Genomic DNA, 56,566 nt, shown 5'->3' with positions numbered 1-56,566 from the left:
CCGGCGGCGCCGGTGTGGCTGCCGCCGACGCCGGGGCCAACGGCGTCGCCGCCCACTCCCCCGGCGTCCTTTCGGGCAACGCCGTCCAGGTCCCCGTGCACGTCCCGGTCAACGTCTGCGGCAACACCGTGAACGTCATCGCGCTGCTGAACCCGACCTTCGGCAACACCTGCGTGAACGCCTCCGGCGGCCACGAGGAGGGCCCGGGCGACTACGGCTACGGCCAGGGCCCGGCCGACCACGGCAACGGTGACTACGGCCACGGCCGCTGATCCCAGCACCGCGAGAAGCGGCTGGGCCTCCTCCTGCTCCGGAGGGGAGGCCCAGCCGCTTTTCCGTGCGCCGGGCGGGCGCCGGCCGGCTCAGACGTAGCGGTACATGCGGGAGTGGTCGAGGAGCTTCGAGGGCGCAACGTCCCAGGGCGGCATGGGCTCGTCGAGGCCGAAGACCCGGGAGCGGTCGCGGCCGGACTCACCGCTCTTCCTGCCCGGCCGGTACCCGGACCGGGGGTGGGCCTTCTGCCAGCGCGTCCAGAGCAGGTCCATGAAGGCGTGGTGCAGCCAGAAGACGGGGTCGTTGGGCGAGGCGGCGCCCGCCATGAGACCGCCGACCCAGCGGTGCACCTGGTTGTGGTTGCTCACTGCGCGCGAACCCCGGATGCCCCAGCCCTCGATCCTGTTGCGGAAGCCGGTGGTGCTGACGCTGTTCCACGGTTCGGCGTCGTACACCGGGTCCTTCAGCGCCCTCGCCACGTCCTCCTTGCGCGGCAGCTTGACGGGAGCCGATGGACGGCCGAAGTTCCGTGTGAGGAAGGGACTTTCGGTGACACCGTCGTCGATGGTCCAGTTCCCTCCCTCGTAGGCGAAGGGCCCCGTCATGACCTGACGGTCACCGGCCCTGCCGTTGCCGCCGAGCAGGTCCTCGGCCCAGAGCGAGGAACTCGGTGTGCTGTCCGCCGTCCAGTCCCAGTACGGGACGGACACTCCGGGATCGACCTCCTGCAGAGCCGCCTCGAACTCCAGGAGGTACTTGCGGTGCCACGGGAAGAAGGACGGCGTCATATGGGCCGGACGCGGCCGGTCCTCGCCGTCGGTGACGTAGAACTCCCGGTGCAGGACGACGAATTCGTCGTACCGCCCCGATCGCTTGAGTTCCAGGATCGCTCCGACAAGACGCCGCTTCTCGGTGCGCGTGAGATTCCGCTGGTTCTTACGGTTGTACACCCGTGCTGGTCCTCCCGTTTCAGGCGCTGTGCCGCGGCCGGACCGCGGACAGCCGTGCGGCTCCGAGCTCGTCGACCGCGGCGCGAGCCGTGGCCAGCAGCGTCGGGAACGACTCGTAGTGGTTGGCATCGCTCACGTAACTGCCGTCGGCGCGCCTCATGATGTGCAACGGCCGCCCGTCCACGTGCACTTCGAGGTGCGGTTCGGCTCCGGCGCCCCCGGCCCGTACCGCACCGCCGGGGCCGCCCGCCGGCACCATGACCGTCGCCGTGCCCCGGATGTCCCGGCCGCGGTACATCTCGGCGAAGCGCTCCGGTTCCGTGCCGCCCGCCTTCGCCGACGGGGGTACGGGTTCGGGGCCTCCGGTGAGGACGGGGGCGAGCGCCGCGGCCGTGCCCGCGGTCACCGCGGCGGTGAAGGCGGTACGCAGCACGATCCGGCGGGTCGTCCTGCGCGGCCTCGACCTCGCGCCTCTCGCGTCCGTGGTCTGGCCCATGGTCTGCACACCTGCCTTTCGTCCACTCTTCCGAGGTGTTGACATATCCGATGTTGACAACGAGACAGCGGCGGAACAGTTCTCGTACGAGCGGCGCGCCGATCACACCCTTTGCCCTGGATCGCGCCAGCATGGCCGTCCTGGAATGTGGAGGTTGTGCAATGAGTGTTCCGAGGCAGGGAAACAGGGACCGCGGGCTGCGGCCGGAGGATGTGGATCTCGCCGATCCCTCGTTCTGGACGTTGCCGCGCCCCACTCGGCTGCAGGCGTTCGCCCTGCTGCGGGAGCTGGACGCACCGGTCCGGTTCACCGCGCGTACGGGCTCGCGCGCGCGGTCGGGCGAGGCGTTCTACGCGCTGGTGAAGCACGCCGACGTGAAGGCGGCCAGCAGGCAGCCGCAGCACTTCGCGAGCGCCCCGGGCGTCACGACACCGGAGCCCGCGGCCTGGGCGAAGGCGGTCTTCGGTAACTCCATGGTCAACATGGACGGCGAGGAGCACGCGGCCCTGCGGCGGATCGTCTCGCGCGCCTTCACTCCGCGCGTGCTGGCGGCTGCCGAGGAGAACATCCGTGATCTCGCGCGCCGTCTGGTGGACGAGGTGATCGCGGAGCGTCCGGCCGACTTCATGCCGTCGGCGCCCTCCCGTCTGCCGCTCGAAGTCATCTGCGACCTCATGGGTATCCCTGAGCACCACCGGCCCGCGATCTCCCAACAGATCGATCACGCCTCGGAGTACGTCGGGGTGCGGCGGCAGGGGCTGGCCCGGCTGCGGGTGCCCGGACGCGGCCTGCGGTCCCTCGCCCGTATGCAGCTGGTGATGGCGGGGCTGGCCCGCGAGCGGCGGCGAAATCCTACGGACGACCTCATCTCGGCGCTGGTCCGCGCGGATGTGAACGGAGAGGCGCTGACCTCGCGCCAGCTCGGCTCCTTCTTCTCGCTGCTGCTGGTGGCCGGTGTGGAGACCACGCGCAACGCGATCGCCCACGGCATGTACCTGCTGGCCCACCACCCGGAGCAGCGGGCGCTGCTCCAGTCGGACTTCGACCGGTACATCGACGGCGCGGTCGACGAGATCGTCCGGCACTCGACGCCGATCATCCAGTTCCGCAGGACGGTCACGGCCGAGTGCTCCCTGGGCGGACGGACGTACCTCCCCGGCGAAAAGGTGGTGCTGTTCTACGCCTCGGCCAACCGGGACGAGGCGGTATTCACCGACCCCGATGTCTTCGACATCACCCGCAGCCCCAATCCGCATCTCGGATACGGCGGGGGCGGCCCCCATCACTGCATCGGGGCGCATCTGGCGCGGCTGGAGATGAAGGCGCTGTTCGGGGAATTGCTGACCCGAATGGATGTTCTGGGGACGGTCGGGGATCCGCAGTTGGTCGACTCGAATTTCGACAACCGGGTGCGCTCGCTGCCCTTCTCCTTCGACCGCCCCTGACAGGACCCGACGGGCCCTCATATTTCACCCGAACGGCCTGGATTGCATCGCGATACCTCGCGAATGGCCCACTTCCTGGTGCCTGAACCACCCAATGCGGAACATGTCTCCTTATTGTCGAACTGGTCGGATGAAAGACCAGGAAGAAGGAGGAGCCGTGTCCGCACAGCGCCGTCTCATCAACATCTGCGTCGGGACGGCTGCGCTCAGTCTCCTCGTCGCAGGTGGAATCGTCGGACAGTTCCCGTCCGGCACGGACACCACCGACGGTGTGCCGCCCGCACGACCGGGCCCGGGCGGCACCACCGCCCACGGCGCCTATGTGGGGTACGGCCCCGAGGGCACACGGAGAATGGGGGAGCTGTCCCGCTGGCTCGGCGGCACGGAGCTGCGGGCCGGGCACAGCTACCTGCCGGGCGATCTCTGGTCGAACATCGAGGGCAGGCCCGATTTCCTGCGGTCCTGGGCGGACTGGCGCAACGCGGACAAGGACCGCATGTTCGTCCTCAACGTGCCGATGCTGGAGCGCAACGAGGAGCGGGTCCGCGACGCCGAGGTCCGGACCCTGCTGAAGGCCGGCGCCGCCGGTGACTACGACCACCATTTCCGCAGCCTGGCGGAGCGGCTGGTGCGGCTGGGAATTCCGGACACGGTGATCGTGCTCGGCTGGGAGATGAACGGCGTCACGTATACGCATCGCTGCGGCCCGGACCCCGAGTCGTGGAAGGCGTACTGGAAACGCATCGTCACCGAGATGCGTGCCGTCCCCGGCCAGAAGTTCCGTTTCGATTTCGCCCCCAGCAGAGGGACGGACGCGATTCCGTGGACCCAGTGCTATCCCGGTGACGACGTGGTCGACATCATCGGAATGGACTCCTACGACCAGCCGCCGGGGCAGACCTTCGACGAGCAGGTGAGCGGCCCGTACGGTCTTCAGAAGCACGTCGACTTCGCGGCCGAGCACAACAAGCCCATCTCCTATCCGGAGTGGGGGCTGTTCCGCAACGGCGACAATCCCGAGTACATGCGCCGCATGCTCGAATGGATCGACGAGCACGACCCGGTGTACCAGACGATCACGGACTACTGTCCGCACGGCGTGTGGCAGTGCGCGGACAACCCCGAGTCCTCCAGGACGTACCGGTCGATGCTGAGCGAGAACGCGACCGCGACGCCGACGCCCACACCTAGCCCCACGGCGCCGGCCTGGCCCACCCCGAAGCCGGACAAGCCCACTCCGACCGCACCCGCCCCGGATCCGAACTCCCGGAAGTGGTGCATCACCGTTCCGCTGGGCGACTGGCTCGGGCGCTGGCTGCCGGAACGCAAGTTCTGTGTGCGGTACTAGACCCATCCGCCGCCCTGCTCACGTTCGATCAAAATCGCACGTACGTAGGGCGGTTACGCCCGGTTCGTCCGGCCGACAAGCGCTTGCCGAACCACTGGAAAGCCGAACAGGCGTGCACAGAAGCTGAGTTCCCGCCCGGAACCGGTTGAGATGGGAACCATCCGACCTGTCTGAACTTCACTGGAACTCCAGCGAAATGGCACGTGTGTGGATATCGTGCAGCGAGCGAGGGCGCATCCGTCAGTCCATGGGATCGACGGATGCGCCCCGTTTGTGGGGATGCGACTTGGGCTGGGGGGTTCATGGGGCATGTCGAAATACCTGAAACAGAGATATCCGGACACGTGGGACTGGCGGGTGCGCCACGACCACGCACCGCGGCGTCCCGGAACCGGAACGCCGCCCTGGAGCAGTTGTGGAGGGCTCCGACCGCGGAGCCGGCGCACACCGAGCGGCCCCGGTCCAGGAAGCGGACCGGGCGGCACCTGCCGCTCGTCGTCCTGGCCGATGTGCTCGGCCTGGGGGGACCGGCCTGGCTCGTCCAGCACGCGGGTGACCAGACCGCGCCGCTGATCACCGCGGTTCTCTCGGCACTCACGTGGGTCACCGTGCGCTCCGCGCGCGGGCGGTACACGGCGCGGCTTCCCGGAGCCGCCGGGGGTGCCCTCGGCACCACAGGTGACTGGCTGCTGCTCGTGGGGGTCCTCGCCGTGCTGCTCACCGTCTCCGGTGAGTCCGTCGACCCGGCGATCGCGGTGGTGGCCCTGGTACCCGGCCTGACCGTGGCGCTCCTCGTGTCGTGGGTGCGGCAGTGGCTCCACTCCGCACGACGGCGGCTCGCGGTGCGCCGCGTGCTCGTGGTCGGCCAGGCGGCCGGTGTGGACCGGGCGGTGAATCTGCTCAACTCCCGCAAGGACCACACCTATACGGTGGCCGCAGCCATACCGGTGGGGACCACACCGCTGAGCTGCGAGGCGCCGGTTCCCGGCCGGCTCGCCGCCACTCCGGCCGAGGACGACCTCTCGACCGTCCTGGGCGGGGCCTTCGCCCACGACGCGGATCTCGTGCTGGTGGCTCCCGGTCCCGAACTCGCGGACGAGCGGCTCCGCCGGCTGTCGTGGGGGCTGCACGACAGCGGACTGCCGCTGTGCGTGCTCTCGGAGGTGTCGGAGACCGCGGCCAACCGGGTGCGGTTGGCGTCCGTGGCCGGACTGACCCTGCTGCACATCGCACCGCCGTTGCGCAGCGGGCCGCAGCCGGTGCTCAAGACCGTGGTGGACCGGGCGGGTGCCGCTTTCGGGCTGCTGTCCCTGGCTCCCGTGCTGCTGGTGATCGCGATGGCGGTACGGCTCACCTCGCCGGGCCCCGTGTTCCACCGTCAGATCCGGCACGGCCAGCACAGCCGGCCGTTCACCATGTGGAAGTTCCGGACGATGGTGGCGGACGCCGAGGTGCGCAAGGCGCAGCTCAGCACGGCGAACGAGGCCGAAGGTCCGATGTTCAAGATGCGCAGCGACCCGCGGGTGACACGGGTCGGCCGGGCGCTGCGGCGCGCTTCGCTCGACGAACTGCCGCAGCTCGTCAACGTACTGCGAGGTGACATGTCACTGGTGGGCCCACGCCCGCCGCTGCCGGAAGAGGTGTCACGTTACGACGAGCGCGAGCACCGGCGGCTCGCGGTCAAGCCGGGGCTCACCGGCCTGTGGCAGGTCAGCGGGCGCTCGGACCTGTCCTGGCAGGAGACCGTCTCGCTCGACCTCTGGTACGTCGACAACTGGTCGGTGGCCACGGACATGGGGCTCCTCGCCCGTACCGTGCGTGCCGTCACCGACGGCCGCGGGGCCTACTGAGATGGCCGCGGAACACATGCGAGGAGCCCGGGAGCGCGGTGGCGTCCCGACCGGAGGCTCAGTCCTGCGGGGACCGCTGTCCGAGCCACCACGCATAGGTGCGCGCGATGCCCTCGCGCAGCGGGATCTGCGGCTTGAAGCCGAGGGAGGAGAGACGGGAGACGTCCAGGAGCTTGCGCGGGGTGCCGTCGGGCTTGGACGTGTCCCAGGCGATCCGGCCCTGATACTCCGTCACATCACTCACGGTTTCGGCCAGTTCTCTGATCGTCAGGTCGTCTCCGCAGCCGATGTTCACGGGGTCGTCCCCGTCGTACGACTCCAGCAGCCGGACACAGGCGGTGGCGAGGTCGTCGACGTGCAGGAACTCCCGGCGCGGGCTGCCCGAGCCCCAGAGGGTCACCTCGGGGGCGGCGTCCCGCTTGGCCTCGTGGAAGCGGCGGATCAGCGCGGGCAGGACGTGCGAGGTCTCCAGGTCGAAGTTGTCGCCGGGGCCGTAGAGATTGGTGGGCATGGCGCTGATGAAGGAGGCGCCGTACTGCCTGCGGTAGGAGCGGATCTGCGTGATTCCGGCGATCTTCGCCAGCGCGTACGCCTCGTTCGTCGGCTCCAGCGGGCCGGTGAGCAGGGAGTCCTCGCGGATGGGCTGCGGGGCGTGCTTGGGATAGATGCAGGACGAGCCGAGGAAGAGCAGCCGCTCGGTGCCCGCCGCGTGCGCCCCGGCGATCACGCTGAGCTGGATGCGCAGATTGTCCTCCAGGAACTGCACCGGAAAGGTGCTGTTGGCCATGATCCCGCCCACCTTGGCGGCGGCCAGTACGACGACGTCCGGGCGGACGTCACGCAAGTACGCCTCGGTCGACGCGCTCTCGCGCAGATCGAGGAGGTCTCGGCCGCGGGTGAGCACCTCGTGGCCGTCGGCGGCGAGGCGACGCACCAGCGCCGAGCCGACCAGACCACGGTGCCCCGCGACGAATATGCGGGAGCCGGGTCGTAGCCGGGGGCGGACGGATTCCTGGGGAGGGCCGGGGAGATCAGTCGTCATGGCTCGGATTCTGCCAGGAGCCATGCACGTCAGTGAGCTTTTGTCGCAGAACACTCAAACTCTGAAATTTCGGAACGACCGCCTCTCAGGCGACCAGAAGGGGGGAACCAATGGCGAAGACCGCGCTGATCACCGGCGTTACCGGCCAGGACGGTTCGTATCTGTCGGAGCTGCTGCTCGAGAAGGGGTACACGGTCCATGGACTGATACGCCGCTCGTCGAGCTTCAACACCGAGCGGATCGACCACATCTACCAGGGCCCGGAGGAGGCCGGCCGCTCCTTCGTGCTCCATCACGCCGATCTGTCCGACGGCGTCGCGCTGGTGAACCTGCTGCGCGACATACAGCCCGACGAGGTCTACAACCTCGGGGCGCAGTCGCACGTCAGAGTCTCCTTCGACGCACCTCTGTACACCGGTGACGTCACGGGGCTCGGCGCCATCCGGCTCCTGGAGGCCGTGCGTGCCAGCGGCATCGACGCCCGGGTCTACCAGGCGTCCTCGTCGGAGATGTTCGGCGCCAACCCGCCGCCGCAGAACGAGCGGACGCCGTTCCACCCGCGCAGCCCGTACAGCGTCGCCAAGGTGTACGCGTACTGGGCGACGGTCAACTACCGCGAGGCGTACGGGATGTTCGCGGTCAACGGCATCCTGTTCAACCACGAGTCCCCGCGACGCGGCGAGACGTTCGTGACCCGGAAGATCACCCGGGGGGTGGCCCGGATCAAGGCCGGGCTCCAGGACCGCCTGCACCTCGGCAATCTCGACGCCGTACGGGACTGGGGGTACGCCCCCGAGTACGTGGACGCGATGTGGCGGATGCTCCAGTGCGACAGCCCGGACGACTACGTGGTCGCCACCGGTGAGGGTGTCAGCGTCCGGGAGTTCCTGGAGTGCGCCTTCGAGCACGCCGGGCTCGACTGGCGTGAGCATGTGCGCTACGACCCGAAGTACGAGCGTCCCAGCGAGGTCGACGCGCTGATCGGGGACGCGTCCAAGGCCGAGGAACTGCTCGGCTGGAAGCCCGCCGTGAAGTCGCACGAGCTGGCCAGGATCATGGTCGACGCGGACATCCGCCGGCTGGACGACCAGCTCAGCGGAGCCGTCGCCCGGGTGCACCGATGAGAGGGCCCGGGCGCCTCGGGCGCAACCGCTGCGGTGCTCTCGCCGCGGTGCTCGCTCTCGCCGCCGGTGCGCTGTCCGCGGCCGGGGCCGTCGCGCCCCCGGCCGCGGCGCTGACACCACCGGTCGGCTTCACCGCCGACCACCTGTCCACCTACCAGACCAACGGCATCGTCTGGGCGCTGGCCGAGGCGAACGGGGTCGTCTACGCGGGCGGCACCTTCTCCAACGTCCGCCCGGCCGGTGCCCCCGCCGGGAGCAGCACGACGCCCGCCGTGAACTTCGCGGCGTTCAACGCGGCCACCGGTGCGCCGACCGGCTGTTCGCTCTCGTTCACCCGCAGCAGCGGTACGGCGACCGTGCGCGCGCTCGCGGTGTCGCCCGACAAGTCCACGCTGTACGCGGGCGGTTACTTCAGCGCGGTCAACGGTGCGAGCGCCAACGGCCTGGTCGCCATCGACACGGCGACCTGCCGGACCCGTCCGGGGTTCTCGGCCGACTTCAGCGCGACCGTGCGGGCGCTCGACGTCGCCCCGAACGGCACCGTCTACGCGGGCGGCGACTTCCAGTCCGTCAACGGCCAGACCCGGCGCTTCTTCGGCGCGGTCACGGCCGCCGGGGCCCTCACCGGGTGGAACCCCGACGCGGACGCCCCGGGCCGGGCGCTGAAAGCGACCCCTGACGGGCAGAGCGCGCTGATCGGCGGGGACTTCTTCACCGTCGGCGGCGCCGACTCGCACGCCCTCGCGGTGACGAGCGCCTCCACCGGCGCACTGACCCGCGCCTACTCCGGCGGCTTCATCCCGTCGACCGCCGTCATCAAGGACATCGTCACCGACTCGGCATCCGAGGGCTGGTACGCGGCGGGCGAGGGCCGGGGCGGCGCGTCCTTCGACGGACGGCTGGCCATGGAGCTCGACTCCTTCGGCCAGCGCTGGCGTGACACCTGCCAGGGTGCGACCCAGGCGCTGCGGGTCTACAAGGGTGTCCTGTACGCGGCCAGTCACGTCCATGACTGCTCGACCATGGGCGGCTTCCCCAACCAGACCCGCAAACACCTCACCGCGCAGTCCGTCGACGACCCGGCGCTGCTCGGCTGGCTCCCGGACACCAACGACGGCATCGGCGAGCCCGTCGGCCCCAGGGCCCTGACCGTCGCAACCCGCGACGGCCGCGACTTCCTCTGGGTGGGCGGCGAGTTCACCACGGTCAACGGGGTGGCCCAGCAGGCCCTGACCCGGTTCGCCAACAGCCCCGACACGGGGGCGCCCGCCGCACCCGCGGTCAGTGTGTCCGCGCCCCGGGCAGGTCAGGTCAAGGTCAGCTGGCGTTCCAGCCACGATCTGGACGACAGCCTGCTGACCTACCGGGTCTACCGCAACGGCTCCACCACGCCTGTGCACACCACGACCGGCTCCTCGCTCTTCTACAGCCGGCCGCAGCTGACGTTCACCGATACGAATGTGGTGGCCGGACAGACGTACAGCTACCGGATCACGGCGAGCGACGGCACCAACACCAGCGGGCTGTCCGCCGCCGCGTCCGTGACGGCCGCCTCCTCCGCCTCCCCGTACCAGGAACGGGTGCTCGCGGACGGCGCCGGGCTGTACTGGCGCTATGACGAGGCGGGCGGGGCGTTCGCCGCCGATGCCTCGGCCGCCGACAACGGAGGGGTGTACGGGAACACACCCACGTACCGCTCCACCCCATCAGCCGTAGCGGGCTCCACAGCACTCTCGCTCAACGGGAGCGACGAGTACGTGTACAGCGACCGGATGCACCGCTACACCTCACCCACGCCCTACTCGATCGAGACGTGGTTCCGCACCAGCTCGACGAGCGGCGGTCTGCTCGTCGGGTACGGCAACCGCGTGGGAACCCTCCCGGGCCACGCCAGCAGCATCGCCGACAAGCTCGTCTATCTGACGAGCAACGGACGCCTCGCCTTCGGCGTCCAGACCGGGAGCAGCGCCACCCGGCCCACCATCACCACGGGGGCCGCGTACAACGACGGCGACTGGCACCACGTCGTCGCCACCCAGGGCCCCGCCGGCATGGTGCTGTACGTGGACGGGGTGGCCGTCGGCACCAACCCGGCGACCGGGAACCGCTCGTACAACGGCTACTGGCGGGTCGGCGGCGACACCATGAACAGCGCCTGGCCGAACCGGCCCGCGAGCACCTATCTCGCCGGTCAGGTCGACGAGACCGCCATCTACCCGACGGCACTGACCGCCGCCCAGGTGGCCGCCCACCACGATCTGGCGGACAGCACTCCCCCGCCCACCGGCTCCACGGTCACCCTCACGCCGAACGAGGACGCGTACGTCAACGGCGTGGCGGCGAACACCACGTACAACGACGCCCAGCTCGCCTCACGCGGCAGTACGCCGTATCTGGGCTATCTGCGCTACACCCTGCCCGCGGCACCGCCCGGGCAGGTGCTCAGGAGCGCCCGCCTCGACTTCCGTACCTCCTCGGACGCGACGGCGGGCTCCACCGACAGCCACACCCTGGGACCGGTCACCGGTGCCTGGACCGAGTCGGCGGTCACCTACAACACCCGGCCGGCGCTCTCCGCGTCCGTGCTGGGGACCATCACGGACGCGGCCTCGGCCTCCACCGACTACTCGGTGGACCTGAACGCGTCCGCACTGGGCGGAGCGCTGGGCTCCGCCTACTCACTCGCCCTGACCAGCAGCGGGACGGACAGTCTGCGCATCTGGTCGAGCGAGGCATCATCCGCGGCCTACCGGCCGCAGCTCGTTCTCACCTTCGGAGCTGAATGATGAACGGAAGTACGGGGCAGAGATCCGGGGGGCCTCGCGGCCGGGTGCGAGCCGCATCCGCCGCGCTCTGCCTGCTCACCGGAGCCCTGACCGCCACCGCGGCAGGAGCCTCACCGGCAGCCGCGCTGACCCCGCCGGTGTCGATCACCGCGGACGATCTCACCACCTGGCAGACCAACGGAATCGTCTGGTCGATGGCCGCGACCGACGGGGTCGTGTACGCGGGAGGCACCTTCTCCACCGTCCGGCCGCCGGACGCCGCACCCGGCACGGGCGAGCAGCCCGCGGTGAACTTCGCCGCGTTCGACGCGGGCACGGGAGCACCGACGGGGTGCGACCTGTCGTTCACGCTGTCCTCGGGGACGGCCACCGTGCGGGCGCTGACGCTGTCCCCCGACGGCAACACCCTGTACGCGGGCGGTCAGTTCGGGGCGGTGAACGGCGTCGGGGTGAGCAACATCGCGGCGATCGACACAGCGACCTGCACCCCGCGCGAGGACTTCAAGATCGGCGTCTCGGCGACCGTACGGGCCCTGGCCGTCACCACCGACACCGTCTATCTGGGCGGTGACTTCAACAGCGTGGACGGGCAGACCCGGAACAAGTTCGCGGCGGTCACCACCGCGGGCGCCGACCTGCTGCCGTGGACGGCCAACGCGGACGAGGTGGCGCGGGCCGTCGACGTGACACCGGACGGGCAGCACGTCCTGCTCGGCGGTGACTTCTTCACCGTAAACGGCACCACATCGCACGCACTGGCGGTCGTCGACGCCACCACGGGGGCGCTCACCAAGAGCTACCCCGGCTTCATTCCGAACACCTCCACCGTGCAGGACCTGACCACCGACGCCACCGGCTTCTACACCGCCAACGAGGGCACCGGAGGCGGTGTCTTCGACGGTCGCATCGCCGTCGACCTGGACGACTTCCAGCAGCGCTGGCGTGACACCTGCCTGGGTGCCACCCAGTCCGTACTGGTCCACTCCGGTGTGCTCTACAGCGGCAGCCACGCCCATGACTGCTCCAGCATGGGCGCGTTCCCCGACCAGCCGCGCAAGCATCTGCTGGCCCAGTCCGTCGACGATCCGAAGCTGCTGCCCTGGTTCCCGGACACCAACGACGGCATAGGTGAGCCGGTCGGCCCCCGCGTGATGTCCCAGACGGACAGCGGTGGCCGCCACTACCTCTGGGTCGGCGGTGAGTTCACCACGGTCAACGGCGTTGCCCAGCAGGGCCTGACCCGCTTCGCCGACGGTCCGGACACCGGCGCGCCCTGGGTGCCCAACGTCAGTCTCTCCACCGTCAAGGCGGGGCAGATCGACGTCAACTGGCAGACCAGCTTCGACACCGACGACGGTGAACTGACCTACCGGATCTACAAGGACGGGGCGACCACTCCCGTACACACCACGACGGGTTACTCCGTCTTCTGGGACCGGCCGCAGCTGCGGTGGACGGACACCGACGTGGCCCCGGGCGAGACCCACTCGTACCGGATCACCGCGAGCGACGGCATCAACACGAGTGCCAAGTCCCCCGCCCAGTCCGCGACCGTGGCGGCGACGGACGAGGCGTATCCGGCGCGGGTCCTCAGCGACGGGGCCTCGCTGTACTGGCGTTACGACGAGGGTGCGTCGACCCTCGCCGCGGACACCGGCGCCGGTCTGGACAACGGCTTCCTGCGCAACGGGCCCGCCTACCGGCAGACCCCGGCCGCCGTCGCGGGCGATTCGACCGCGATCGGTTTCGACGGGACCGCCGACTACGCGTACAGCAACAAGGCGCGCCCGGCGCCCGCCCGGTTCTCGGTGGAGACCTGGATCAAGACCACCACCACCCGGGGCGGGAAGATCATCGGCTTCGGCAACCGGGTCATGCAGAACAGTTCCTCGTACGACAAGCACGTGTACATGCGCAACGACGGGCGGCTGGTGTTCGGCGTCTACAGCGGCGGAACCAGGACGGTCACCTCGCTCGGGTCCTACAACGACGGCAACTGGCACCATGTCGTCGCCACCCAGGGCACGGGCGGCATGGCGCTGTACGTGGACGGCCAGCTGCGTGCGTCGAACTGGCTGTTCACCGGCAACGAGAACTACCCGGGTTACTGGCGGGTGGGCGGGGACAACCTGGCCAGCTGGCCCAACCGCCCGACCAGCCAGTTCTTCGCCGGGCAGCTCGACGAGACCGCCGTCTACCCGACCGCGCTGAGCGCTTCGCAGGTCAGCGCGCACTACGCCCTGAGGACGGGCTGATGAAGCATCCGTTCCTGGCCGGCGCCGCCGTCGTCGTACTGACGGCGGCGCTGGCCGCCTGCGGCTCGTCCGCCGAAGGGAACGGTCCGAAGGCCGCGGGTGCCACTGGCCCCGCGGCCTCCGGGCCCGCCGTCGCCGGACCCTCGGCCGGCCCCTCTGCGGGTGCCGATACCAACGCCACCGACAACGAAGGAACCGGTCCGGACGCCCCCGCGACCAGCGAACCGCCCAAGGTGCCCGCCGACCGGATCACCCCGGCCACCGGTTCCTTCACGAAGAAGCAGAAGGAGTTCCTGGTCGACCGGGTGCCCGAGGGCATGGACCCGGCCGCGGTGCTCCAGACCGGGCAGGAGACCTGCGACAAGCTCCGCTACCTGGTCAAGGTCGACCGCGACACGGCCGTCGGGGCGATCGTGACCGGCGAGATCCCGGACGCGCCGGACGCCGTGGCCCATCTGTGCACGCAGTACCAGGAGTTGGTGGACGAGGCCACGCTCGGTTACGCCGACGGCACCCACACGGGCAAGAAGCTCCGGGCGGGCAGTTACCGCTCGGCCGCCCCCACCAAGGACTGCACCTGGCAGATCGAGGACGGGTCGGGCAAGGCGCTGGACTCGGGCTCGTCCGACACCGGGAAGTCGACGCGGATCACCATCCCCCGCACGGCGCGCACCTTCACCTCCACAGGCTGCTACGCCTGGCTGCCCGAAGGAGACAACAGTTGAGCAAGCTGCCGATCGCGGTCGCGATCCCCACGAAGAACGAGGGCCTCAACATCGCCGAGGCGGTGAAATCGGTACTCGGCCACTTCGAGGCGGTCGTCGTGGTGGACTCCCACAGCACGGACGACACGGCGAAGATCGCCGAGGAGTGCGGGGCCGAGGTGGTCCACTACACCTGGGACGGCGGCCATCCCCGTAAGAAGCAGTGGTGCCTGGACCATGTCCGCACCGACCTGGACTGGATCCTGGTGCTCGACGGCGACGAGCGGCTCAGCCCCGGGCTGCTCGCGGAGCTGCGGGAGATCTTCGCCGATCCGGCCGCCGAGAAGCCGGCGGCGTACGACATACCGCTGGGCTACTGGTTCTCGGGGAAGCGGCTGCGGCACGGGTACACCATCCGCAAGCGGTCCCTGACGGACCGGACCCGCTGCCACTATCCGGAGGTCGGTGACCTCGACGCCCCCGGGATCGGCGAGGTGGAGGGGCACTATCAGCCCGTCGCCCCGACGAGCGCCGCGCTGGTCAACCCGATCGAACACCAGGATCTCGATCCCGTCACCGCCTGGTTCGAGCGGCACAACCGCTACTCGGACTGGGAGGCCTGGCTGGAGCACCACCCGGACGTCAAGGAGCAGGTGCGGAAGGTGAAGTCCCGCCAGGGACAGCTCTTCCACAAGGCACCCTTCAAACCCCTGGTGTCGTTCGCGTACATGTACGTCTACCGGCGGGGCTTCCTCGACGGCCGGGCAGGGCTCGACTTCGCGCTGGCGATGAGCTTCTACCGGTGGCAGATCGCGCTGAAGTCCCGTGAGGATAAGACGGGTTGAGTCACCGACGGCTCCGGCGGACCACGTCCTCGTAGGTCCGCCGGAGGGTGGCGGTGACGGCCTCGATGGTGAACTGGTCGTTGACCAGCTGCCAGGCGGCCTTGCCCGCCTGCTCGGCGGCCTCCGGCTCCAGCAGCTCCAGGATCGCGTCGGCGACCTTACGGGCGTTGGCCGCGTCCTCTCCGACCCGGCTGTCGATGACCCGGCCCGCACCGGCCCCCGACACATCGGGGGCCTGCCCGCAGGTGCGGGTGATGACGACCGGGGTGCCGACCGACATCGCCTCCAGGACCGAGACCGGGAACGGCTCCTCGATCGCCGGCAACACATACACATCGGCCTCGCGCCCTGCGGCGAGGACCGCGTCGTGCTCCAGCGGGCCCACGTGGTCGAGGGAGTCCGTGACGCCCAGCTTCCGGGCGAGGGCGAGGGTGCCGGCCAGCGCGCCGGTGTCCGGGCCGGCCAGCACGAAGCGGGCGTCCGGGTGGTGGGCGAGGACGTGCGGCATCGCGGCGATGAAGTCCTCGGGCCGCTTGCGCTCCTGGATGCGAGCGAGGTACAGCACGGTCGGCGGGCGGCTGGGGCCGCGGGCGGGCTTGCGCTCCTGCGGGCGGACACCGTTGACCAGCCGTACGGTACGGGTGAGCGGTACGGGCGCTGCGACGGCGTTCACGTCGACCCGCTCCATCTCGGTGAGGTGCAGGACGGCGTCGGCCTCGCGCAGCACCTTGCGGACCCCTAGGACATCGGTGAGCTGGGCGACCTTCTTCTCGGTGGGGTCGATCATGCCGTGGGTCTGGACGACCAGGGGTGTACGGGTCGCGAGCGCGAGGAGCGCGGCCGGCAGGGTCACCAGGTCCCGCATCAGATGGACGTGTACGAGGTCGGCGCCGCGCATCATGCGGCGTGCGGTGCGAAGCAGCGCGGCGGAGGTGATGCCACTGACCTCGAACATCGGGAGCAGGTGGCGTGCCTGGAAGAGGTGGACGGGAACGCCTTCCACGTGGCTGGGCAGGTCACCGTCGGGGAAGCCGTCACCGAGGGCCATGACGCGTGCGTCGTCACCGTTCGCCCGCTGGACCTTGGAGAGGTTGAACGCCACCCGGGTCGGCCCGCCGAAGGCATGGTCCGGAGTATGGAGCGTGACAACGTGCAGGATTTTCACCAGAGTTCCCCTCAACTGCGGCCAATACTTCACAGAGTAGTCATCGCACCTCCTCAAGTGGGCTGATTCGTTAGAGTGTTCAGCAGTTCACTGATCCCGGGGGGGCGCATGACGTCGGTGCACACATCGGCGCAGGAGCAGGCCGCCCGCTCGGTCGCGTCTGCGGAGTGGGCACGGCGGGGCGGCGCCCCGAAGCCGCCCGAGCAGCCGATGGCCTGGTCGATGCTGTCGCGGGCCCTGTCCGTGCCGCTCATCCTCGGCCTGGTGTGCTTCCTGCCCGCGGTGATCGCCGCCCAGCCCGGCAGCGAGGTCCGGGACACCGCGTACTGGCTCCAGTTGGTGCTGACCTGCTATGCGGGGGCCCGGCTGGCGACGATGATCCTCTCCACCCGGCGGCGGCTGCTTCAGGGCGTCTTCTGGATGTTCGTGTACATCGCGATGGGCGTGGCGCCGTTCGCCCAGGTGGTGATCGGGCAGACGCCGACGCCGATGGTGGGGCCGCGCCAGGACCTGGTCACGGCCATCGCGATGGTCTTGGTGGGGTGTGCCGCCTTCGACCTGGGGGCGCTGCTGGCCTCGCGGCGCCCGCTGCGGCGCCGTACGAGCCCCCCCACGCGGAGCCCGGGCGGAGGACCGGCCGTGGCGCATCCGCTGCGGCTGCGACTGCTGGTGCTGCTGGCGTTCGCGGCGAGCGCGTTCTACGTGCTGAAGCTGGGCGGGCCCTCGGTCTTCTTCTCCAGCCGGCAGGAGATCAACGAGACCGTCGCGGCGAGCGGGGTGGTCTCGGAAGGCTCCAATGTCGGCTCGGCGTTCGTCAAGGGCTTCGGCCAGGTCCCGGCGCTGCTGGCGCTGCTCTTCTACACCCGCCGTCTGGCAACCTCCTACCGGGCCCGGCGCGCCCCGTCGACGGTGCTGGTGTGGGTGGCGCTGGTGGCGCTGAACCTTGTGGTGAACAACCCGATCTCCAACGCCCGTTACTGGTTCCTGACGGTGCTGTTGGCCTTCGTGTTCACCGCCTTCCCGAGCAGTGCGGCGGTCTACCGCATCGTTCTGGCGACGGGGGTGGTGGGGGCACTCGTGGTGTTCCCGTACGCCGACAAGTTCCGGTACGACGACGAAGGGCAGCGGCCCGCGCAGTCGGCCTCGGTCTTCGAGCCGCTGGTGACCAAGGACTACGACCAGATGGTGATGTTCGCCAACAGCATCTCGTGGGTCGACACCCGAGGACACGCCTACGGCCGCCAACTGACTGGCTCCGCCCTGTTCTTCGTGCCGCGCGCGGTGTGGAGCGGGAAGCCGGAGGACACCGGGGTCCGGGTCGGTCAGTGGATGGGCCTGCGGATGACCAACCTCTCGGCCCCGCTGTGGACCGAGTTCTGGGTCGACTTCGGCGTGTCCGGGGTGATCGGCGGACTCGCACTGATCGGCTACGCGGTGGCGCGCACCGACCGCCGGTACGCGCTGGCCGTCACCCGGGCGGGACCGGGCCCCGGGAGTGTGCTGGCCATCGCCGCGCCGCTGATCGCCGGATACACCTTCATCCTGCTGCGCGGCCCGCTCCTGCAGGCGGCGGGGAAGCTGGCCATCGCCGCGCTGTGTCTGCTGCTGATCAGCACGTTCAAGGAGCAGAGGGCAGGGCGCCGGCGGTGACGGCCTCGTCGGGCGCCGGCTTCCTGCGCCGGATCCGGGCCACCCGGATCCAGGTGGCGGCGGCCTTGCAGAGCGACCCGAGGCACAGCCCCCAGGCGGCTCCCGGGACGCCTCCGAGGGCGTAGCCCCCCGCCATGGACGCCACGGCCGCAAGTGAAAAGACCACCTGGATACTCAGGGTCGTACGCGGGTCGAGCATGCGCAGGGCGAGCAGGCCGCAAGTGCCCACGGCCATCGCCGCGTACTGGCTGCCGGTCGCCGGGAGGAGGGCGGCGGCCGTCGGCCAGGTGTCGCCGAGCAGCTCACGCCCAGCCTCGTCGGGGAGCAGGGCCAGGGCGGTGGCCCAGAGGGCGGCGGTGGCGGCGAGGACGGCCGCGAGTCCCGCGGTGGCCCGCACCCGGCGTCTCTCGTCGCCGACGCGGCCGAGCAGCGGGGGGCCGAAGGAGGTGGCGGAGGTGAACAGCACGTTGAGCGGCCCGAACAGGGTCGTCGCCCCGCGCAGCGCGCCGACGACCAGGGGGTTGCCGACAGCGCCGAGACCCAGTACCGAGAGCTGGCTCGTCGCGTTGCCGACGCCGAACTCGACGGCGAACCGCTGCCCGAGGTGCCCCCGCCGGAACAGGGGACGCAGACGCAGGGGCGCCCCCGCGGTCCGCCGGTGCAGCAGCACGGCGGAGAGCAGCAGCGCCGGGAGCGCGGAGAGCCCCCAGACGGTGACGAGGCGCGCCGCCCCGGCCCCGTACGGTTGCACCGCGAGCGCCCCCAGCACACAGGCCAGTCGCAGTACGTCGCAGAGGAGCGCGAGGTGGGGCAGGCGCAGGGTGGAGAAGGCGTACCGCATGGCGTCCTGGCCGAGGACGCCCGGCAGGACGAGCCCGAGCATCATGAGGGCGCGTGCCGTCTCCCCCGGGACGAACAGACAGATGGCGGCGAGCAGCGCCCCGAGCGCGGTGGAGGCGAGCAGGGTGAAGGCGACGGCCGACCGGCAGGCACCCCGGGTCTCGTCGCTCTCGCCGCGCCGCAGCACCAGCGGCTGCCCGGTATACGCGCCGGACGCGCCCAGCAGGACGGTGAAGACGAGGTAGACGGCGGAGAAGCGCGCGAAGTCGGCGACGGTGGAGAGCCGGGCCGCCGCCACCAGCACCAGGATGTTGGTGAGGGCCGTGACCCCCTGGTCCGCGACCGAGGAGACGATCGCGGTACGAGCCTTCACCGGCGCCCCGCGGAGGCGTTGAAGGCACGCAGGCCGAGTGTCTCGGTGGGGTCGCCCGTGGTCTCCGGGTCGTCCGGGCCGTCCGTCCGGGCGGGCGGGCCACTGCGTCGCCTCGGGGACTTCTTGCGCTCCTGGGAGCCGAGGCGTCCGCGGCCCGGGTGGAGGAGGACGCCGAGCACCGAGCCGCCGGAAGCGCTGATGACCTCGCGGATCCGCTCCACGTCGCTGCGGTGCACCTCGCGCGGGTCGCAGACGATCATGACGCCCGCCACCCGGTCGACGAGGGCGACCGCGTCGGCGTAGGCCAGGACGGGCGGGGCCAGCACGATGACGACCGTGCCGGGGCGATCGGCCTCGGCGACGATGCGGCCGACGGGGGCGGAGGTCAGCGCGCGGGGCACGTTGTCGACGCGCCGGCCCGCGACGAGGGTGAAGGCGCCGGAACCCGGCACGTCCACGTTGGAGCGGCTGCCCGAGGGCCAGGTGCCGTCGTCGTCGGCGACCCAGCGGGGCGGCCTGGCCTCGTGCGCCGCCGAACCCAGCTCGCGGGCCAGCGACGGCGTACGCAGATCGGCCTCGACCAGGAGGACGTCGCGGCCCATCTCGGCGAAGGCGGCGGCCAGGTTCGCGGCCGCGCCCGCCGCGGCGGCGCTGTCTCCGCGCGGCGCGGTGACCAGCAGTCGGCGGGTCTCCGTGAACGCGGGGTCGTAAGCGAGGCGGAAGGCGACGGCCCGGTACTCCTCGGCGAGTCTGCTGCCGGCGCGCCCGATGGCGAGCAGGCTGTCCGATGCGCCGCGCTCCCGGGGCAGGGTGCCGAGCAGCGGAGCGCCGAGGGAGCGGACGAGCTCACGGGTGGAGCGGACGGAGGGGTCGAAGACGAGCCGCACCCAGGACAGGAGGAGCCCCAGGGCGAGGCCCACCACGCCACCGAGGCCGAGCAGCATGGGCAGGCCGGCGCCGGTGGGCTCGTCCGGGGCGACGGGCTTCTGGTTGAGGTAGCCGGGAGTCGTGTCCAGGGCCCTCAACTCGCTTATTTTACGGCTGAGTTCGGAGATGGAGACGATGAGGTTGGCGCGTGCGCTGCTCACGTCGTCGGCCTCGCTCGCGCCGACCTGCTCCTCCAGCAGGTCGCGCTTCTCCTCCAGCGGCTTCAGCTGGGCGCGGTAGCCCTGCGCCATGTTCTCGATACTGCCCTCGGTGCGCTGTTTGCGGTGTTTGAGGTAGGCGTCGGCGAGGGCCTCCGCGCGTGACCTGGCCTGCTCGGGGGTGTCGCCCGTGTAGGCGAAGCGCAGGGTCAGCGTATTGGGCGGGTTGGTGACCTGGAGGCCGGCCAGCAGGTCCCCGGCGTCGACCGGGTCGGCGTCCTTGGCCACGGCTTCGGCGGCCAGTTCGCCCACGGTGTCGCTGATGGCGGTCTGCCGTTCGGAGCCGATGTTGATGCCCTTGTCCGCCGAGGCGCCGGTGGCGAACGGGTCGGCGGTGGCGGAGCGGACGAGGACCACACCGGTGGCGGTGTAGGTCTCCGCGCCGCTGAGCGCGAGATAGCCGCCGCCGAGGAGTCCGACAACGACGCCGACGGCGAGGAGCGCGCGGTAGCGCAGGAGCTGGCGGAACTGATCCCGCAGCAGAGCAGGTTCGTCCTGGTCCTCCAGGGCGCGGATCGGATGCGTCATCGCTGTGGTCTCCCTTGAGCGTTCCCGAGGACCTCGGTGAGCAGGGCGTCGAAGCGGGCGAGTCCCGCCTCACGGCCCAGGTGGTGTGCGACGTACCGCGGACCCTGGGCCCCCAGGGCCTCGGCCGCGGTGGCGTCCTCGGTGAGTTTGCGTACGGCCGCGAGGAGTCCGGCCGGGTCTTCGGGGGCGACGAGGAGTCCGGCACCCGAGCGGCGTACCTCGTCGGCTGTGCCGCCCTCGTCGGCGACGGAGGCGACGACGGGCCGTCCGGAGACGAAGTACGAGGTGAGCTTGGAGGGCACGCTCATGTCCAGGACGGATGCACGCTGGGTCACCGCGAGGATGTCGGCGGCGGCGAGGATGTCCGTGAACTCCTCGGCCCCCGCGGGCGGCAGGAAGTCGATGTTGGGCAGGGGGCCCGCGAGGGCGCGGAGCGTCTCGCGCTGGTTCCCGTCGCCCATCAGGACGACTCGGATGTCCGGTGCGAGCCTGGCCGTGTCGACGAGGACGTCGAGGCCCTGCTTGAGGCCCATGTTCCCCGAGTGCAGCAGTACCGGGGTGCCCTCGGGCCAGCCGAGCCGGGCGCGGGTGGCGGACCGGTCGGCCGAAGGGGGCTCCACGTGCGTCCAGTTGGGCACGATGCGGATGCGGCCCGGGTCGACGCCCAGAGCGGTGACGCCCGGGACGAAGCTCTCGTGGATGACGCCGACGAGGGCCGCGTCACGCAGTGCGTACCGCTCGGCCGCCGCGGCGACGGCCGCCGCCCTGCCGCCGCCCCGGATGCCGCTCTGCGCCGCCGCCGCGCCCATCAGGTCCTGGACGACGGGGATGTACGGGACCCGGTGGCGGCGGGCGATGCGGGCGCCGATGACACCCCCCGCGAGGCTCGGCATCTGGGCGATCACGGCGTCGGGGCGGCCCGGCGGCGGGGCGAGGAGCCCGTGGGCGAGCACGGTCACCTCGAAAGCGGCTCTGCGCAGGGCGGTCTGACGGGGCGGTATGTAGTGCCGACGGCGGTGGACGACGACTCCGGCCCGGGTCTCGCGCGCCCGCCGGACTCCCCGGTAGCGCTCGTCGAGCTGCCAGGAGGGGTAGTGCGGCATGCCGGTGAGCACCTGGACGGCGGCTCCGGACGCGGCCCAGTGCTCGGCGAGCTGGGTGGCGTACGGACCGATGCCCGTCAGCTCCGGCGCGTAGTTGGTCGAGACCACCAGCAGCCTGAGGTCGTCGAACGTCGTGTGATCTTCGGCAGCGGACATCGGATCGGTCGCCTTCCCCCCGGAACAGCCGCTGTTCCCCCCAAGGAACAGCCCCGGGTCGAGCTTATCCGTTCACGGCCTGCACAAGTGTTCTTCACAGTAAGGTCGTTGGAGATCCACACCGATACCGATATTTCCGGGGGGAGACAGCGGATGGTGCACAGAGTCGGATATGCGCCGGGTGTGTACGACTTGTTCCATGTCGGACACCTGAACATCCTGCGGCACGCGCGCAGTCAGTGCGACTACCTGGTCGCCGGGGTCGTCTCTGACGAGATGGCCGCGCTCGCCAAGGGCCACAAGCCGGTGATTCCCCTGCCCGAGCGGCTGGAGATCGTCCGGAGCGTCCGTTTCGTGGACGCCGCGTTCGTCGAGACCGTGCCGGACAAGGTCGAAACCTGGCAGCAGGTCCGGTTCGACGTGATTTTCAAGGGAGACGACTGGCGGGGCACGGAGAAGGGGCTCCGGCTGGAGCGCGACTTCGCCGAAGTCGGCGTGGAGGTCGTCTACTTCCCGTACACCGTGCACACGTCCAGCACCCAGCTACGCCGGGCGCTGGACGTCCTGGTCAGCCCGCCCGGAGCTCTTTCAGCTCCCTGAACCACTTGGCGAGGAACGCCACGAGGAAGAGGGCGTGCACGGCGGCGAGCGCGGCGTACCCGGCCAGGAAGGCGCCGGGCGCGCCGGCCAGCAGGAACACCAGGCAGAACACCCCGTAGTCCGCGGGGAGCAGCGCCACGGCCCGCACCCGGGAGACCGGGGCGGCCCCGCCCTCCGGGGCCGGGCGGGCCGCGGCTGCCGCCTTGCCCAGCTGCTCGCGCAGCAGCCCCGCGCAGAAGGTGAGCACCGCGACGAACAGGAACCCGAGCGGCAGCAACAACCAGCCGTCGGAGGGCAGTTCGCCGTAGCGGTAGAAGGCGATGAGTACGGCCGTGTGGACCAGGATCATCTTCGCGCAGTCGACGACATGGTCCAGCCATTCGCCGTCGGGGCCGCCCCTGCCGGTGAGCCGGGCGAGCTGGCCGTCCGCCGAGTCGAAGGCGAAGCCGACCGCGAGCCCCGCCCAGACGGCCACGCCGAGTGCCCACGAGGGTCCGGCAAGCGCGACCGTCAGGAGCGCGGCGAAGGTGAACGCCGCGCTGATCAGGGTGACTTGGTTGGGCGAGAGTCCCGCCCGGTGGGCCCCCGCCGCCAGCAGCCGCCCCGCGGGCCGGTTCACGTACCGCGAGTAGAGCGATACGCCCTTGGCCGTCTTCTGTGCGCCGCGCAACTCGCGCAGCACCGTACCTGTGCTTCCCATACGCCCCCCAGCGTCCAGCGGTGTCCGCATCATGGCACGCGGAGATCGCTCCCGTGGGCCCGTGTTCGCCATTGGGTCACCCGGGCCCCTCACCCGTACGGACCGGCTCGGCTCGCGCACCCCCGTCGCGGGTTCCACGATCGGGGTTCGGTTACCGAAGGGGAGACACCGGCCGTGGACGAACAGGACAGGTACGGGCAGCCGCAGCAGCAGACCGGCTACTACCGCCCGGAGACCCGCGGGCCGCGCGTGGACGCCGGCCGGCTGTGGGCGGGCGGTGTGATGACCGCGGTCGTCGCCGCGCTGACCGCGGTGGTCGGGGTGCTGCTGGTACGGGGCGTGCTGGGCGTGCCCGTCTTCGCACCCGAGGGCGACGGCATGATGGGCGACGCGTCGACCGGGCTGCTCGCGATGGGGGCGGCCCTGGCGGCGCTGGCCGCCACCGGGCTGCTGCATCTGCTGATGCTGGCGACGCCGCAGCCCGGCACATTCTTCGCCTGGATCATCACGCTGGCGACGGCGGTGATGGTGCTGCTGCCGTTCACCACGTCCCTGCCGATGGACGCCAAGATCGGTTCGGCGACGCTGTATCTGGTGATCGGGATCGCGATCGGCTCCCTGCTGTCCGCCGCCGCGCGCAGCGCTGCAACCGGGGACGGCTACTGACCGCACCTGCCGGAGCCGCGCTCGTCAGCGCTCCTCGGTCAGTTGCTCGTCCAGTTCGTCGAAGAGCAGCTGTTCGTGGTCGATCTGACCGGTGCGGTAGGCCGAGCGGGCCACCAGGTGGGCGGCGACCGGTCCGGTCATCATCTGGAAGAAGACGATCAGGCCGAGCGTGGCCACGTCCATGCCGCTGCGGATCCTCAGCCCGACCCCGATCAGCACGAGCAGCATGCCGAGGGTCTGCGGCTTCGTCGCGGCATGGCTGCGCGACAGGACGTCGGGAAGCCGCAGCATGCCGATGACGCCGAGCAGACAGATCGCCGCGCCGAGGAGGACCAGGACCGCGCCCGTCGTGTCGGTGATCTGGAGCCAGAGGCTCATTCGGTCCCCTCCTTCGTCGCGGTGGGAGCGGGCGGCGGTGGAGTCCCGGGGCGCACCGGCCGGTCGCGTACGGCGATGAAGCGGGCGATGCCCACCGAGCCCGTGAAGCCGAGGAAGGCCAGCACCATCATGATCGGGAAGTAGTAAGGGTCCCTGGAGAAGGCGGACTTGGCGCCGAGGCCCGCGATGATCAGGGCGGCACACACATCCAGCGCGATGGCCCGGTCGAGCATGGAGGGGCCGCGCCGGATGCGGACCAGGAGCAGCATCCCCGCGGCGACGATCATCACGACGGCGGTGGTCAGCAGCACCCGGTCGATGGTCTCGGGGACGCTCATACGGTTCCCTTCCCCAGGCCGGACCGTGTTGTCCCGGGGGGTGGTTCGCCGACGCGGGCGATCTCGTCGCGGGTGCCGAAGGCCCGTACCGTCAGCTCCTCCATGCGCCAGACGGAGCGCCGCGCCGCGTCGAGTGCGGTTGGGCTGTCCGCGTCGAGCACGTGCAGGAAGACCGTGGCCGTCGCCCGGCGTACCTCGACGATGGAGCCGCCCGGCACGTTGGACACCGCGACGGCGGTCGCGGTGAGCATCAGATCGCTGCGGCAGCGCAGCGGTACGCCGATGACGGCTGCCTGGTGGGCCTGCCCGTCGAAGATCTGCCGGGTGACCCGCACACCCGAGGTGTACATGTCGTAGAGCAGGTACGCGGCGAGGCAGAGGATGCCCCAGGGGTGCAGCCGCAGTCCGAGGTCGACCCTCGGCAGCGGGAACGCCAGGCACACGGCCACCGAGACGACGACACCGGTGATGACGTTCGCCCAGGTCAGTGTGGACCAGAGCAGCACCCAGATGAGGGTGAGCCAGGCGATCAGCGGCAGGTCGAGCACGCGTCGGCGTTCGCCGAACTCGCAGCTGAAGGGAGGGAGTTCCTTATTGCGGAAGGACAGGGTGAGCGTCCGCTTCACCGGCCGAGCACCTCCTCGACGTAGGGGGTCCGTGCGATGAGTTCGGCTGCCGAGCGGTCGGTGTACGAGGTGAGGGGTCCGGCGAGCACGGTGAACGCGAGACCGAGTGCGACGGCTCCCGCGGTCGCCGCCGTCATCGTGCCCGGCAGCCGGGTCGTGGTGGTGACCGCCCGTCCGTGCAGGGTGGCGGCCACGGCGCGGCCGGCCGGGTGGTACCTCTCCCGCACGCCTTCGTCACCGGTGCCCGGCATCCGGTCGGGGCCCGCGTCGGCGTCCTCGTCGTCGGAGTCGTCGTCGGACTCCAGGACCGTGCCGTCGGCTGCCTGTCCGGGTGGGGCGGCCCGCCAGAACGCCAGGTTCCAGACCTTGGCCATCACATAGAGCGTCAGCAGGCTGGTCCCCACCGAACCGGCCACCAGGAACCAGGACAGGGCGCTGCCGTCGGCGACACCGGCCCGCATCAGGCCCAGTTTCCCGATGAACCCGGACAGCGGCGGGATGCCGGCCAGATTCATCGCGGGTACGAAGAAGAGGACGGCGAGCACCGGGGCGGCCTTGGCGATGCCGCCGATCCTGGTGAGTTCGGTGGTGCCGGTGCGCCGTTCGATGAGCCCCGCGACGAGGAACAGCGTCGTCTGCACGGTGATGTGGTGGGCGACGTAGACGATCGCGCCGCCGTACGCCTCGCGGGTGGCGAGACCGATACCGAAGACCATGTAGCCGATGTGGCTGATGAGGGTGAAGGAGAGCACCCGCTTCAGGTCGGTCTGGGCGACGGCGCCCAGGATGCCGATGACCATGGAGGCGAGCGCGGCCACCATCAGCAGGTTCCCGAGCCGGTTGCCGGGGAAGAGCAGGGTCTCCGTTCGGAGCATGCAGTAGACGCCGACCTTGGTGAGGAGTCCGGCGAAGACGGCGGTGACGGGGGCGGGCGCGGTGGGGTAGGAGTCGGGCAGCCAGGCCGCGAGGGGGAACACCGCGGCCTTGACGGCGAAGACAATGAGCAGCATGGCGTGGATCAACGTCTCCACACCGAGCGGGAGTTCGTCCATTCGTCCGGCCAGCTGGGCGAAGTTGGCGGTGCCCGTGGCGGCGTACGTCGTGGCAATCGCGATCAGGAACAGCATCGACGAGAACAGCGAGATGATCACGTAGGTGGAGCCCGCGCGGACCCGGGGCCCGGTGCCGCCCAGGGTGAGGAGGACGAAGCTGGCCACGAGCATGATCTCGAAGCCGACGTAGAGGTTGACGAGGTCCCCGGCGAGGAACGTGCAGGAGACACCGGCGACGAGGATGAGGTAGGCGGGGTGGAAGACCGCCACCGGGGTCTCCTCGTCCCGGTCGGCCATGCCCTGGCCGAGCGAGTAGACGAGCACGCAGAGCGTGACGGCCGAGGAGACGGTGAGCATCAGCCCGGACAGCCGGTCGGCGACCAGGGTGATGCCGAGCGGCGGGGCGAAATCGCCGAGGTGGACGGAGATCGGCCCCTGACGGTCCGCCGCGATCATCAGGGCGACCGAGAGGGCGAGCACCGCACTGAGCACGGTGACGCTGATGATGCGCTGGAAGCGTTTGAGGCGGGTGCCGAAGGCGAGGCTGAGGCCGGTGGCGCAGAGCGGCAGCAGCACCGGCAGCGGGACGAGCGTGTTCATCCGGTGGCTCCTCGGTCGGGTGGTCCTTGAGGGGTGTCGCCCCGCTCGTCCGTCCGCTTCTCGGCCGCGTAGTCCTCCGGGTCGGCGCCCAGCACGTCGTGCCAGAGGTTGCCCGACGCGTCCCGGCCGCGGGCCTGCAGGGCGCGGTCGGCGCGCAGCTTCTCGCGCAGGCGCCGGTGCTCCTCCCGGTAGCGGACGCGCTCCGCCCGGGTGGGTTCGGAGCCGTCGCGGAACTCCTGGCGCAGCTGGGCCCGTTGGTCCATCACTTCGGCACGCAGCGCGATGCGCCGGTCCTCCAGGTCGTCGTGGACCTCGTCGGTGCCGGTCAGCTGGTGGCTGCGGTAGGCCATGGCCAGGAGGAACGCGGTGGTGGCGAGGGTGATGACGATGGCGGTGACCGCGATGGCCTGCGGCAGCGGGTCGGTGACCTCGTTCAGCGGGACGCCGTAGAGCAGCGGCTCCCGGCCGGCCGAGCCGCCGGCGGTCAGGACGAGCAGGTTGATGCCGTTGCCCGCGATCACGGCGCCCAGCAGGATGCGGGTGAGCGGCCGGGTGAGCATCAGGATGCCGCCGACCGCGCAGAGGACCACGGCCGGGGCGAGGAGCGAGACGCTGACCGTCATCGGCCGGGGCCTCCCGCCGGGCTTTCGGCCGGGGCCGGCGCACCGGCGGCCCGTTCGATCTGCCGGTCGATCTTGGCGCCGAGCGCGCGCACGATGTCCAGCACGACTCCCAGGACCAGCAGGTAGACGCCGAAGTCGAAGAGGACGGTCGACCCGAGGTGGTAGTCGCCGAACACCGGCAGATGGCCGTGGTACGTCCAGGCGAGCAGGACCGTGCCCTTGGCGAGACCGAGCAGCGCGACCCCGGTGGAGATGAACAGGCCGAGGCCGGTGAAGAGCCCGGGCTGGAGCGGCGCCGCCTCGGCGAGTTCGAACCGGCCGCCCGCCAAGTAACGGGTGATGAGGGCGACTCCGGCGACGAGCCCGCCGACGAATCCGCCGCCCGGCATGTTCTCGGCGCAGAACAGCAGATACACGGAGAGGATCAGGATGGGGTGGAAGAGCAGCCGCGCCACCACTTCGAGGACGACGGAACGGTGTTCGGGCGCGAGCGTGGAGCCGGCGGCCAGCCAGCTCCGTTCGGGGGCCGCTTCGTCGCCCTGCGGGAGCCCGGTGAGCCGGGAGGCGGACAGCGACCAGGCCGTGCGGCCCTCCGGATCCGGCGGCGCCGTCGGTGCCTCGCTGCGGCGGTGCCGGTAGATGAGGCTGGTCACCCCGATCGCCGCGGCGGCGAGGACCGCGGACTCCCCCATCGTGTCCCAGGCCCGCAGATCGACCAGGATGGTGGCGACGACGTCCTTGAGCCCGTGGTGGGCGGTCTCCTCGACCATCGCGGCGCCCGCGGGTTCCGCGGTGCGTGCCGCCGCCGCGACCCATACGACGACGCCGACGGTCGCCGCCGCGGCGAGCGCCAGCGGAATGCGTACGGCGCGCCGCCAGCTGCTGACCGACTCCTCGAAGCGCACCGGCATCCTGCGCAGTACGAGTACGAACACGACCATCGACACGGTCTCGACGCAGAACTGGGTGAGCGCCAGATCCGGGGCTCCCTGGACGACGAACAGCAGGGCTGCCCCGTAACCGGTCAGTCCGGCCAGGACCACGGCCTTCATCCGGCGGCTCACCGTCAGGCAGAACAGCGCGGCCAGGCAGGTCAGCACCGCGACGGCGCCCTGGAGCGGAACGTCCCACAGCCGCGGCGCCGCCGCGCCGCGCCAGGGCCGGTCGGTGGCGAGCACGGCCAGTTGTGCGGTCAGCACCACCGCCAGGGTGGTGGCCAGGTAGACGGAGAGCGAACCGCGCTGGACGAACCCGGTGACCTGGAGGGCGAGGCGTTCCAGGCCGAGGAGGAGGTGGCCGAAGACGCTGTCCGCTGTGGGCCACGCGATCCGCCGGGAGAGCCGGGTGACGGTGGAGCGCCGCGCGAAGAGCAGGGCGCCGCCCGCCCAGGCGAGCGCCGACAGGAGCAGCGCGGTGCCGAAGCCGTGCCAGAGGGCGAGGTGGTAGGGGTGTGCGGGGGCGGGGAAGGTGTCCGCGTACGCGGCGAAGAGCCGGTCGGTCCAGCCGACGCCGGGGCCCAGCACGAGCCCGCAGACCGCGAGGAGCGCGGGCGGCGCGAGGAAGGCGGCGCCGACACGGTGTACGGGGGTGTCGGCGACGCCGGGTTTACGGGCGAAGGCCCCCCAGACGAACCGTACGGTGTACGCGGTGGTCAGCGCCGACCCCACGACCGTGGCGGCCAGCGTCCACCGGTCCGTGGTGTCGCCGTGCAGCAGGGCTTCGAAGGCCGCCTCCTTGGCGGCGAAGCCCAGCAGCGGAGGAAGCGCGGCCATGGAGGCGGCGGCGAGCACGGCGACGGCGCAGACGTGGGGCAGTGCCCGGCCGACGCCGGAGAGTCTTCGCAGATCGCGGGTGCCCGCGGCGTGGTCGACGATGCCGGTCACGAGGAACAGCGGGGCCTTGAACAGGGCGTGTCCCAGGATCATGACGGCGGCGGCGAGTGCCGCGTCGCGGTTGCCGGCTCCGGCGAGCACGGTGAGGAACCCGAGCTGGCTGACGGTTCCGTAGGCGAGGACGAGCTTCAGGTCGTTCAGGCGCAGTGCGCGCCAGCCGCCCAGCAGCATGGTCGCGGCCCCGAGCACGAGCACGACGGGCCGCCAGACCGGGACGTCGGCGAAGGCGGGGGCGAGCCGCGCCACCAGATAGACCCCGGCCTTGACCATCGCGGCGGCGTGCAGATAGGCGCTGACCGGGGTGGGCGCGGCCATCGCGTTCGGCAGCCACAGGGAGAACGGCCAGATCGCGGACTTGGACAGGGCGCCGCACAGCACGAGGACCACGGCGACCGAGACGGCGAGCGTCGGTTCGGGCGGGTCGGCGACGATCGTGGAGATCCGGTAGGTTCCCGCCGCCTGACCGATGATCAGGAAGCCGACGAGCATCGCGAGGCCGCCGGACGTGGTCACGGTCAGGGCCTGGAGCGCCGAGCGGCGGTTGTGCTTGTGCTCGCTGCCGTATCCGATCAGGAGGAAGGAGAAGACCGTGGTCAGTTCCCAGAACACATAGAGCGTGATCAGGTCGTCGGCGAGGACGAGGGCGAGCATGGCGCCCGCGAAGGCGAGCAGGTTCCCGGCGAAACCGGCCAGGCCGGGGGCGTCGTCGGTGAAGTACGACGCGCAGTAGAGCAGCACCAGCGTGCCGATACCGGCCGCGAGCAGCACCATCAGTTCGGCGAGCGCGTCCAGACGCAGGTCGACCGAGACGTCGTAGGCCGGAATCCACTGCCACGACGAGGTGACCGACCGCCCGTCGGCCGCTCCGTCCCACCGGACCGCCGCCCAGACCGTGGCGGCCGCCGGGGGCAGCGCGAGCACGAGGAAGGCCCGTCTGCCGAGTCTGCGCACCAGCGGGCCCGCGCAGGCCGCCAGCACGAAGTGGCAGACGATGAGCGCGGTCATGAAGCGGAGTCCTGGGCGGTTTCCGGGGCAAAGGGCACTGATTACAGATATATCGCCCAGCCCTGTTCACCCGTACGCCGCGCCGCGCTCGGTGCGGTTCCGGTCAGATGTGCCGGGCGCAGTCCCCGCTGTGGTCGCAGTACGGCGTGTTGCCCGTCTTCCCGCAGCCGCACAGCATCACCCGGGTCTCGCGGCGGGGGCCTTGCGGGGTTTCCACTTCGAGGTCGCCGCGCAGATGGATCACACCGTCGGAGTGGAGGGACACCCGCGTCGGCACATCGGGCACCTCGTCCGCGAGGCCGTCGGTGCGGCGGTACTGGAGGGCGCCGCTGGGGCAGCGGTGGATGACCTCGGCGACCTCGTCGGCGGAAGCGTTCATGGGCACGATCCACGGCTTGCGCCCCACCTCGAAAACGGAAGGCAGCCCCCGTACGCATTCGGCCGCGTGCAGACAGCGGTGGACGTCGTAGGAGACGGTGATGCCTTCACCGTCGTACGACCTGGTCGCAGGGGGCGGGGGCGGTTCGCTGGTCACCGCGGGGCTCCTGGGGGCGGCTCGGGGGTTACGTGCTCCGCACTGCCGTACGGACCCCTCCAGCCTCTCCCCGGATTCCGCCCCCCGCTACTCGTATACGTCAGTCCAGCGCCGCCACCCCGTCCAGTTCGACCAGCGCCTGTTCGTCCCAGAGACGGGCGGCGCCGATCACCGCCATCGCCGGATAGTCGCGGCCCGCCAGCCGCCGCCAGATGCGGCCCAGTTCGGGCGCGTGCACGCGGTAGTCGGCGACGTCCGTGGCGTAGACGGTGACCCTGGCCAGTCCGGCGGGGGTGCCGCCCGCCGCGCGCAGGGCGGTGAGGAGGTTGGTGAGTGCCTGTTCGAACTGCTCGGGGAGCGTGGTCCCGACGACCTTTCCCTCGCCGTCCAGCGCGGTCTGGCCCGCGAGGAAGACCAGCCGGCCGCCGGTGACGGTGACGGCGTGCGAGAAGCCGGGGGGCGGGGAGAGTTCGGCGGGGTTGATGCGGGTGACCGGGTTCATGCGGGCGGCTCCTGGGTCGCGTACAGCTCTTTGGCGATGATCGTGCGCTGCACCTCGCTCGCGCCCTCGTAGATCCGGGGCGCGCGGACCTCCCGGTAGAGGTGTTCGAGCAGGTGGCCGCGGCGTAGGGCGCGGGCTCCGTGCAGTTGGACGGCCGTGTCGACGACGTACTGCGCGGTCTCGGTGGCGAACAGCTTGGCCATGGCGGCGCGCCCGGGGACGCCGCTCTCCCCCGCGTCGTACGCGGCGGCTGCCGCGTACACCAGGAGCCGGGCCGCCTCGGTGCGGGTCGCCATCTCGGCGACCTGGTGCGAGACGGCCTGGAGGTCCTTCAGCGGTCCGCCGAACGCAGTGCGCCCGGCGGTGTGTCCGAGGGTGGCGTCGAGTGCGGCGCGCGCCATGCCGACCGCGAAGGCGCCGACGCTCGGCCGGAACAGGTTGAGGGTGTTCATGGCGACCCGGAAGCCCCGGTCGGGCTCGCCCAGGACGTCGTCGGCGGTGACGGGCACGGCGTCGAAGGCCAGCGACCCGATGGGGTGCGGGGAGAGCATGTCGAGCGCCGTGCCGGTGAGCCCCGGGCGGTCAGCGGGGACCAGGAACGCGGTGACGCCGCGTGCTCCGGCGCCCTCGGTCGTACGGGCGAACACGGTGTAGAAGTCGGCCTCGGGCGCGTTGGAGATCCAGCATTTCTCGCCGGTCAGCCGCCAGCCCTCCGGGGTCCGCCGGGCGGCGAGGGAGAGGGCGGCGGCGTCGGAGCCCGCGCCGGGCTCGCTCAGCGCGAACGCGGCCACGGCGCGTCCTGCACGCACTTCGGGGAGCCAGCGCTCGCGCTGCGCGGTCGTGCCGGCCTGGACGACCGGGTACGTGCCGAGGCCCTGGAGGGCGAGGGCGGTCTCGGCCTCCGTACAGCCGCGGGCGAGGGATTCGCGCAGCAGGCAGAGGTCGAGCGCGCCGGAATCGAGGAGCCGGTCGAGGAGACCCAGCTCGCCGAGCGCGGCGACCAACGGGCGGTTCACCTTTCCCGGTTCACCCTTCTCGGCCACTGGGCGCAGTTGGTGCACGGACAACTCGTACAGCTCAGCGCACCAGGCGGTCCTGGCCGGGCCGAGCGAGAATGCCGTCATGGCGGCGCCTCTCTTGTCACGTCTTATCGCGAACCGTTGACTACCGTCACTCAAACGATACGCTCCAAGTGCGACAAGGGGGCGATCCTTCATGGAGCCGAGTTCCTCGCCGGGCGCGTCGGCGCACGGTGCCACCGCACACACCGATACCTTTTCCCGCGACCATCTGCCACCGGCCGCCCAGTGGCCCGAGCTGGTCTTCGACCGGCCCGAGCTGCGCTACCCGGACCGGCTGAACTGCGGATACGAGCTGCTCGACCGCACCGTCGGCCGCTTCGGCCCGGACCGCCCCGCCTTCCGCAGCGCCGACGGCGCGGTGTGGAGCTACGGGGAGCTGCTGGACCGGGTGGACGGCATCGCCCACGTCCTCACCACCGACCTGGGGGTACGCCCCGGCAACCGGGTGCTGCTGCGCGGCCCCACCACTCCCTGGCTGGCCGCCTGCTGGCTGGCGGTCATGAAGGCGGGCGCGGTAGCCGTCACCGTACTGGCGCAGGCACGGTCCCAGGAGCTGGCCACCATCTGCTCACTTGCCCGGGTGAGCCATGCGCTCTGCGATGCCCGGTCGGTGGAGGATCTGCTGAAGGCGCGGGTCCCGGGGCTGCGGATCACGGAGTACGGGGGTGAGGCGCCCGACGATCTGACCCGCCTGGCGGAGTCCCGGCCGGGACCCTACGAGCCGGTGGACACCGCGGCCGACGATGTCGCGCTGATCGCCTTCACCTCGGGCACCACCGGGCGCCCCAAGGGCTGCATGCACTTCCACCGCGATGTACTGGCCGTCGCCGACTCGTTCTCGCGCCACGTGCTGCGTCCGGAGCCCGGTGACGTGTTCGCGGGGAGCCCGCCGCTCGGTTTCACCTTCGGCCTCGGCGGACTGGTGATCTTCCCGCTCCGCGCGGGCGCCTCGGCGCTCCTGCTGGAGCAGGCGGGCCCCAAGCAGCTGCTGCCCGCGCTCGCCGCCCACCGGGTCTCGGTGCTGTTCACCGCGCCCACCGCGTACCGCGTGATGCTCGACAACCTCGACGGGCACGACCTGTCCGCGCTGCGCCGCTGCGTCTCGGCCGGGGAGAACCTGCCCGCGGCGACCTGGCAGTCCTGGTACGACAGGACCGGTCTGCGCATCATCAACGGCATCGGGGCCACCGAGCTGCTGCACATCTTCATCTCGGCGGCCGACGACGCCATCCGCCCCGGCACCACCGGGAGACCCGTCCCCGGCTGGCAGGCGCGCGTGGTGGACGCGGCGGGCGAGGAACTGCCCGACGGCGAACCGGGGCTGCTGGCCGTGCGCGGCCCGGTCGGCTGCCGCTACCTCGCCGACGAACGGCAGACGCAGTATGTGCGGCACGGTTGGAATGTCACCGGTGACACGTACGTCCGCGAGCCGGACGGCTACTTCCGCTATGTCGCCCGCGCCGACGACATGATCATCTCCTCCGGCTACAACATCGCGGGCCCCGAGGTGGAGGACGCCCTGCTGCGCCATCCGGAGGTGGCGGAGGCCGCCGTGGTGGGCCGGACGGACGCGCTGCGCGGGCAGATCGTGGTGGCGTACGTGGTGCTGCGCGAGGGCTCCGACCAGTCCGCCGACTCCCTGCGCAGATACATGAAGAGCGAGCTGGCTCCGCACAAATGCCCGCGCGTCGTCGAGTTCCTGACCGAGCTTCCCAGAACCGCGACCGGCAAGCTCCAGCGCTTCCGCCTGCGCAGCGACAACGCCCCCCACAGCACGCGGGCTCTAGAGTGATCACGTGGCCGAGCTGCACACTCCCCGATCCTTGATCGTCAGCCTCTACGGCGCGTACGGTCGCTCCCCCGGCAACGAACCGCTGCCGGTGGCCGAGCTGATCCGTCTGCTGCGCGCCGTAGGTGTCGACGCGCCCTCCGTACGCTCCTCCGTCTCCCGGCTCAAGCGCCGCGAACTCCTCGTCCCGGCCCGCACGACGGACGGGTCTGCCGGTTACGCGCTGTCGGCCGACGCCCGGCAGCTGCTGGACGACGGCGACCGGCGCATCTACCAGCATCCGGCGCCCCGGACCGCCGACGGCTGGGTGCTGGCCGTCTTCTCCGTACCGGAGGCCGAGCGTCACAAGCGGCATCTGCTGCGCTCCCGGCTGGCCCGTCTCGGTTTCGGCACCGCCGCACCGGGGGTGTGGATCGCGCCCGCCGGGCTGTACGAGGAGACCCGGCACACCCTGGAACGGCTCGAACTCGCCCCGTATGTGGAGCTGTTCCGCGGGGAACACCTCGGTTTCGCGGCGACGAAGGAGTCGGTGGCGCGCTGGTGGGACCTGGACGGCATCGCCCGTCTCCATCTGGACTTCCTGGAGCAGCAGGAGCCGGTGCTGAAGTCGTGGGAAGCGCGAGCCCCCGGCAGTGTGCCCGACCCGGAGGAGGCGTACCGGGACTACCTGCCGGCCCTGGACTCCTGGCGGCGGCTGCCGTACGCGGACCCGGGTCTGCCCGATGAGCTGCTGCCGAAGGAGTGGCCCGGGGGCCGCTCGGCGGAGGTGTTCGGGCTGTTGCACGGGATACTGCGTGACGCCGGGGAGCGCTTCGTACGACCGTGAACGGCAGCTGGAATTGGAGTGACTGCCGGTCCGCGGAACCGGCAGGATGAGGCATGGCCTGGACTTTCACGGATGATGTCGACGTTTTTCTGGAAACGGCGGGTGCGTGGCTCGCCGCCCGCCCCGCGGAGAACACCCTGGTGCTGACCGTCACCGCGTCGCTACGGCGCGACGGCCGGCACGCGTACGGCGGGGGCGATCCGGTGCTCGGCTGGTGGCGCGGGGCCGACGGTGAGGTCGCGGGGACGCTGGTGCACACCCCGCCGTATCCGCCGTTGCTGGGCGCGGTCGTCCCGGAGGCGGTCACTCCGCTCACTCTCGCCCTCCCTCTGCCCCGTATCAACGCGGACCGCGTGACCGCCGAGGCGCTGGTCGCCCACTGGCCGGGACACCGGGTCGAGGAGAAGCAGCGGCTCTACCGGCTCGGGACACTCGTCCCGCCTTCCCCCGCCCCTGCGGGCCGGCCACGGACGGCCACGGCCGCCGACCGGGACCTGCTGCTGGACTGGCATGCCACGTTCGCCGAGCAGGTCGGCCAGCCCGGCACGCATGTCGAGCGGCTCGTCGACGACCGGACGACGTACGGCGGGCTGACGCTCACGCTCTGGGAGGACGCGGGTGTCCCGGTGTCGATGGCGGGCGTCTCGCGGAACATCGCGGGCGCGGTGCGGGTGACGACGGTCTACACCCCGTCGGAGTACCGGGGCCGGGGCTACGCGGCGGCGGTGACGGCGGAGATCAGCCGGGCGGCACGCGAGGCGGGCGCCCAGGAGGTGCTGCTGTTCACGGACCTCGCGAACCCGACGAGCAACGGTGTGTACCGGCGCATCGGCTACGAGACCGTCTCGGACCGGCTGCTGGTCAGTGCGGTGGGCCGGGCATGAGCGAGGGGGAGACACCGGCACAGGAACTGGAGCCGCAGTGGCTGATCGCGGCGAACGTGGTGCGGTGGCGGCGGTACGGGAAGGGGGGCCAGGATCTGCGGCCGGGGACGAAGTCCTACCGGGGCGGCACGAAGGTGTACGTCATCGGGCACCGCCCCGCTGTCGCGGACGTGCTGACGACCGTCGGGCGGGGGCGCCACACCGGCACGTACATCACGCTGGACCTGGCCACGCGCCATCTGCACAACTTCCGGGCCACGTTGGTCCACAGCCCCGCAGTGCTCCGGCGTGAAGCGGAGGAGGGCGTGCGCGGGGGCTGGGACAGCCGGGAGAGCGCCGAGGCGCGCGCCGCCCGGTTCGAACAGCAGGCCGCCGAGGAGCGCCTCGCCCGGTGGCCCGGCATCCCCCACCCCACCCCCTGCCGCTGCCACGAGTGTCTGGCGCTCAGTTCAGCGTGAGCCGTGGTTTCGGCGCGTCGGTGCGGCCTGCGGGCGGGGTGCGGCTGCCCGCGCGGTACGGCAGGGGCCAGGACGCGCCCGGTCCCTGGTAGCCCTGCTCGGCCGCCGCGTGGAGGGTCCAGTGCGGGTCGTACAGGTGGGGGCGGGCCAGGGCGCAGAGGTCGGCGCGGCCTGCCAGGAGCAGTGAGTTGACGTCGTCCCAGGAGGAGATGGCGCCGACCGCGATGACGGGGATGCCGAGGGTGTTGCGGATTCGGTCGGCGTACGGGGTCTGGTAGGAGCGGCCGTACTCGGGGCGTTCGTCCGGAACGACCTGCCCGGTGGAGACGTCGATGGCATCGGCGCCGTGCTCGGCGAAGGCGCGCGCGATACCGAGGGCGTCCCCGGGGCTCGTACCGCCGTCGGCCCAGTCTGTGGCGGAGATCCGGACGGTCATGGGCCGGTCGGCGGGCCAGTCGGCGCGGACCGCGTCGAAGACTTCGAGGGGGAAGCGGAGCCGGTTCTCCAGCGGGCCGCCGTACGCGTCGGTGCGGTGGTTGGTGAGCGGGGAGAGGAAGCCGGAGAGCAGGTAGCCGTGTGCGCAGTGGAGTTCGAGCAGGTCGAATCCGCAGTGCGCGGCGCGGCGCGCGGCTGCGGTGAACTGCTCGCGGATCGCGTCGAGTCCGGCCCGGTCCAGGGCCTGCGGGATCTGGCTGACGCCTGGTGCGTACGGGATCGGGGAGGCGGCGGAGAGCGGCCAGTTGCCCTCGTCCAGGGGCTGGTCGATGCCCTCCCACATGAGTTTCGTGGAGCCCTTGCGGCCGGAGTGGCCGAGCTGGACGCCTATCGCGGCGCCGGGGGCGTTCTCGTGCACAAAGTCCACGGTCCGGGTCCAGGCGGCGGCCTGTTCGTCGGTGTAGAGGCCGGCGCAGCCCGGTGTGATGCGGCCTTCGGGGCTCACGCAGACCATTTCGGTCATGGTGAGTCCGGCGCCGCCCAGGGCGCGTGCGCCCAGGTGGACCAGGTGGAAGTCGCCGGGGAGGCCGTCGGTTGCGGAGTACATGTCCATGGGTGAGACGACGACCCGGTTGCGCAGTTCGAGGCCGCGCAGCCGCAGCGGGGTGAACATCGGCGGGGTGCCGGGCGGGCAGCCGAACTCCTCCTCGACGGCGCCGGTGAAGGCGGGGTCGCGCAGCCGGAGGTTGTCGTGGGTGACGCGGCGGCTGCGGGTGAGGAGGTTGAAGGCGAACCTGCGGGGCGGCTGGTCCACGTACGTGTCGAGCTCCTCGAACCAGCGCAGGCTGGCCGCGGCGGCGCGCTGGGTCGATGCCACGACCGGGCGGCGCTCCGTCTCGTACGCGGAGAGTGCCGTCGGCAGGTCCGGCTGTTCCTCGACGCAGGCGGCCAGTGCGAGGGCGTCCTCGACGGCGAGTTTGGTGCCGGAGCCGATGGAGAAGTGCGCGGTGTGGGCGGCGTCGCCGATGAGGACGGTGTTGCCGTGCGACCACCGCTCGTTGACGACGGTGGCGAAGGTGAGCCACGAGGATTTGTTGGAGCGCAGGGGCCGGCCGTCGAGGGCTTCGGCGAAGGTCTTGGCGCAGCGTTCGGTGGACTCGGCGGCGTCGCACCGGTCGAGTCCGGCGGCCCGCCAGACCTCCTCGCGCATCTCGACGATGACCGTGGAGGCGTGGGAGGAGAAGGGGTAGCCGTGGAGCTGCATCACGCCGTGTTCGGTCTCGGCGATCTCGAAGCGGAAGGCGTCGAGCGCGAAGTCGGCGGCGAGCCAGATGTAGCGGTTGCGGTGGGTGGTGAGGTGCGGGCGGAAGACGTCGGCGTGGGCCTCGCGGGTGGCGCTGTGCACGCCGTCGGCGGCGATCACCAGGTCGTGGGTTCCGGCGAGTTCGGCGGCGGGCGGGGCCTCCGTGCGGAAGTGGAGGCGGACGCCGAGGGACCGGCAGCGCTCGTGCAGGATCTCAAGGAGCCTGCGGCGGCCGAGCGCCGCGAAACCGTGGCCGCCTGAGGTCTCGGTCCGGCCCCGGTGGACGATGTCGATGGTGTCCCAGCGGACGAATTCGTCCCTGAGCGCCGCGTACACGACGGGGTCGGCGTGCTCGATCCCGCCGAGGGTCTCGTCGGAGAGGACGACTCCGAAGCCGAAGGTGTCGTCCGGGGCGTTGCGCTCCCAGACGGTGATGTCGCGCTCGGGGCCGAGCCGTTTGAGCAGCGCCGCCGCGTACAGGCCGCCGGGGCCGCCGCCGATGACCGCGATCCGCCTCGTGTCGCCTGCCATCGCGCTACCTGCCTTGCCACTTCGGCGGGCGCTTCTCGGTGAAGGCCGCGTGGAATTCGGCGTAGTCCTCGCCGTGCATCAGGAGTGCCTGGGTGGCGGCGTCCATCTCGACGGAGGCCGCGAGCGGCATGTCGAGCTCGGCGGTGAGCAGGGCCTTGGTCTGCGCGAGTGCGAGAGCCGGTCCGTCGGCGAGTCTGCGGGCGAGCGCCGCCGCGCGGGCGTCGGCCTGCCCTTCGGCGGTCAGCTCACTGATGAGGCCGATCCGTTCCGCTTCGGGGGCGTGGACGGCTTCGCCGAGCATGAGCAGCCGGGTGGCGTGGCCGAGCCCGACGACGCGCGGCAGCAGGTAGGCGGCGCCCATGTCGCCGCCGGAGAGGCCGACCCGGGTGAAGAGGAAGGAGAAGCGTGCGGACGGGTCGGCGACGCGGAAGTCCGCCGCCAGCGCGAGGACGGCCCCGGCTCCCGCGGCCACGCCGTGTACTGCGGCGACGACGGGGAAGGGGCATTCACGGAGGGCGCGTACGACCTGGCCCGTCATCCGGTTGAAGTCGAGAAGCTGGGCGGTGTCCATCGCGAGTGTGGCGCCGATGATGTCGTCGACATCGCCTCCGGAACAGAAGCCGCGCCCTTCGCCGGAGAGTACGAGAGCGCGCACGGAGCGTTCGCGGGACAGCTCGGCGAGGAGGTCGCGCAGGTCGGCATAGGCGCCGAAGGTGAGCGCGTTGAGCTTCTCGGGGCGGGCGAGGGTGACGGTCGCGACCCCGTCGTCCCGGGTCAGCCGCAGATGGTGCCAGTCCTCCGTGGGCGGGGCGGAGCTGGGAAACGGACTCATGGGAGGTGGTCCCCTTCAGCCGACGGGCCGCTGATCCGGCCCGCTTCCGACGACTCGATCCACCTCGAAGTTATCACTCATATGTGACTGCCGTCAGGAGTGCGCGATAACCCAAACATGAGAGCGATGTGGCGAACGTCCCTTTCGTACCGGTCGACAGCCCCTATGACTGCGCCACCCCGCTTCGTATGGTTGAACAGAGTATTTGCCGATACCAGGAAGCCCCGCCCCGGAACGGAACCAGCTGTGCTCCCCGATGTCCCCATCCCCGCGTCATGGCGTATCGCGCTGCCGCATTCCACGGCAGCGGTGCCGATCGCCCGCGCCCTCATCCGTACCGCCCTCACGGACATCGACGCCCCGGCGGACAGCTACACGGCCGAGCTCCTCACCGCCGAACTGGTCGCCAACGCCGTGGAGCACACGGACGGCGACGAGCCCATCGAACTGGTCGTGGAACTCATGGCGACGGGCTGCCAGGTCGAGGTCCACGACCGCGACCCCTCCCCGCCCGGCGATCTCTCCCGCCCCGGGCCCGGCAGCGAGCCGGACCCCTGGCAGGAGCACGGCCGCGGCCTCCTCCTGATCCGTACGCTCAGCTCCGCCTGCGGTCACCGCACGACGGAGCAGGGCAAGGCGGTGTGGTTCACCCTGCCCGCGATCCCCGCCCAGCGGTCCCCGCACACACCGCACACCGCGCGGCGGAGCGATCAGGCGGAGTGATCAGACGCCGGACCCCGGGGCGGCCATGGTGGCCACCAGCACGGCCTTGATGGTGTGCATCCGGTTCTCGGCCTCGTCGAAGACGACCGAGAACGAGGATTCGAAGACCTCGTCGGTCACTTCCAGCTCGGTCATGCCGTACTCCGCGTGGATCTCCCGGCCGACCTTGGTACCGAGGTCGTGGAAGGCCGGCAGGCAGTGCAGGAACTTCACGGCGTCGTTGCCGGTGGCGCGCAGGACGTCCATGGTCACGGAGTACGGAGCCAGCGCGGCGATGCGCTCGGCCCACACCTCCTTGGGCTCACCCATCGAGACCCAGACGTCCGTGGCGACGAAGTCCGCGCCGCGGACGCCTTCGGCGATGTCCTCGGTGAGGGTGACCGTCCCGCCACTGCCCTGGGCGAGCTTCCGCGCCTGCGCGACGACGTCCGCCGCCGGCCAGTACGCCTCGGGGGCGACGATCCGGATGTCCATGCCCAGCAGGGCGCCGGTGATCAGGTACGAGTTGCCCATGTTGAAGCGGGCGTCACCGAGGTAGGCGAAGACCATCTCCTCCAGCGGCTTGTCGCTGTGCTCGGTCATCGTCAGCACGTCGGCGAGCATCTGGGTGGGGTGCCACTCGTCGGTGAGCCCGTTGAAGACGGGGACGCCGCCGTACGCGGCCAGCTCCTCGACGGCCTGCTGGCTGTCGCCGCGGTACTCGATGCCGTCGAACATCCGGCCGAGCACGCGGGCCGTGTCCTTCACCGACTCCTTGTGGCCCATCTGCGAGCCGGAGGGATCGAGGTACGTCGTGGACGCGCCCTGGTCCGCGGCGGCGACCTCGAACGCGCAGCGCGTACGGGTCGAGGTCTTCTCGAAGATCAGCGCGATGTTCCTGCCGCGCAGCCGCTGGACCTCGGCCCCCGCCTTCTTGGCGGCCTTGAGCTCGGCGGCCAGGGCGATCAGGCCGCGGAACTCCTCGGCCGTGAAGTCCAGCTCCTTGAGGAAGTGGCGGCCTGCGAGGTCTATGGCCATGTGACTGCTCCTGGTCGGGCGAGGGTCGCTCATACGTTGACCCTGGAAGTCTATACGAAGCCCTGCATCGCTATACAGTCTCTCCAGTCATGTGGTCTAAACCGGATCACGGACCACCGGGCAGCTCATGCACCGGGGACCGCCCCGCCCCCGGCCCAGCTCGCTGCCGCGGATCTCGATGACCTCGATGCCCTGCTTGCGCAGATACGTGTTGGTGGTCGCGTTGCGCTCGTAGGCGACGACGACCCCGGGCTCGACGGCCAGCACGTTGCAGCCGTCGTCCCACTGCTCGCGCTGCGCCGCGTGCACGTCCTGGACCGCGGTGAGCACCCTGATCGACTCCAGACCCAGCGCGGCGGCGATGGCCCGGTGCATGTGCTCGGGCGGGTGGTCGGTCACCTTCAGCTCACGGGGGCCGCTGCCGGGCTCGATGGTGTACGAGCGCAGCATCCCGAGTCCGGCGTACTGGGTGAAGGTGTCGCCGTCGATCATCGTCATCACCGTGTCGAGGTGCATGAACGCACGGTTCTTCGGCATGTCGAGCGCCACGATCGTCCGGGCCGACCCGGCGTCGAAGAGTCCCCGGGCCAGCATCTCCACGGCCTGCGGAGTGGTGCGCTCGCTCATCCCGATCAGCACGGCGCCCTGGCCGATGACCAGCACGTCGCCGCCCTCGATGGTCGAGGGGTAGTCGTCCTGCCCCTCCGACCAGTGGTGGAACACGCCCGCCTCCGGCCCCGTGAAGAGGGGGTGGTGGCGGTAGATCGCCTCGAAGTGGACCGTCTCGCGCTGCCTGGCCGGCCAGCGCATCGCGTTGATGGACACCCCGTCGTAGATCCAGGCGGAGGTGTCACGGGTGAAGAGATGGTTCGGCAGCGGCGCGAGCAGGAAGTCGTCCAGGCCCATCACGTGGAACCGGACCGAGGTCGGCTCGCTGTGCCGCTCCAGGAACTCCCGCTTGGTCATCCCGCCGACCAGCGCCTCGGTCAGCTCGGCGGTGGACAGCTCCTCGAAGGCGGCCCGCAGATGCTCGGTGGCGAGCGGACCGTACTCCTTCTCCTCGAACACCCGGTCGAGGACGAGCCGTTTGGCGACCGGGATGTCCAGCGACTCCCGGAGCAGGTCACCGAAGAGGTGCACCTCCACGCCCCGGTCGCGCAGCACATCGGCGAACCCGTCGTGCTCCTGCCGGGCGCGGCGCACCCACAGCACGTCGTCGAAGAGCAACGCGTCCTTGTTGCCGGGGGTGAGCCGCTTGAGCTCCAGATCGGGGCGGTGCAGGATGACGCGGCGCAACCGCCCGGCCTCGGAGTCGACATGGAATCCCATGCCTCCATCCTCACCGCACGGAGCGCCGTTCACCCGGCGAATCGCTCCCCTCGTTCAGGGCACGGCCTACAGTCGCGGGTCGACCGGCTCCGACTCCAGGGCCAGCACCGCGAAGACCGCCTCGTGGACCCGCCACAGCGGCTCCCCGTCGGCCAGCCGGTCCAGGGCCTCCAGGCCCAGCGCGTACTCCCGCAGGGCCAGCGACCGCTTGTGGCCGAGGAACCGGGAGCGCAGCCGCTCCAGATTCTCCGGACGGGTGTACTCGGGGCCGTAGATGATCCGCAGGTACTCCCGGCCACGCACCTTGATGCCCGGCTGGACCAGCCTGCCCTTTCCGTCCCGTACGAGCGCACCGAGCGGCTTGACGACCATGCCCTCGCCGCCTCGGCCCGTCATCTCCAGCCACCAGTCGATGCCGGAGCGCACCGACTCCTCGTCCCCGGTGTCGACGACCAGCCGGCGGGTGACCTGGAGCAGCCCGGTCGGGTCGTGCTCGACCAGCCGGTCCAGCCACGCGAGCTGCTCGTCGTGCGGTACGGAGGCCAGGGAGCGGCCCTGTACGGCGAGGATCTGGAAGGGCGCGAGCCGAACTCCTTCGAGCTCTTCGGTGCTCCAGCAGTAACGGCGGTACGCCCGCGTGAACGCGGCGGCGTCCAGTGCGCGTCCGCGCTGCCGTTCCGCCAGCGCGCCGACGTCGACCGAGCGGGCCGCCGCCGCGTCGAGGGCGGCGAGAGCCGCGGGGAAGACCGCGCCCGACGCGGCGCCGACCGCCGCGTACTGCGAGCGCAGCAGCCCGGCGGCCTTCAGCGACCACGGCATCAGCTCGGCGTCCAGGAGGACCCAGTCGGTGTCCCACTCCTCCCACAGTCCGGCGGCGGTGACGGCGGTGCGCAGCCGGTCCAGGACCGCTTCGGTGAGCGCGGGGTCGTCGAGGAACGGACGGCCGGTGCGGGTGTGCAGGGCGCCGGTGGGACCTTCGGTACCGAAGCGCTCGCGTGCCGCGTCCGCGTCGCGGCAGACCAGGGCCACGGCGCGCGAACCCATGTGCTTCTCCTCGCACACGACCTTGGCGACACCGTCGGCCCGGTACTGGGCGAACGCCTCGGCGGGGTACTCCAGATAGCCGTCCTCGTGCGAGGTGGCGGTCGGTGCCATGGTCGGCGGGAGGTAGGCCAGCAGCCGCGGGTCGACGGCGAAGCGGCTCATGACTTCGAGCGCCGCGGCGGCGTTCTCCTCGCGCACCGAGAGCCGGCCCATGTGCCGGGTCTCCACGATGCGGCGGCCCTGGACGTCGGCGAGGTCCAGCGGACGGCCCTCGCGCCCGCCGGGCGCCTCGGACGCGAGCGGCCTGGTCGGCTCGTACCAGACCTTCTCGGCGGGTACGTCGACGAGTTCGCGCTCCGGCCAGCGCAGCGCGGTCATCTTCCCGCCGAAGACGGCGCCGGTGTCCAGGCAGATGGTGTTGTTGACCCAGGAGGTGCTGGGGACGGGCGTGTGGCCGTAGACCACGGTGGCGCGGCCGCGGTACTCCTCGGCCCACGGATAGCGCACGGGCAGGCCGAACTCGTCGGTCTCGCCGGTCGTGTCCCCGTACAGCGCGTGCGAGCGCACCCGCCCGGACGTGCGGCCGTGGTACTTCTCGGGCAGCCCTGCGTGGCAGACGACGAGCTTGCCGTCGTCCAGCACGTAGTGGCTGACGAGGCCGTCGATGAACTCCGAGACGCGCTTGCGGAATTCGGGGTCGACGGCGTCCTCGCGGTCCAGCTGCTCGATGGTCTCGGCCAGTCCGTGGGTGTGCTGCACGTTGCGGCCCTTGAGGTAGCGGCCGAGCTTGTTCTCGTGGTTGCCCGGTACGCACAGGGCGTTGCCGGACGACACCATGGCCATGACGCGGCGCAGGACGCCGGGGCTGTCGGGGCCGCGGTCGACGAGGTCGCCGACGAAGACGGCGGTACGCCCTTCGGGGTGCGCGCCGTCGGCGTATCCGAGGGTCGCGAGCAGGGTCTCCAGCTCGGAGCTGCAGCCGTGGATGTCGCCGATGATGTCGAAGGGGCCTGTGAGGTGGCGGAGGTCGTTGTAGCGGCGCTCCAGGACGATCCCGGTCTGCTCGGCCTCCTCCTCGGTGCGCAGGATGTGGACCTTGCGGAAGCCCTCGCGCTCCAGTCCGCGCAGTGAGCGGCGCAGTTCGCGGCGGTGGCGCTGGATGACGTGGCGCGGCATGTCGGCCCGGTCGGGTCGCTTCGCGTTGCGCGCGAGGCAGACCTCCTCGGGCAGGTCGAGGACGATCGCGATCGGCAGTACGTCGTGCTCACGGGCCAGCCGCACGAGCTGCTTGCGGCTCTCGGCCTGGACGTTGGTGGCGTCGACGACAGTGAGACGCCCGGCTGCGAGGCGCTTGCCCGCGATGTAGTGCAGGACGTCGAAGGCGTCGCCGCTGGCGCTCTGGTCGTTCTCGTCGTCGGCGACGAGGCCGCGGCAGAAGTCCGACGAGACGATCTCGGTGGGCTTGAAGTGCTTGCGGGCGAAGGTGGACTTGCCCGATCCGCTGGCTCCGATGAGCACGACGAGGGAGAGGTCGGTCACCGGCAGCGTGCGCGAGGTACTGGTGGTGTCGGTGGTGCTGCTGCTGTTCATGCGGCCTTCGCCTCCTTCTTGGTCTCGTCCGCCGCGGTCATCGTGAACACGGCCATCTGTGTCGGCGGCCCCACCTCGGGGTCGTCCGGTCCCACGGCCACGTACTCCACCTCGTATCCATGACGCTCCGCCACCTCCCCGGCCCACTGCCGGAACTCGGCCCTGGTCCACTCGAAGCGGTGGTCACCGTGGCGCACATGTCCGGCGGGCAGCGTCTCCCAGCGGACGTTGTACTCGACGTTCGGCGTGGTCACGAGCACGGTGCGGGGCCGCGCCGAGCCGAACACCGCGTACTCCAGAGCGGGCAGCCTCGGCAGGTCGAGGTGCTCGATCACCTCGCTGAGGACCGCCGCGTCGTACCCCTTGAGCCGCTTGTCGGTGTAGGTCAGCGAGCCCTGCTGGAGCGTGACGCGGCCGGCCTGCCGCTCGCCCATCCGGTCCAGCTTCAGCCGGCGCGAGGCGATGGTCAGGGCCCGCATCGAGACATCGACGCCGACGATCTCCGTGAAGGCGACGTCCTTCAGCAGCGCCTGGACCAACTGGCCCTGGCCGCAGCCCAGGTCGAGCACCCGGCTCGCCCCGGCGGCGCGCAGCGCCTCCAGGATCGCCGCACGCCGCTGCTCGGCGAGCGGCACCGGCTTCTCCTCGGTGTCCTTCGTCTCGTCCACCGCGTTGTCGACACAGGTCACGTCGAGGTCGTCCGACTCCGCGAGCCGCACGAGTTCGAGCCGCTCCATCGCCTGCCTGGTCAGTCCCCAGCGGCGCGAGAGATAACGGCTGGTGATCAGCTTCTGCTCGGGGTGCTCGGCCAGCCACCCGTCACCGGCCCGCAGCAGCTTGTCCACCTCGTCCGGTGCCACCCAGTAGTGCTTGGCGTCGTCGAGAACCGGCAGCAGCACATACAGCTGCCGCAGTGCCTCAGCGAGCCTCAGCTCCCCCTCCAGCACCAGATGTACGTAGCGCGAGTCGCCCCACTCCGGAAACTCCTCGTCCAGGGCTACGGCCACGGCCTCCACGCTCGTCCAGCCGAGCGGGCCGAAGAGCTTCCGCACCAGTTCGATGCCACCGCGCGCGGGCAGCGCGGGGACCTCGATCCGCAGCGGCAGAGGCTGCTCCGCCCGCTCCGGCATGGCCCGGCACGCCCCGCTCAGGGCGGACTTGAAGACCGTGCTCAGGGCGACGGCGAGCAGCGAGGACGCGGCGTAGGGGCGGTCGTTGACGTACTGCGCGAGCGCCGCGTCCGGGGCGCCGCCCCGGCCCTTGCCCTTGCCGCGCCGCACCAGCGCCACACTGTCCACCTCCAGCAGCAGGGCTGCCGTGCACTGCTCCGCGGACGCTTCGGGGTAGAAGACATGCGCGGTGCCGTGCGAGGTGGAGAACGTCTGCGCCTTCTCGGGATGCTTGTGCAGCAGAAAGCCGAGATCGGTGGCGGGACGCTCCGGGGTGCCGGTTGTGCTGATAGTCAGGAACACCCGTCCGAGTATGGCCCCGCAACCCTGCCCCCACCAGGCAATTTCACCGCGCCGCCACCAGCTCCGCCAACTCCGCGATCCGCTCAGGCCCGACGCGGCAGCAGCCCCCGACCAGCCGTGCCCCGGCCTCCTGCCACGCCCGCACCCGCCCGGCGTCGAAGGTGCTGTCCCCCGCCCACGCCCGGCGCCCGGCGTCCCACCTCTCCCCGCTGTTCGGATAGACGACGACCGGCTTGCCCGTCACCGCCGCCGCCGTCTCCACCGCACGGTCCGTATCGGCCGGCTCGCAGCAGTTCACCCCGACGGCCACCACCTGCGCGTTCCCCGTGGCCACCGCGAACGCCTCCGCCAGGGGCTGCCCTGCCCTGGTCCGCTCCCCCGCCACGCTGTACGAGAGCCAGACGGGCACCCCGTACTCCCCGGCCACTCGCAGCAGGGCCTCCGCCTCGTCCATGTCGGGCACCGTCTCCAGCGCCAGCGCATCGGGCCCCGCCTCGGCCAGCGCCGCCATCCGCGGCCGGTGGAAGCGCTCCAGCTCCCTCACGGAGAGCCCGTAGCGGCCCCGGTACTCGCTGCCGTCCGCGAGCATCGCCCCGTACGGACCGACCGAAGCGGCGACCCAGATCTGCTGCCCGGCCCCCTCCCCCGCCCGCCGGGCCAGCGCCACACTGCCGGCCAGCAGCTCCGCGGCGCGGGCCCGCCCGATCCCGCGCCGCCCGAACCCTTCGAACGTGGCCTGATAGCTGGCGGTGATGAGCACCTGCGCACCCGCCCGCACATACGCGGTGTGCGCGGCCTCGATCTGGTGGGGCGCGTCGGCCAGCAGACGGGCCGACCAGAGCGCGTCCGACAGGTCGCAGCCCTGTGCCTCCAACTGGTTGGAGAGGCCGCCGTCGAGCAGGACCGTCCCCTCGGCGATGGCGGCACCGAGCGTGCGGGCCTGTGGGCCCTGTGCGGAACCTGCCGAGTGGTGCGGTGGCCGGTCGTGGTGCACGTGCGCTCCTCCTCGTGGGCGGGGCGGGCCGGTCGGTCAGGCCAGCTGCGACTGGACCTGCGCCGAGATCAGTTCGAGATGGTCGAGGTCGTCCAGGTCCAGGACCTGGAGGTAGACGCGGGAGGATCCGATCGCGCCGTACCGGCCGATCTTGTCGACCACTTCCGCGGGCGAGCCCGCCAGCCCGTTCGCCTTGAGCTCCTCGACGTCCCGTCCGATGGCGGCGGCCCGTCGCGCGACCTCCGCGTCGTCCTTGCCCACGCAGACCACCAGTGCGTTGGAGTACACGAGCTCGTCCGGCTTCCGGCCTGCCGCCTTCGCCGCCTCCCTGACCCGGCCGAACTGCTTCTCGGTGTCCTCCAGCGAGGCGAACGGGATGTTGAACTCGTCCGCGTACTGCGCGGCGAGCCTCGGGGTGCGGGTCGCCCCGTGCCCGCCGATCAGGACCGGCACCTTGGCCTGGGCCGGCTTGGGCAGCGCGGGCGAGTCGGTCAGCTGGTAGTACGTACCGTCGTAACTGAACGTCTTGCCGGTCTCGGTCGCCCACAGGCCGGTGACGATCGCCAGCTGCTCCTCCAGGCGGCCGAACTTCTCCTTGGGGAACGGAATGCCGTACGCCTTGTGCTCCGCCTCGAACCAGCCCGCTCCCAGGCCCAGTTCGACACGTCCGCCGGACATCTGGTCGACCTGCGCGACCTGAATGGCCAGCACGCCCGGCAGCCGGAACGTGCCCGCCGTCATCAGGGTGCCGAGCCGGATGCGCCTGGTCTCGCGCGCCAGCCCGGCCAGGGTGATCCAGGCGTCGGTCGGGCCGGGCAGTCCGTCGCCCGATCCCATGTGGAGGTAGTGGTCGGACCGGTAGAAGGCGTCGAAGCCGAGGTCCTCAGCGGCCTTGGCCACGGTGAGCAGCGTGTCGTAGCTCGCCCCTTGCTGGGGCTCGGTGAAGATTCGAAGATCCATGCATCCATCCTGCACCTTCGAACACCGGGCGTCCCGCCTCATGCCGGGCCCTGGAGCGCGCCGTAGGGACCATCGCGTTCACGCTCCCGCTCAGCCAGCTTTCTCAGCATCCCGTGCACCCTGTCGACGGACTCGTCCGCGGCGTCTATCGCCTCGATGCACTGCCAGTAGAGACCCTCCTCGTCGGTGTCGCAGGCGACTCCGACCAGCGCGATCCCCACCTCACCGAGCAGGGCGACCAGGGCCGTCAACGCCCGCTGCACGTGCGTCACTTCCGTGAGCTGCGCGGCGCGCGTCCCGCCGGCGAGCACCATCGGGTGGTCGAGCGCGGAGCAGCCCCGTCCGCCGACCTCGCTGAGTCCCCGCGCCTCGCCGCGTAACTCCACGGGCCCGCTCAGGACCAGCCTGCTGCCGACCGTCCTGGCGAGCGCCTGGGCCTGCCACGCCTCCGCCATCACGTTCAGCGCGCCGCGGCTCTCGGCCAGAGCCCGGCGGCCGGCTTCGATCAGTCGCTCCGCTTCCATGTCATTCCCCCGTCTGTACGAAAACCCGGTCACCTCTTTCATTACCCACAGTGAGGTGGCGGGCACCGAAAGAACAGAGGAATTCGGAAATCTGTGGACACGAAGTCGACTGTGAACAAGTCGATCACTCCGAAGAGTGACTATTTCCGGGTTCCGGGCGCTCAGGGACGGGGAAGCGCACCTCGTTCCGGTCGATCTTGGCCGCCAGAGCGGTCAGCGGATCGATCCCCAGCACCTCGCAGAACTGCAGGAGATAGGCGAGCACGTCCGCGACCTCGTCGGTGACCCGGTGCGCCGTTTCCGGCTTCTCCATCACCCGCGCCGACTGTTCCGGCGTCAGCCACTGGAAGATCTCGACCAGTTCGGACGCCTCGACGCTCAGCGCCGCCACCAGGTTCTTGGGGGTGTGGTACTGCTCCCAGTCCCGCGCGGCGGCGAACTCGGCCAGCCGCCGCTGAAGTCCTGCTACATCGAATTCGGTCACGACCGGTCTTCCTACGCGTGAGGGACGCCTGCCGCCGTGACTCCCTCGACCTCCATGCCGACGGGCGCCAGCAGGAATACGTTGCGGTCGACGCGGTGCATCGCGCTGCCGAGCCCGAAGACCACGCCGCTGCTGAAGTCCAGGATGCGCTTGGCCACATCGGTCTCGGCCGCGGTCAGATCCAGCAGTACCGGAATCTGCGCGACCAGATACTCGGCCACCTCGCGCGCGTCCGCGAAAATCTGGACCCGCAGCACGACGAGCCGGCGCTGCTCGGCCACCGGCTCGTCCGGGACCGCGCGGTGGTCGACCCGCGAGGGCCACTCGTTACGGCCGCGCAGCGGCACGACCTGGGCGAGCCCTTCCCACTGCTCGTCGGTGGCGTCGTACCTGTCGTACCTGTCGTACCTGCTCACAGGGCCACCCCGTCCATGCGCCGGTTCACTGCCTGCCGGCTGCGCTCACTGTTCATCCGGCAAGTCTCCCGCCTCTCACCCGTTCGGCGTACCACCGACACGGGCACAGTGACGACTCACACCGCGATGACGGTGACTCCCGCCTCGGTGAAACGAGCCGTGGCCTCCGGCGTGATGCCGGAGTCGGTCACCAGTACGTCGACCTGCCCGAGGTCGCAGACACGGGCGAAGGCACGCTTGCCGATCTTCGAGGAGTCCGCCGCCACGACCACGCGCTGCGCCCGCTCGGCGAGCAGCCTGTTGATGCTGGCCTCGCCCTCGTGATGAACGTACGCCCCGCGCTCGATGTCGATCGCGTTCACACCGAGTACGGCGATGTCCAGGGTGATCTCGCTCATCACCCCAGTGGCCAGGGGGCCCGTCAGTTCGTACGACTGCGGTCTGGCCACCCCGCCGGTCACGACCAGCTTGATCTGTGGCCGGATCACCAGTTCATTGGCGATGTTGAGCGCGTTGGTCACGACGGTCAGCGTCGGCTGGCCGCCCGCCGACGCCCCCGTCTCGCCCACGATGTCCGGGCGCAGGGCCAGCGCCCTGGCCACCTCGGTCAGCGTGGTGCCGCCGGTCAGGCCCACCACCTCGCCCACGGCGACGAGTTCGGAGGCGGCGCGGCCGATGGCCTGCTTCTCCGGTGCGTGCCGGCCGGCCTTGTAGCGCAGGGCCAGTTCGTACGAGACTCCGTGGGCGACGGCGCCGCCCCTGGTCCTGGTGAGCAGGTGCTGCTCGGCGAGCTGGTCGAGATCGCGGCGAATGGTCGCCGCCGACACGTCCAGCGCCGCCGCGGCGTCCTCGACCTCCACCCGGCCGTTCTTTCCGACCAGTTCCAGCAATGCGTCCCACCGGGCGTCCCTGGCCACGTGTGCCCTCCTCACCTGTCCGGCCTGCGGCACCACGTTTCCCGGGAACGCGGTCGCCGGGCGCCGGACAGCGCAAGCGTCGCACAAGCCGTCGGCGACCCCGCCCCCACACCGTGGGATGCTTGATTTTGCTCGTTGAGTGCCTGTAACGTGCAAATTCAAGCATGCTACTCATCGTTCACCCGCGGCCAGATGGAGTGCAGACGTGTCCTTTGCAGCGAGCGAGACAGCCAGCCAGCCCGCGTGCTGGCGCCGCGCCGCAGTACTTGCGGGTGAGAGGGCGGACGCCCTGCCCGCCACCGGCGAACGCATCGCGGTCGTCGGGTGCGGCACCTCCTTCTATATGGCGCAGGCGTACGCCTCGCTCCGTGAGGCCGCCGGACAGGGCGAGTCCCACGCCTTCGCCGCCTCGGAGTTCCCCTTCGGGCGCTGCTACGACCGGGTCGTCGCCCTCACCCGCTCGGGCACGACGACCGAGGTGCTGGAGCTGCTTACCGAGCTGAGCGGCACGACCCGCACAGTCGCCATCACCGCGGACCCCCACACCCCGGTCATGACGGCCGCCGACGATGTCGTCGTACTCGACTTCGCCGATGAACAGTCCGTCGTACAGACACGGTTCGCGACCACGGTGCTCACCCTGCTCCGCGCCCACCTCGGGCTGCACACGGAGCAGGCGGTACGGGACGCCGAGACGGCGCTCGCCGAGCCGCTGCCCGAAGGGCTGCTGGACTGCACCCAGTTCACGTTCCTGGGCCGGGGCTGGACCGTGGGCCTCGCCAACGAGGCGGCGCTCAAGATGAAGGAGGCGTCGCTGTCCTGGACCGAGTCCTACCCGGCGATGGAGTACCGCCACGGCCCCATCAGCATCTCCACCACGGGGACGGCGACCTGGATGTTCGGTGCCGCGCCCGAGGGCCTCGCGCAGCAGGTGCTCGACACCGGCGCCCGCTGGATCGACAGCGACCTCGACCCGCTGGCCGACCTCGTACGCGTACAGCGCCTGGCGATCGCCCGGGCGCTCGCCGCCGGACTCGACCCGGACCTCCCCCGTCATCTGACGCGCTCGGTGGTCCTCAGCCAGGGCTGAGCCGGTCCGGTCCCCGGCACAAGCAAGTGCGGAGCCGGTGTGGATCAGTCCCCGTAACGGGTGGCCATGTAGGCGGCGCGGTCGCGCAGGGCGGTGCGCAACGACTGCGGGGACAAGGCTTCGGCGTCCGTGCTCAGCTGCCACAGTGCCCATTCGGCATGCCGTGAATCCTGGAAGGTCACGTTCAGCCGCAGCCGGCCGTCCGCGTCGGGTTCTTCCGCGCGGACGGCCAGCGCGGTGTCCAGCAACTCCTCCCGCCGCGCCGGGTTCACCCGTAGCAGCACGGTGATGTGCTCGCCGCCGGAGAGGAACTGCGCGGATCGCTCCCGCCAGATCCGGTCGAGGTCGACCCGGTTCGGTCGCTCTGCCTTTTCGGGGAGTTCCTCGGCGGCCAGCACCCGCGACAACCGGTAGGTGCGGTCCGCGCCGGATCTCGTGGCCAGCAAGTAGCCCCGGTCGCGAACGGTGACCAGGCCGATCGGGTCCACCGTGCGCCACTGCGGTGTCTGGTCCGTGGCCTCGTAGTGGATGCGCAGCTTGTGTCCGGCGAGCACCGCGCGCCGGACCTCGAACATCGTGGTGTCGGGTACTTCCTCAGCGCCCAGCCGACGTGAGAGCAGGTCGGTCTCGGGGTCGACGAGAAAACGCTGGGCCGCGTCGCTCGCGGTGACCCGGTGGCTCTCGGGCAGGGCGTCGACCACCTTCCGCATGGCCGAAGCGAGCGCCGAGCCGAGGCCGAATACCTGCTCGCCGCGCACCGATCCGGCGGTCAGCACGGCAAGGGCCTCGTCGTGGTTCAGACCGGTGAGCTCGGTCCGGAAACCGGGCGACAGCGCGAACCCGCCGTGCCGGCCGCGTTCCGCGTAGACCGGGACGCCGGCCGCGGACAGCGCCTCGATGTCGCGCAGCACGGTGCGGGTGGATACCTCCAGCTCCCGGGCCAGCGTGTCCGCGGTGAGTTGACCGCGCTGACGCAGCAGCAGCACCAGTGAGACCAACCGGTCGGCGCGCATAAGAAAACTCTATCGAAATACATGACCAAGGGTGTCGTGATTCATTGCGAGGCTTGTTCACACGAGGTCGAAGCCGGCGGCTACCGAGCCGATGGCCGTACGTACTCCCAATGAATCGAATGGAACTGACGTGGCGATGGAACGAACAGCGGTCAACCCGGTGACATGGTCGGTGGAGCTGGGCTTCAACCAGGGTGAGGTCGTCTCCGGGCACACCCGGACCCTGTACATCTCGGGGCAGACCGCGATGAGCGGCGACGGCAAGCCCCAGCACGACGGTGACATGGCGGCGCAGTTGGCGCTGAGCACCGACAACCTGGAGGCCGTGCTCGGCGAGGCCGGCATGTCTCTCGCGAACCTCGTCCGGCTCAACGTCTACACGACCGACGTCGATCTGCTCTTCCAGCACTACGGCGTGCTGGCGGCGCGGTTGGGCGCGGCCTCGGTGGCTCCGGCCAGCACGATGCTCGGGGTGACGCGGCTGGCGATCCCCGGCCAGATGGTCGAGCTGGAGGGGACCGCCGTCGCGTGATGCGACCGAAATGAAGTGCGGGGCGGGAAGGGGTACCCCTTCCCGCCCCGCGTAGGTCCGGCCCTCGCGGGTCAGGATTCCTCGAAGTAGGCGTCCAGCACCGCGTCGAGCTGCGCCGGCCACTCCTTGAGGCCGTTCCGCGTGGCGGCCTCGACCTCGGCGTTGAACCAGCGGCGGCTCGACACGTGGACGGTGACGGTGAAACGGCGCCCGAAGCGGGCGGTCTTCACCTCGACCGCGCCGATCTCGTCCCAGGTGAAATCGGCCTCCTGGTCGTCCAGGCGGAACCGGACGCCTTCGCGATCGGCCCTGATGGAACCGCGACGGTCGCTGACCTCGAAAACGGTTCCTTGGTCATCGGCCTCCGGTTCTGCTTCCGGTTCCGCTTCCGATTCCGGTTCGGCAACGGCCGACGCCGCTGCGTCAGCCGTATCGGCACCCTCGGCACCCTCGGCACCCTCGGCTGGGGAGTCGGCCGGCTCCGGTTCTTCCTCCGTCCGCGCCGTGGCAGGGGCCGTGAGGCCGGGGATGTACGCCGGGTCTGTGCCTGCGGCGAACTCGGATTTGGTCTTCGAATCTATGCGCTGCTCCACGGCGGGCAGTATGGACGACGAACCTGTACGAGGCCAGTGGCGTCCACCGGCAGGGGTTCCGGAAGCTATAGGACTCCCCTCCTCCATTCGCGGGTCAGCAGGTAGCCGAGGTAGGCGCCACCGATGGCCATCGTGTAGATGCCGACGGGAAGGTTGTCGAACAGGGGCAGCTGCTGGGCGGCGAGATCGGCCAGGACGAGCAGCAGGGCGCCGGTCACCGAGGACAGCAGCAGATGGGGCCCGGACACCCTGGTGATGCGCTTGGCGATCTGAGCGGCGGTCAGCGAGATGAAGGCGATGGGCCCCGCCACGCTGACGGCGCCCGCGCAGAGGACGATCGCGAGGACCACGGCGAGCGTCTTGGTCTTCTGCGGCTCGGAGCCCAGGCCCGCGGCGATGTCGTCGCCCATCTCACCGATGTCGAGCCGCCGGGCGAGCAGCGCGCACAGCGGAGCCGCGACGAGCAGCACCAGCCAGATCGTGCTCGCGTCGTCCCAGGCCCTCGCGGAGAGGCTCCCGTTGACGTACGCCGAGAGGACGGCCGCCCGGTCCCGCTCCATCGCGTAGACGACGTACTGCGTGACCGCCGTACAGATCGCCGCGACGCCGATCCCCGCGACCACGAGCCGGGCGGGGTTGCGGAAGCCGGTTCCCGTGGACACGTGGACGAGCACCATGGCCAGCACCGCGCCGAGGAGGGCGCCCAGGGACACGGGCACGGTGTCCGGCAGCATGAGCGCGACGATCGCGGCGCCCGCGCCCGCCCCGGACCCGAGCCCGATCACGTCGGGGCTGCCGAGCGGGTTACGGGTCACGGACTGGAACAGCGCCCCGGACAGGCCGAGTGCCGCTCCGGTACCGAGGGCCACGACGAGCCGGGGGCCGCGCAGGCGTTCCAGTACGAACGCGTCCTTGCCCTCGGCCCCGCCCGTGAGCGCCCCCGCCAGATCGGCGAGCGGGATGCCGAGGCGCCCGAGGGACAGCGTGGCGACCGCGGCGGCGGCCGTCAGGAGCAGCAGGACGACCGCGGTGACGACGGACACCCGCCGGACGGGCACCGCGACGGTGCGGCCGAGAGTGAGGTAGCCCCGTGGTGAGGCGGTACGGAAACCCGCCTGGTCCGCCGTCATGTGCTTCCCCTCATTCTGCGTACGGCAAGGAGCAGCGCGGGCGCCCCGATGAACGCGGTCACGACGCCGACCATCAGTTCCTGCGGGCGCAGGACGATGCGGCCCACCACGTCCGCCGCGAGCAGCAGCGCGGGTCCCGCGATGGCCGAGAACGCGATCTGTACGCGGAAGTCCACGCCGACCAGGGCCCGTACGACATGCGGAACGGCCAGGCCGACGAAGGCGATGGGGCCGACGGCCGCCGTCGCCGCGGCGCTCAGCAGGGTGGCCGCGAAGAGTCCGCCGGCCCGTACCCGCGCGGGATGCGCGCCGAGCGAGGCCGCGGTGGCGTCGCCGAGCGCCAGGGTGTTGAGGCCGGGCCCCAGCACCAGGGCGATGACGAATCCGACCGCCGCGAACGGCAGGACCGCCATGAAGACGTCGAAGTCCCGCCCGCCGAGCGCTCCGACGACCCAGTAGCGGTAACTGTCGAACACCTTGGGTCTGCCCAGGGTGACGGCCTGGATGTACGCCATCAGCACGGCGGACAGGACGGCTCCGGCGAGTACCAGCCGCACCAGTCCTGTGCTCGCTCCCGAGGAGCCGATGACGTGGACGAGCACTCCGGCGATCAGGGCTCCGGGCAGGGCCCACCACATCGTGGCGGTGCTGCCGGTGGCCCCCAGGAAGGCCGTCGCGGTGACGATGCTCGCCGAGGCGCCCGCGTTGATGCCGAGGAGTCCGGGATCGGCCAGCGGGTTACGGCTGACGCCCTGCATCAGGGTGCCCGCGACGGCGAGGCAGAGCCCGGCCAGTACACCGAGCGCGGTCCGCGGATAGCGGCTCTCGATGATGGCGGTGATGTTGGGGTCGGCGGTGCCGGAGAGGACGTCGATGACGTCGCCGAACGAGGTCGACCTGCTGCCGTACATGACGCTCGCGCAGACGGCGAGCGCCAGGACGGCCACTCCGGCGATCAGGGTCGACGCACGCCGAGCGGCGCCGGTACGCGAGGTACCGGCGC

The 56,566-nt window shown here is 71.0% G+C and carries 52 protein-coding genes (1 of these 52 cut by a window edge); 19 read left to right on the top strand and 33 right to left on the bottom strand.

Annotation, left to right across the window (positions count from 1 at the left end; translation table 11 throughout):
• Positions 1-272 carry the 3' portion of a chaplin gene (locus ACWGO0_RS21115; RefSeq protein WP_453536954.1) on the top strand. Its footprint begins 55 nt before the window's first position, so the window shows 272 of its 327 coding nt (coding positions 56-327); its start codon lies off the left edge, out of view; the stop codon is at positions 270-272.
• 90 nt (positions 273-362) lie between these two features.
• On the opposite strand, the gene ACWGO0_RS21110 is transcribed toward ACWGO0_RS21115, so the two are convergent.
• Positions 363-1,223, bottom strand: coding sequence for a tyrosinase family protein (locus ACWGO0_RS21110; protein WP_453536951.1), 861 nt, complete (start codon positions 1,221-1,223; stop codon positions 363-365).
• Between the two features lie 19 nt (positions 1,224-1,242).
• Positions 1,243-1,719 (bottom strand): tyrosinase family oxidase copper chaperone, encoded by a 477-nt coding sequence (locus tag ACWGO0_RS21105; RefSeq protein ID WP_453536948.1) that lies wholly within the window; start codon positions 1,717-1,719, stop codon positions 1,243-1,245.
• Positions 1,720-1,880: 161 nt separating this feature from the next.
• Here ACWGO0_RS21105 and ACWGO0_RS21100 point away from each other — a divergent pair, with 161 nt between their 5' ends.
• From ACWGO0_RS21100 to ACWGO0_RS21090, 3 genes are all read left to right on the top strand, one after another.
• Positions 1,881-3,164: a cytochrome P450 gene (locus tag ACWGO0_RS21100; RefSeq protein WP_453536945.1), complete on the top strand. Its 1,284-nt coding sequence runs from the start codon at positions 1,881-1,883 to the stop codon at positions 3,162-3,164.
• Positions 3,165-3,321: 157 nt separating this feature from the next.
• On the top strand, positions 3,322-4,512 hold the full coding sequence (locus ACWGO0_RS21095) for a glycoside hydrolase family 26 protein (protein WP_453536942.1): 1,191 nt from the start codon (positions 3,322-3,324) through the stop codon (positions 4,510-4,512).
• Between the two features lie 302 nt (positions 4,513-4,814).
• A complete protein-coding gene (locus tag ACWGO0_RS21090; RefSeq protein WP_453536939.1) occupies positions 4,815-6,362 on the top strand; it encodes a sugar transferase in 1,548 nt (515 codons plus the stop codon).
• A gap of 58 nt (positions 6,363-6,420) precedes the next feature.
• On the opposite strand, the gene ACWGO0_RS21085 is transcribed toward ACWGO0_RS21090, so the two are convergent.
• On the bottom strand, positions 6,421-7,404 hold the full coding sequence (locus ACWGO0_RS21085; protein ID WP_453536936.1) for a GDP-L-fucose synthase family protein: 984 nt from the start codon (positions 7,402-7,404) through the stop codon (positions 6,421-6,423).
• 110 nt (positions 7,405-7,514) lie between these two features.
• Here ACWGO0_RS21085 and gmd point away from each other — a divergent pair, with 110 nt between their 5' ends.
• From gmd to ACWGO0_RS21060, 5 genes are read left to right on the top strand one after another with little or no spacing between them, the layout of a single operon-like run.
• The gene (gmd, locus tag ACWGO0_RS21080) at positions 7,515-8,528 is read left to right on the top strand and encodes a GDP-mannose 4,6-dehydratase (protein ID WP_453536933.1); all 1,014 of its coding nucleotides are present in this window, start codon (positions 7,515-7,517) and stop codon (positions 8,526-8,528) included.
• Positions 8,525-11,314 (top strand): LamG-like jellyroll fold domain-containing protein, encoded by a 2,790-nt coding sequence (locus tag ACWGO0_RS21075; protein ID WP_453536930.1) that lies wholly within the window; start codon positions 8,525-8,527, stop codon positions 11,312-11,314. Before gmd ends, ACWGO0_RS21075 begins: the two co-directional genes overlap by 4 nt.
• A complete protein-coding gene (locus ACWGO0_RS21070) occupies positions 11,311-13,569 on the top strand; it encodes a LamG-like jellyroll fold domain-containing protein (protein ID WP_453536927.1) in 2,259 nt (752 codons plus the stop codon). The genes ACWGO0_RS21075 and ACWGO0_RS21070 overlap by 4 nt, the downstream gene beginning before the upstream one ends.
• Complete coding sequence (locus ACWGO0_RS21065) at positions 13,569-14,294, top strand: hypothetical protein (protein WP_453536924.1); 726 nt, start codon at positions 13,569-13,571, stop codon at positions 14,292-14,294. Before ACWGO0_RS21070 ends, ACWGO0_RS21065 begins: the two co-directional genes overlap by 1 nt.
• Entirely contained in the window at positions 14,291-15,118 is an 828-nt protein-coding gene (locus ACWGO0_RS21060) for a glycosyltransferase family 2 protein (protein WP_453536921.1), read from the top strand. Before ACWGO0_RS21065 ends, ACWGO0_RS21060 begins: the two co-directional genes overlap by 4 nt.
• A gap of 1 nt (position 15,119) precedes the next feature.
• On the opposite strand, the gene ACWGO0_RS21055 is transcribed toward ACWGO0_RS21060, so the two are convergent.
• Entirely contained in the window at positions 15,120-16,283 is a 1,164-nt protein-coding gene (locus ACWGO0_RS21055) for a glycosyltransferase (RefSeq protein ID WP_453536918.1), read from the bottom strand.
• Positions 16,284-16,391: 108 nt separating this feature from the next.
• Between ACWGO0_RS21055 and ACWGO0_RS21050 the strand changes: the two genes are divergently transcribed.
• Positions 16,392-17,933 (top strand): hypothetical protein, encoded by a 1,542-nt coding sequence (locus ACWGO0_RS21050; protein ID WP_453536915.1) that lies wholly within the window; start codon positions 16,392-16,394, stop codon positions 17,931-17,933.
• On the opposite strand, the gene ACWGO0_RS21045 is transcribed toward ACWGO0_RS21050, so the two are convergent.
• The 3 genes from ACWGO0_RS21045 to ACWGO0_RS21035 are packed head-to-tail and all read right to left on the bottom strand — an operon-like array spanning position 17,902 to position 22,078.
• Complete coding sequence (locus ACWGO0_RS21045; RefSeq protein WP_453536913.1) at positions 17,902-19,146, bottom strand: hypothetical protein; 1,245 nt, start codon at positions 19,144-19,146, stop codon at positions 17,902-17,904. The genes ACWGO0_RS21050 and ACWGO0_RS21045 overlap by 32 nt on opposite strands.
• Entirely contained in the window at positions 19,143-20,819 is a 1,677-nt protein-coding gene (locus ACWGO0_RS21040; RefSeq protein ID WP_453536910.1) for a lipopolysaccharide biosynthesis protein, read from the bottom strand. Before ACWGO0_RS21040 ends, ACWGO0_RS21045 begins: the two co-directional genes overlap by 4 nt.
• The gene (locus tag ACWGO0_RS21035; RefSeq protein WP_453536907.1) at positions 20,816-22,078 is read right to left on the bottom strand and encodes a glycosyltransferase; all 1,263 of its coding nucleotides are present in this window, start codon (positions 22,076-22,078) and stop codon (positions 20,816-20,818) included. The genes ACWGO0_RS21040 and ACWGO0_RS21035 overlap by 4 nt, the downstream gene beginning before the upstream one ends.
• Before the next feature lie 153 nt (positions 22,079-22,231).
• On the opposite strand from ACWGO0_RS21035, the gene ACWGO0_RS21030 reads away from it, so the two are divergent.
• Positions 22,232-22,678 (top strand): adenylyltransferase/cytidyltransferase family protein, encoded by a 447-nt coding sequence (locus ACWGO0_RS21030; RefSeq protein ID WP_185297793.1) that lies wholly within the window; start codon positions 22,232-22,234, stop codon positions 22,676-22,678.
• Here ACWGO0_RS21030 and ACWGO0_RS21025 read toward each other — a convergent pair.
• A complete protein-coding gene (locus ACWGO0_RS21025) occupies positions 22,647-23,378 on the bottom strand; it encodes a CDP-alcohol phosphatidyltransferase family protein (RefSeq protein ID WP_453536904.1) in 732 nt (243 codons plus the stop codon). The two genes, ACWGO0_RS21030 and ACWGO0_RS21025, sit on opposite strands and share 32 nt — an antisense overlap.
• Positions 23,379-23,552: 174 nt before the next feature.
• Between ACWGO0_RS21025 and ACWGO0_RS21020 the strand changes: the two genes are divergently transcribed.
• Entirely contained in the window at positions 23,553-24,044 is a 492-nt protein-coding gene (locus tag ACWGO0_RS21020; RefSeq protein ID WP_453536901.1) for a DUF6069 family protein, read from the top strand.
• A gap of 24 nt (positions 24,045-24,068) precedes the next feature.
• On the opposite strand, the gene mnhG is transcribed toward ACWGO0_RS21020, so the two are convergent.
• The 9 genes from mnhG to ACWGO0_RS20975 all read right to left on the bottom strand — a co-directional run bounded on the left by mnhG (position 24,069) and on the right by ACWGO0_RS20975 (position 32,719).
• The gene (gene mnhG / locus ACWGO0_RS21015) at positions 24,069-24,422 is read right to left on the bottom strand and encodes a monovalent cation/H(+) antiporter subunit G (RefSeq protein WP_453536898.1); all 354 of its coding nucleotides are present in this window, start codon (positions 24,420-24,422) and stop codon (positions 24,069-24,071) included.
• The gene (locus tag ACWGO0_RS21010; RefSeq protein WP_453536896.1) at positions 24,419-24,760 is read right to left on the bottom strand and encodes a monovalent cation/H+ antiporter complex subunit F; all 342 of its coding nucleotides are present in this window, start codon (positions 24,758-24,760) and stop codon (positions 24,419-24,421) included. The genes mnhG and ACWGO0_RS21010 overlap by 4 nt, the downstream gene beginning before the upstream one ends.
• Positions 24,757-25,386, bottom strand: coding sequence for a Na+/H+ antiporter subunit E (locus tag ACWGO0_RS21005; RefSeq protein WP_453536893.1), 630 nt, complete (start codon positions 25,384-25,386; stop codon positions 24,757-24,759). Before ACWGO0_RS21005 ends, ACWGO0_RS21010 begins: the two co-directional genes overlap by 4 nt.
• Positions 25,383-27,038, bottom strand: a complete 1,656-nt coding sequence (locus ACWGO0_RS21000; RefSeq protein ID WP_453536890.1) for a Na+/H+ antiporter subunit D — start codon at positions 27,036-27,038, stop codon at positions 25,383-25,385. The genes ACWGO0_RS21005 and ACWGO0_RS21000 overlap by 4 nt, the downstream gene beginning before the upstream one ends.
• Positions 27,035-27,661, bottom strand: a complete 627-nt coding sequence (locus ACWGO0_RS20995; RefSeq protein WP_453536887.1) for a Na(+)/H(+) antiporter subunit C — start codon at positions 27,659-27,661, stop codon at positions 27,035-27,037. Before ACWGO0_RS20995 ends, ACWGO0_RS21000 begins: the two co-directional genes overlap by 4 nt.
• On the bottom strand, positions 27,658-30,558 hold the full coding sequence (locus ACWGO0_RS20990) for a Na+/H+ antiporter subunit A (RefSeq protein WP_453536884.1): 2,901 nt from the start codon (positions 30,556-30,558) through the stop codon (positions 27,658-27,660). Before ACWGO0_RS20990 ends, ACWGO0_RS20995 begins: the two co-directional genes overlap by 4 nt.
• A gap of 103 nt (positions 30,559-30,661) precedes the next feature.
• Entirely contained in the window at positions 30,662-31,093 is a 432-nt protein-coding gene (locus ACWGO0_RS20985) for a (4Fe-4S)-binding protein (RefSeq protein ID WP_453536881.1), read from the bottom strand.
• Positions 31,094-31,193: 100 nt separating this feature from the next.
• On the bottom strand, positions 31,194-31,595 hold the full coding sequence (locus ACWGO0_RS20980; protein ID WP_453536879.1) for a RidA family protein: 402 nt from the start codon (positions 31,593-31,595) through the stop codon (positions 31,194-31,196).
• Positions 31,592-32,719, bottom strand: a complete 1,128-nt coding sequence (locus tag ACWGO0_RS20975; protein WP_453536877.1) for an acyl-CoA dehydrogenase family protein — start codon at positions 32,717-32,719, stop codon at positions 31,592-31,594. The genes ACWGO0_RS20980 and ACWGO0_RS20975 overlap by 4 nt, the downstream gene beginning before the upstream one ends.
• 91 nt (positions 32,720-32,810) lie before the next feature.
• On the opposite strand from ACWGO0_RS20975, the gene ACWGO0_RS20970 reads away from it, so the two are divergent.
• Genes ACWGO0_RS20970 through ACWGO0_RS20955 form a run of 4 tightly spaced genes read left to right on the top strand, consistent with a single transcriptional unit; the run spans position 32,811 to position 36,634 of the window.
• Positions 32,811-34,469 carry an AMP-binding protein gene (locus ACWGO0_RS20970; RefSeq protein WP_453536875.1) on the top strand — a complete coding sequence of 553 codons (1,659 nt, stop codon included), beginning with the start codon at positions 32,811-32,813 and terminating at the stop codon, positions 34,467-34,469.
• Between the two features lie 4 nt (positions 34,470-34,473).
• Positions 34,474-35,292 carry a PaaX family transcriptional regulator gene (locus ACWGO0_RS20965; protein ID WP_453536872.1) on the top strand — a complete coding sequence of 273 codons (819 nt, stop codon included), beginning with the start codon at positions 34,474-34,476 and terminating at the stop codon, positions 35,290-35,292.
• 53 nt (positions 35,293-35,345) lie between these two features.
• On the top strand, positions 35,346-36,176 hold the full coding sequence (locus ACWGO0_RS20960) for a GNAT family N-acetyltransferase (protein ID WP_453536869.1): 831 nt from the start codon (positions 35,346-35,348) through the stop codon (positions 36,174-36,176).
• Positions 36,173-36,634 carry a hypothetical protein gene (locus tag ACWGO0_RS20955; protein WP_453536867.1) on the top strand — a complete coding sequence of 154 codons (462 nt, stop codon included), beginning with the start codon at positions 36,173-36,175 and terminating at the stop codon, positions 36,632-36,634. The genes ACWGO0_RS20960 and ACWGO0_RS20955 overlap by 4 nt, the downstream gene beginning before the upstream one ends.
• Here ACWGO0_RS20955 and ACWGO0_RS20950 read toward each other — a convergent pair.
• Positions 36,621-38,903, bottom strand: coding sequence for a bifunctional salicylyl-CoA 5-hydroxylase/oxidoreductase (locus tag ACWGO0_RS20950; RefSeq protein WP_453536864.1), 2,283 nt, complete (start codon positions 38,901-38,903; stop codon positions 36,621-36,623). The two genes, ACWGO0_RS20955 and ACWGO0_RS20950, sit on opposite strands and share 14 nt — an antisense overlap.
• A 4-nt stretch (positions 38,904-38,907) precedes the next feature.
• A complete protein-coding gene (locus ACWGO0_RS20945; RefSeq protein ID WP_453536861.1) occupies positions 38,908-39,735 on the bottom strand; it encodes an enoyl-CoA hydratase family protein in 828 nt (275 codons plus the stop codon).
• A 246-nt stretch (positions 39,736-39,981) separates the two neighbouring features.
• Here ACWGO0_RS20945 and ACWGO0_RS20940 point away from each other — a divergent pair, with 246 nt between their 5' ends.
• Entirely contained in the window at positions 39,982-40,458 is a 477-nt protein-coding gene (locus tag ACWGO0_RS20940) for an ATP-binding protein (protein ID WP_453536858.1), read from the top strand.
• Here the strand turns inward: ACWGO0_RS20940 and argF are convergent, their stop codons facing one another.
• The 10 genes from argF to ACWGO0_RS20890 all read right to left on the bottom strand — a co-directional run bounded on the left by argF (position 40,459) and on the right by ACWGO0_RS20890 (position 51,205).
• Positions 40,459-41,475, bottom strand: a complete 1,017-nt coding sequence (gene argF, locus ACWGO0_RS20935; RefSeq protein WP_453536855.1) for an ornithine carbamoyltransferase — start codon at positions 41,473-41,475, stop codon at positions 40,459-40,461.
• 96 nt (positions 41,476-41,571) lie between these two features.
• Entirely contained in the window at positions 41,572-42,804 is a 1,233-nt protein-coding gene (locus ACWGO0_RS20930) for an arginine deiminase (RefSeq protein WP_453536852.1), read from the bottom strand.
• A 66-nt stretch (positions 42,805-42,870) separates the two neighbouring features.
• The gene (locus ACWGO0_RS20925; RefSeq protein WP_453536849.1) at positions 42,871-45,438 is read right to left on the bottom strand and encodes a polynucleotide kinase-phosphatase; all 2,568 of its coding nucleotides are present in this window, start codon (positions 45,436-45,438) and stop codon (positions 42,871-42,873) included.
• Positions 45,435-46,910: a 3' terminal RNA ribose 2'-O-methyltransferase Hen1 gene (locus ACWGO0_RS20920; protein ID WP_453536846.1), complete on the bottom strand. Its 1,476-nt coding sequence runs from the start codon at positions 46,908-46,910 to the stop codon at positions 45,435-45,437. The genes ACWGO0_RS20925 and ACWGO0_RS20920 overlap by 4 nt, the downstream gene beginning before the upstream one ends.
• 43 nt (positions 46,911-46,953) lie before the next feature.
• Positions 46,954-47,904 carry a homocysteine S-methyltransferase gene (gene mmuM / locus ACWGO0_RS20915; RefSeq protein WP_453536843.1) on the bottom strand — a complete coding sequence of 317 codons (951 nt, stop codon included), beginning with the start codon at positions 47,902-47,904 and terminating at the stop codon, positions 46,954-46,956.
• A gap of 36 nt (positions 47,905-47,940) precedes the next feature.
• The gene (locus ACWGO0_RS20910) at positions 47,941-48,864 is read right to left on the bottom strand and encodes an LLM class F420-dependent oxidoreductase (protein ID WP_453536841.1); all 924 of its coding nucleotides are present in this window, start codon (positions 48,862-48,864) and stop codon (positions 47,941-47,943) included.
• A gap of 38 nt (positions 48,865-48,902) precedes the next feature.
• Positions 48,903-49,388 carry a DUF6099 family protein gene (locus ACWGO0_RS20905; RefSeq protein WP_453536838.1) on the bottom strand — a complete coding sequence of 162 codons (486 nt, stop codon included), beginning with the start codon at positions 49,386-49,388 and terminating at the stop codon, positions 48,903-48,905.
• A gap of 124 nt (positions 49,389-49,512) precedes the next feature.
• Positions 49,513-49,872: a nucleotide pyrophosphohydrolase gene (locus tag ACWGO0_RS20900; protein WP_453536835.1), complete on the bottom strand. Its 360-nt coding sequence runs from the start codon at positions 49,870-49,872 to the stop codon at positions 49,513-49,515.
• Positions 49,873-49,883: 11 nt separating this feature from the next.
• A complete protein-coding gene (locus ACWGO0_RS20895) occupies positions 49,884-50,288 on the bottom strand; it encodes a cell division protein SepF (RefSeq protein WP_453536832.1) in 405 nt (134 codons plus the stop codon).
• Between the two features lie 116 nt (positions 50,289-50,404).
• Positions 50,405-51,205: a DeoR/GlpR family DNA-binding transcription regulator gene (locus ACWGO0_RS20890; protein WP_453536829.1), complete on the bottom strand. Its 801-nt coding sequence runs from the start codon at positions 51,203-51,205 to the stop codon at positions 50,405-50,407.
• Positions 51,206-51,410: 205 nt separating this feature from the next.
• On the opposite strand from ACWGO0_RS20890, the gene ACWGO0_RS20885 reads away from it, so the two are divergent.
• On the top strand, positions 51,411-52,295 hold the full coding sequence (locus tag ACWGO0_RS20885; RefSeq protein ID WP_453536826.1) for an SIS domain-containing protein: 885 nt from the start codon (positions 51,411-51,413) through the stop codon (positions 52,293-52,295).
• 44 nt (positions 52,296-52,339) lie between these two features.
• On the opposite strand, the gene ACWGO0_RS20880 is transcribed toward ACWGO0_RS20885, so the two are convergent.
• Positions 52,340-53,308 (bottom strand): helix-turn-helix transcriptional regulator, encoded by a 969-nt coding sequence (locus ACWGO0_RS20880; RefSeq protein ID WP_453536823.1) that lies wholly within the window; start codon positions 53,306-53,308, stop codon positions 52,340-52,342.
• A gap of 136 nt (positions 53,309-53,444) precedes the next feature.
• Here ACWGO0_RS20880 and ACWGO0_RS20875 point away from each other — a divergent pair, with 136 nt between their 5' ends.
• The gene (locus ACWGO0_RS20875) at positions 53,445-53,840 is read left to right on the top strand and encodes a RidA family protein (RefSeq protein ID WP_453536820.1); all 396 of its coding nucleotides are present in this window, start codon (positions 53,445-53,447) and stop codon (positions 53,838-53,840) included.
• Between the two features lie 71 nt (positions 53,841-53,911).
• Here ACWGO0_RS20875 and ACWGO0_RS20870 read toward each other — a convergent pair whose 3' ends face one another.
• The 3 genes from ACWGO0_RS20870 to ACWGO0_RS20860 form a co-directional block, all read right to left on the bottom strand.
• Complete coding sequence (locus tag ACWGO0_RS20870; protein WP_453536817.1) at positions 53,912-54,433, bottom strand: hypothetical protein; 522 nt, start codon at positions 54,431-54,433, stop codon at positions 53,912-53,914.
• A gap of 65 nt (positions 54,434-54,498) precedes the next feature.
• The gene (locus ACWGO0_RS20865; RefSeq protein WP_453536814.1) at positions 54,499-55,563 is read right to left on the bottom strand and encodes a FecCD family ABC transporter permease; all 1,065 of its coding nucleotides are present in this window, start codon (positions 55,561-55,563) and stop codon (positions 54,499-54,501) included.
• Positions 55,560-56,566, bottom strand: a 1,007-nt coding sequence (locus ACWGO0_RS20860; protein ID WP_453536811.1) for a FecCD family ABC transporter permease, incomplete at its 5' end; no start/stop codon positions are given. The genes ACWGO0_RS20865 and ACWGO0_RS20860, both read right to left, overlap by 4 nt.

The organism is Streptomyces sp. NPDC055749 (assembly GCF_053617235.1).
The sequence above is the reverse complement of the archived record's forward strand: the minus strand, read 5'-3'. Positions and strand labels throughout refer to the sequence as shown.

Coding starts and splice junctions, on each gene's coding strand:
- ACWGO0_RS20950 (WP_453536864.1), bottom strand. CDS start 38,903: ATGGCAGGCGACACGAGGCGGATCGCGGTCATCGGCGGCGGCCCCGGC.
- ACWGO0_RS20970 (WP_453536875.1), top strand. CDS start 32,811: ATGGAGCCGAGTTCCTCGCCGGGCGCGTCGGCGCACGGTGCCACCGCA.
- ACWGO0_RS20925 (WP_453536849.1), bottom strand. CDS start 45,438: ATGAACAGCAGCAGCACCACCGACACCACCAGTACCTCGCGCACGCTG.
- ACWGO0_RS20960 (WP_453536869.1), top strand. CDS start 35,346: ATGGCCTGGACTTTCACGGATGATGTCGACGTTTTTCTGGAAACGGCG.
- ACWGO0_RS21040 (WP_453536910.1), bottom strand. CDS start 20,819: ATGACGCATCCGATCCGCGCCCTGGAGGACCAGGACGAACCTGCTCTG.
- ACWGO0_RS20930 (WP_453536852.1), bottom strand. CDS start 42,804: ATGGGATTCCATGTCGACTCCGAGGCCGGGCGGTTGCGCCGCGTCATC.
- ACWGO0_RS20910 (WP_453536841.1), bottom strand. CDS start 48,864: ATGGATCTTCGAATCTTCACCGAGCCCCAGCAAGGGGCGAGCTACGAC.
- ACWGO0_RS21100 (WP_453536945.1), top strand. CDS start 1,881: ATGAGTGTTCCGAGGCAGGGAAACAGGGACCGCGGGCTGCGGCCGGAG.
- gmd (WP_453536933.1), top strand. CDS start 7,515: ATGGCGAAGACCGCGCTGATCACCGGCGTTACCGGCCAGGACGGTTCG.
- ACWGO0_RS20975 (WP_453536877.1), bottom strand. CDS start 32,719: ATGACGGCATTCTCGCTCGGCCCGGCCAGGACCGCCTGGTGCGCTGAG.
- ACWGO0_RS21090 (WP_453536939.1), top strand. CDS start 4,815: ATGGGGCATGTCGAAATACCTGAAACAGAGATATCCGGACACGTGGGA.
- ACWGO0_RS20995 (WP_453536887.1), bottom strand. CDS start 27,661: ATGACGGTCAGCGTCTCGCTCCTCGCCCCGGCCGTGGTCCTCTGCGCG.
- ACWGO0_RS21050 (WP_453536915.1), top strand. CDS start 16,392: ATGACGTCGGTGCACACATCGGCGCAGGAGCAGGCCGCCCGCTCGGTC.
- ACWGO0_RS21065 (WP_453536924.1), top strand. CDS start 13,569: ATGAAGCATCCGTTCCTGGCCGGCGCCGCCGTCGTCGTACTGACGGCG.
- ACWGO0_RS20955 (WP_453536867.1), top strand. CDS start 36,173: ATGAGCGAGGGGGAGACACCGGCACAGGAACTGGAGCCGCAGTGGCTG.
- ACWGO0_RS21010 (WP_453536896.1), bottom strand. CDS start 24,760: ATGAGCGTCCCCGAGACCATCGACCGGGTGCTGCTGACCACCGCCGTC.
- ACWGO0_RS21085 (WP_453536936.1), bottom strand. CDS start 7,404: ATGACGACTGATCTCCCCGGCCCTCCCCAGGAATCCGTCCGCCCCCGG.
- ACWGO0_RS21025 (WP_453536904.1), bottom strand. CDS start 23,378: ATGGGAAGCACAGGTACGGTGCTGCGCGAGTTGCGCGGCGCACAGAAG.
- ACWGO0_RS20990 (WP_453536884.1), bottom strand. CDS start 30,558: ATGACCGCGCTCATCGTCTGCCACTTCGTGCTGGCGGCCTGCGCGGGC.
- ACWGO0_RS21105 (WP_453536948.1), bottom strand. CDS start 1,719: ATGGGCCAGACCACGGACGCGAGAGGCGCGAGGTCGAGGCCGCGCAGG.
- ACWGO0_RS21000 (WP_453536890.1), bottom strand. CDS start 27,038: ATGAACACGCTCGTCCCGCTGCCGGTGCTGCTGCCGCTCTGCGCCACC.
- ACWGO0_RS21030 (WP_185297793.1), top strand. CDS start 22,232: ATGGTGCACAGAGTCGGATATGCGCCGGGTGTGTACGACTTGTTCCAT.
- ACWGO0_RS21075 (WP_453536930.1), top strand. CDS start 8,525: ATGAGAGGGCCCGGGCGCCTCGGGCGCAACCGCTGCGGTGCTCTCGCC.
- ACWGO0_RS20865 (WP_453536814.1), bottom strand. CDS start 55,563: ATGACGGCGGACCAGGCGGGTTTCCGTACCGCCTCACCACGGGGCTAC.
- ACWGO0_RS21035 (WP_453536907.1), bottom strand. CDS start 22,078: ATGTCCGCTGCCGAAGATCACACGACGTTCGACGACCTCAGGCTGCTG.
- ACWGO0_RS21070 (WP_453536927.1), top strand. CDS start 11,311: ATGATGAACGGAAGTACGGGGCAGAGATCCGGGGGGCCTCGCGGCCGG.
- ACWGO0_RS20880 (WP_453536823.1), bottom strand. CDS start 53,308: ATGCGCGCCGACCGGTTGGTCTCACTGGTGCTGCTGCTGCGTCAGCGC.
- ACWGO0_RS20875 (WP_453536820.1), top strand. CDS start 53,445: ATGGAACGAACAGCGGTCAACCCGGTGACATGGTCGGTGGAGCTGGGC.
- mnhG (WP_453536898.1), bottom strand. CDS start 24,422: ATGAGCCTCTGGCTCCAGATCACCGACACGACGGGCGCGGTCCTGGTC.
- ACWGO0_RS20945 (WP_453536861.1), bottom strand. CDS start 39,735: ATGAGTCCGTTTCCCAGCTCCGCCCCGCCCACGGAGGACTGGCACCAT.
- ACWGO0_RS20905 (WP_453536838.1), bottom strand. CDS start 49,388: ATGGAAGCGGAGCGACTGATCGAAGCCGGCCGCCGGGCTCTGGCCGAG.
- ACWGO0_RS20980 (WP_453536879.1), bottom strand. CDS start 31,595: ATGAACCCGGTCACCCGCATCAACCCCGCCGAACTCTCCCCGCCCCCC.
- argF (WP_453536855.1), bottom strand. CDS start 41,475: ATGGCCATAGACCTCGCAGGCCGCCACTTCCTCAAGGAGCTGGACTTC.